We start from the raw sequence: 44,899 nt of genomic DNA, 5'->3' as shown, positions 1-44,899 counted from the left end.
CCCGGGATCGCCGCCCCGGCCCGCCCGTCCGACGGCCGGACGCGGGCCGGCGCCCGGCCGTACGGGGGCTGGGTGCTGCGCGCCGACGACCGGGACGCCACGGCGACGACGGCGGCGCGCTACGACGGCGTCGACCGGCCCGCGCCGCTGGTCACCGACCGGTGGGTACGCCGCCTCCAGCAGGACCTGGCGGCGCTGGGTTTCCTCGCGTCGGACGCGGTCGACGGGGCGTACGACATGATCACCTACTGGGCGGTGCTGGAGTTCCAGACGTACGCCCGCCGGGAGCGCGCGGCGGTCGAACCCGCCGGCGCCACCGCCACCCAGCACGCCGACCGGCTGCGGCCGGTGGACGTGCCGGAGGCCGAACGGTACCGGGGCCCGGTCAGCGGCATGGCCGACGCGCCCACCCAGGCGGCGGTCCGGCACTGGGTGGACAGGCGCTGGCGCCGCCCCGGGCCGTGCCCCGGCTGACGCCGGACGGGCTCCGCCCCGCCCGCCGCCGCAGGTCGACGCGGCGGCGGTCAGCGGGTGGCCCGGACCCGCGCGCCGAGCCGGTCCGCCCGCCCGCCGCCGTCACGGTTGCCGGCCCACCGGCGGCCCGGCGCGCCGGGCCGCCGTCACCTCGCCCCGCTGTCGTACGACTCGCGGGCGTCGAGCAGTTCGTCCCAGTTCCGCTCGGCCCAGGCGCACGCGACCGCCATCGGTTCGAGCATGCTGCGACCCACCGGCGTCAGCTCGTACTCGACGCGCGGGGCGGGTCCGGCGTGGACGGTGCGTCTGACCAGGCCGTCCCGTTCGAGGGAGCGCAACGACTGGGTGAGGACCTTGGGGGTGACGCGGTGCAGCGGCACGCGCAGCTCGGAGAACCGGCGCGGCCCGTGCTCGAGGCAGCGGATGACGAGCGCCGCCCACTTGTCGCCGAACCGGATCGGGTTGAGCGAGGACGGGCACAGCTCGTCGAACATGTCGGCGGGCAGGGGTTGCCTCATGGGCCCAACGATAGCTGGTATCCCGGTGGTAACCGCGGCTGCCGATAGCGTCGACGAACCGGCCGGGCGCACAGGCTCCGGCCCTGGCGAGAGGCGTTTCTCATGAACATCGTGGTCTTCGGCGCGGGCGGCCGGGCCGGGCGGCAGGCCGTCGCCGAGGCACGTCGGCGCGGCCACCGGGTCACCGCCGTGGTGCGCGACCCCGCCCGCCACGGCGACCTGGCCGACGCGCGGGTGGTGGCAGGCGACGTCACGGACGCGGCGAGCGTCGCGGAGGCGGCCGCCGGGCACGACGCCGCCGTCGGCGCGGCCGTGGACCTGTCCGCGTCGCCGCACGACTTCTTCACCGCCTCGTCGCGCGCCCTGGCCACCGGCCTGGCGAAGGCGGGCGTACGCCGCCTGGTGGTGGTCGGCCTCGCGTCGATCCTGCCCGGAGCATCCGGTGCCGCCCTGATGGACGAGCCCGGCTACCCAAACGAGTACCGCTCCTTCTACCTCGGACACGCGGCAGGATTGGCGGAGCTGCAGACCTGCGACCTCGACTGGGCGTACCTGGCCCCCGCGGGCGACTTCGACCACGACGGCCCGCGCACCGGCCGGTACCGCCTCGCCGGCCACGGCGACCCGGCCAGCCGGATCAGCTACCCGGACTTCGCGGTCGCCCTGCTCGACGAGATCGAGACACCCCGCCACCACCGCGCCGCCGCGAGCATCCGGGAGGCGTGATGCCCGAGGTCCACGACAGCCCGAACCCCTGGGTCGCCGAGCACATCCGCCGCTTCGAGGAGACCGGCGGCCGGCCACGGCCCGGCGTGAACGACCTGCTCCTGACGACCCGGGGCCGAAGGACCGGCGAGCTGCGCCGCACCGCGCTCGTCTACGCGCGCGACGGCGACCGCTATGTGCTGGCCGCCTCCAACCGCGGCGCCGAACACCACCCCGCGTGGTACCTCAACCTGCTCGCCGACCCGTACGTCACGGTGCGGGTCGGCACGGAGACCTTCACCGCACGCGCGCGCACCGCCACCGCCGAGGAGCGCCCGCACCTGTGGCGCCTGATGGTCTCGACCATGTCGGAGTACGCGGCCTACCAGCAGCGGATCGTCCGGGAGATCCCCGTGGTCCTGCTGGAACGCGCCGCACGCCCGGACGAGCCCGGGGCCCGGTGCGGGGAGGTCGGTGAGGACGTGTAGAGTGATCTCCGTCAGCGATGAGGGGAGGTGAGCCCGGTGAACACCCAATGTCACGTCTGGGCGCTCCACCCGGCCATCCCTGTCCGCTGACTTCGCGTCGGGGAGAGCGCCCTCCTAACCGGAGGAACAATGACCTTCTCCCCGTTCCGTATCGCCGTATCCGACGAGGTGCTCGACGACCTGCGGGCCGGGCTGGCACGTACCCGCTTCACGGACCGCAGCGGCGATCAGCCGTGGCAGGCGGGCGCAGATCCCGACTACCTGCGAAGCCTGGTGTCCTACTGGCGCGACGGCTTCGACTGGCGGGCTCGCGAGGCCGAACTCAACGCGCTGCCGCACTACCAGGCCCAGATCGACGGGCGACGCGTGCACTTCCTTCGCGTGCCCGCGGTGCGGCCGGCCGGCGCGCCCGCCCCGCTGCCGCTGATCCTGAGTCACGGCTGGCCCAGCAGTTTCGTGGAGATGCTGCCGCTGGTCGACCGGCTCACCAACCCCGCGCGCCACGGGGGCGACCCCGCCGACGCGTTCGACGTGGTGGTTCCCTCGCTGCCGGGCTTCCTGTACTCGGAGCTGCCGAAGGGTCCGCTCACCCGCGCGGCGATGGCGCGGACGCTGCACCTGTTGATGACCGATGTCCTCGGCTACCAGCGCTACGGCGCCTTCGGTGGGGATGTCGGCGGCGTGGTCACCGGTTGGCTGGGCGCGCGGTATCCCGAGCAGGTGGCCGGCATTCACATGATCCATCCACCGTTCCCGGGCAGCTTCGACTCCCGCCCGCTGTCCCCGGCCGAGCAGGCGTTCCTCGACGCCGAGGCGGTGTACGACCAGACCGACGGCGGATACAGCGCCATCATGGGGACCCGACCGGACACCATCGCCGCGGCGCTGGTCGATTCGCCGGTCGGTCTGGCGGCCTGGCTCGTCGACAAGTATCGGGACTGGAGTGACAACCACGGCGACCTGGAGAGCCGGTTCGACCGGGACACCCTGCTGACGATCATCACCCTGTACTGGGCGAGCGGCACGATCGGCTCCTCGTTCCGGCAGTACTTCGACATCGGCCACAACAGTCCGCGGCCCGACATCACGGTGCCGGCCGCGTTCACGCTGAGCACCGAACCGTCGATGGCCAACTTCCCGCGCGAGATCGCCGAACGTGCCTGCACCGACATCCGGCACTGGAGCGAACCAGGTAGGGGCGGGCACTTCATGCCGCTCGAGGAGCCGGACCTGCTCGCCGGCGAACTCAGGCGGTTCTTCACCTCGCTACGCCCGAACTGATCGGTACGGGAGCCGGGCTGCCACAGCCCGGCTCCCCCCGTCGGGTTCGGATGGCGGCCGTGGCCGGATGGCACGGCGACCCGGTCAGCGCGTCCGGCGGCTGGCCCGCAGGGCGCCGAGGATCACGCCGGGCGTGGCCAGCGAGCGCGGGTGCGCGCGCAGGGAGACGACCTCGTTGAACCGGCGCGCGATCGTCACGTCGGTGACGGTCGCGGCGACGATCCGGCCGCTGAGCCAGTTGGAGAGGCGGTGGCCGCGCGGGTAGGGCCCGTCGACGTGGGGCAGCGCCAGGTCGGCGGAGGTCGACATCGCCCAGGCGGCGTCGACGACGACCTTCTGCAGGGCGAGGAACCGGCGCGCGGGCACGGCCGGATCCGGGCTCGACCTCAGGTGCGTCGACAGGCAGGCCGCGTGCAGGGCCGCCGCCGTGATCCCCTGCCCGTACACGGGATTGAACGACGCGACCGCGTCGCCGACGCTGACGAGCCCGGCCGGGAACCGCTTCAGCGCGTGGAAGTCCCGCCGCAGGCTCTCCGCATGGCGGTAGGTGCGGACGTCGCCGAGCATCTCGTTGCCGGCGAGCGCGCCGAACTCCGGCGGGAACTGCCGTCGCAGGCGGCGTACGAAGTCCTCCGGGGTGCGTCCCGGCCGGTTCTCCCCGTAACCGGCCATCATGGCCATCCACCGGCCGTCCTCGACGGCGAAGAACGCGGCGCCGGCCACGTCCGACGAGTTCCCCGGGGTGTGCAGGGCCATGACCACCGCGGGATCCGGGGCCGGTTCGGCGCGTCGGAACAGGGCCGTGGCGTAGTTCAGGTCGACGGCCATCCGCCGGCTGACGGGCCGGTCCCAGCCGGCCCGCTCCAGCCAGTCGGACAGCCGGCTCGAACGTCCCATGGCGTCCACCACGAAGTCGGCGGACTCGACGCCGGGGACGCCGTCGACCTCGCAGCGGACCCCGGTGGTCACGGCGCCGTCGAAGACCAGGCCCGTGGCGCGGGCGGTCAGCGTCTTGACGTTGGGCAGTCGGAGCACCCGCTGGCGGATCAGCCGTTCCAGCAGTGGGCGGGTGCCGGCGAGGCTGTCGGCGTCGTCGGGCACGACGACCTTGCGGCGGCCGTCGAGATAGGCCCTCCTGGTGGCCGGCGGTGCCTCGACCGCGCCCTGGGCGACGGCCTGCTCGCGGAATCCCGGGAACAGGCGCTCCAGGTGGAGAAGGCCGCCGGGCAGCAGCGCGTGCAGTTGCGTCCCCTGCGGCACGCCCGGCCGCCCGCCGGGCGCGTGCAGGTCGTCCCGGTCGAGAACGAGCACGCTCTGCGCGTGGTCGGACAACACCCGGGCGGCCAGCAGCCCGGCGACGCTGCCGCCGACGACCACGGCCCTGCCCAGGGTCGGGGACGCCTCGTCGGCGGGCGGCACCGCGTTCAGCGCGGCGAAGACGCGGGCCGGGGAGATGGCCATCGTGCCCTCCAGGGGTACGGGGGTGCGGCGCCTCCCGCACGACCGCCGGCTGACCGGGGCGCGGGCGAACCGGCGGCCGGCTGACGCACGTCGATCGTCGCACAGGCGCAGCCGCCGGCCGGTGAGGTTGGCGAGTCGGATTTGCGGCTCGGCGGCGTCACCCGATCGACGACGGTCGGACGCTGCGGGCACCGACCGGGTCCCGGCTTGGCTCCTCCCGGTCGCCGACGGATGCCGCCGCGCTGAGCCGGCCCTCGTTGCCGCTGCGGTCCAGGCCGGAGACGCAGTAGGACAGCGGGCGGTCGGCCGGCGCGGTGCGGTCGACCCAGGCCGTGCCCCGGGTGGTGCCGACGAGCCGGGCCACGTCGCCGTCCACCCGGTAGACGGCGAAGCTGGTGGCGTCGTCGCCGCGCCAGGTCAGCGCCACCTCGCCGGCGGCCTCGCGTCGCGCGCCGGTGACCGTGGGGGCGGCCGGCGGCGCGGCCGGTAGCTGCGCCATGGTGGGCACCAGGGCCGGGCCGGCGTAGTGCGCCCGGCGGTAGCGGCTGACCGCACCGAGTCTGTCGGCGCGTACCTGCTTGGCGCTGAAGTGCACGCTTCCGCGCACGCCGTGCCGCCGGTTGAGGGCGAGCTGGCGGTCCAGCTCGGCCGGGTCGCGCCAGGCGCCGCGCTCGCCCACCCGGTAGTCGGCCTGGCCGATGTAGAGCTGCACCCGGGTGCCCTCGACCGTGGCCGCCCACCAGGGCAGCAACCTGGCGTAGTCGGCCTTGGCGAAGCCGATGTGCCAGTAGAGCTGCGGCACGACGTAGTCCAGCCACTGCTCGCGTACCCAGAGCCGGGTGTCGGCGTAGATGTCGTCGTAGCTCTGCAACCCGGCGGTCGCGGAGCCGGCCGGGTCGGTGCGCGCGTTGCGCCAGATGCCGAACGGGCTGATGCCGAACTTCACCCACGGCTTGGTGGCCTTGATCCGCTCGCTCATCTCGCGGACGAGCGTGTTCACGTTGTCCCGTCGCCAGGCGTGCCTGTCCGCGAACCGGCCGCCGTACCGGGCGAACGCCGCGCCGTCGGGGAAGTCCTGCCCGGCCTCCGGGTACGGGTAGAAGAAGTCGTCGAAGTGCACGCCGTCGACGTCGTAGCGCCGGACCGCCTCCAGCATCGAGTCCTCGACGAACCTGCGGGCCTCGGGGATGCCCGGGTTGAAGTAGAGGCGGCTGCCGGGCCGGTCGGCGCTGGGATAGGTGACCACCCAGTCGGGGTGCCGACGCAGCGGGTGGGTCGGCGCGAGCTGGTCGAGCCTGGGGCCCGGTCCGCCCACGGTGGCCGGCTGCCCACCCCGGTACGGGTTGAACCAGGCGTGGAACTCCAGGTTGCGGGCGTGCGCCTCGGCGACCATGAACGCCATCGGGTCCCAGCCGGGGTCGCGGCCGTCGCGGCGCCCGGTCAGCCACTCCGACCACGGCGCGTACTCCGAGGGCCAGAGCGCGTCCCCGCTGGGCCGCACGTGCACGAAGACCGCGTTGTGGTGGTGCCGCACGGCCAGGTCCAGCCAGCCCAGGTACTCCGCGCGCGCCTTCTCGGCCGGCAGCCCGCGCCGGCTCGGCCAGTCGATGTTGTTCACCGTCGTGATCCACATGCCGCGCAACTCGCGGGGCGCGCGGGCCGGCCGGCCCGCGCAGCCGGCCGCCGCGCCGCCGGCGTCTCCCGGCTCCGGTGCGCCGGCGTCGCCGACGCCCCCGTCCCGCAACGACCACGCGCCGCCCGCGGCCACCACGACGAGCGCGACGACCACCGCGACGATCCCTTGGGTACGGCGGCGGCGGGGGGCGGTGCGGGCGGGTGGCGCGGCGGCGGGCATCGCCCCAGTCTGCACAGTGCACCCCGTCAGGGTGAACCGGTCGGCCGTTACTTAACGGTCAGCTAAGTCGAGTTGCCGGGCACGCGACCGGGAAAGGCTACCGGAAACAGTGTTGACAATTACCGTAGACATCGACACACTTCGCTCTGAGAGCGCTCTCTGGGCTCGGCCGGAGAGGGCTCGCGCGCCGGAGGAGGAAACCAGGATGGCCATGACCCACGCCCGTCGCGCGGCGGCGGCCGTCGTCTCCGCGGTCGTCGCGCTCGCCGCGATCCTCGTCCTGCCGGGCAGCACCGGCCGGGCCGACGCGGCCATCGGAGCGATCACCTGGCAGGACGAGTTCAACGCGCCCGCCGGCGCGCCGGTCGACCAGAGCCGGTGGCGGTTCGACATCGGTGGCGGCGGCTGGGGCAACAACGAGCGGCAGTACTACACCAACAGCACCAGCAACGCCGCCCACGACGGCCAGGGCAACCTCGTCATCACCGCCCGCCGGGAGAACCCGGGCAACTACCAGTGCCACTACGGCCGGTGCGAGTACACCTCGGCCCGGCTGCTGACGGCGGCGACGTTCACCCAGGCGTACGGCCGCTTCGAGGCCCGGATCAAGATTCCCCGCGGCCAGGGCATCTGGCCGGCGTTCTGGATGCTCGGCAACGACATGGGCAGCGTCGGCTGGCCGAACGCGGGCGAGATCGACATCATGGAGAACATCGGCAGGGAGCCCAACACCGTCTACGGCACCATCCACGGCCCCGGCTACTCCGGCGGCGGTGGCATCACCGGCAGCCGCACCATCGGCCAGCCGCTCGCCGACGGCTTCCACACCTACCGGGTGGACTGGGAGCCGAACTCCATCGTCTGGTACCTCGACGGCGTCGAGTACCACCGGGTCGACCCGGGCCGGCTGGGCGGCAACCGCTGGGTGTTCGACCACCCCTTCTTCATGATCCTCAACGTGGCGGTGGGCGGGAACTGGCCCGGCTACCCCGACGCCACCACGCAGTTCCCGCAGCAGATGCTCGTCGACTACGTACGCGTCTCGGGCCACACCTCGGGCGGCAACCCGCCGGGCGCCACCGCGATCAGGGGCGCGCACAGCGGTCGCTGCATCGACATCCCCGGCGCCGACCCGGTCGACGGGGCGAAGCTGCAGATCTGGGACTGCAACGGCACCGTCGCGCAGGCCTGGACGTTCGCCTCCGACGGCACGGTCCGGGCGATGGGCAAGTGCATGGATCCGGCCTGGGCCGGCACGGCCAACGGCACCGAGGTCAACCTCGTCACCTGCAACGGCAACCCGGCGCAGCGGTTCACCCTGAACGCCGCTGGCGACCTGGTCAACCTCAACGCCAATCGCTGCGTCGACGTGCGGGACTGGAACCCGAACAACGGCGGCAAGCTCCAGCTGTGGGACTGCTCCGGCGGGGCCAACCAGAAGTGGTCCCGCGGCTGACCGCGCTCCCCAGTGCCCCGACGCGCTCGCCCACGCGCCGCGATCCGGCTCCGCTCCACCGGCCAGACAGGTGTCCCCGCTGTTCGCTCCGTCCCGTGGGCGCCGGGGTCACCGGACCGCGGGCCGGCCGTGCAGGGCGCGGGAGAGCCGGCGGACGGCCTCGTCCATGAGCTCCGGTGCCGCGGCCGCGTAGGTGAGGCGCAGGTGCGGCGCCGGAGGCTCGGCGGCGTGCCACGCCCGCCCGGGAAAGACCACGACGCCCTCGTCGGCCGCGGCGGCGGCCAGTGCGACGTCGTCGGTGCCGTCGGGCAGGCGCGCCCACAGGTGCAGGCCGCCGCGCGGAGCGGGGTGCGGGGCGAGTCGGGGCAGGTGCCGCCGCAGCGCTGCCAGCAGTGCCGCGCGCCGGGTCCGCAGCGCGCCGCGCACGGCGCGGCGGTGACGCGCCCAGGCCGGGGAGGTGACGAACTCGATCGTGGCCTGTTGCAGGGGGCCGGCCACGAAGAAGTCGTCGAGCAGCCGGGCCGCCCGCAGGCGGGCGCCGGCCGGGCCGCGGGCGCCGATGGCGGCGACGCGCAGCCCGGGCGCGGCGGACTTGGTCAGGGAGCGCAGGTAGACGACGTGCCCGTCGGGGTCGTCGGCGGCCAGCGGAGGCGCGGGCTCGCCGTCGATGGTGAGGTCGCGGGCGTAGTCGTCCTCGACCAGGAAGGCGCCGGCGTCGTGGACGGCGGCCAGGACGTCGGCCCGGCGGTGGGCCGCCAGGGTCGCGCCGGTGGGGTTGGCGTGCAGCGGCTGGCAGTAGAACAACCGCGCCCCGGTACGGGCGAAGGCGGCGGCCAGGTGGTCGGGGCGGACGCCGTCGTCGTCGGCGGGGACGGGCACCACCCGCAGTCCGGCCGCGCGGGCCGTGGCCAGCGCGCCCAGGTAGGTCGGCGACTCGACGAGCAGGGTGTCGCCGGGTGCGGCGAGCGCGCGGAAGGCGGAGGCGAGCGCGGCCTGCCCGCCCGGGCAGATCACCACGTCGCCGACGCCCAACCCTCCCCCGGCCTCGCGGGCGAACCAGGCGCGCAAATCCTCGCGCCCCTCGACCGGGCCGCGTTGCCACGAGGCGGGCTGGCGGGCGGCGCGGGCGAGCGCGGCGCCGAGCGCGGCGGCCGGTTGAAGCTCCGCGGGCAGGTAGCCGCCCGAGAGCGGTATGGCACCGGCCGGCGGTAACGCCAGTAACGCCTGCATGTCGTCCTCGCCGGGCGGGCGAGGCCCGAGCGCCACGGTCTGCCAGGACAGGTCCGGCGGGCGCCGGGGCGTGGGCGCGGCGGCCACGAAGGTGCCCCGACCCGATCGCGCCTCAACCAGCCCTTCGGCTACGAGCTGGCGGATCGCCTCGGTGACCGTGACCGGAGAGGCATGGTGGAGCGCCGTCAGCTCGCGCACGGACGGCAGGCGGTGGCCCGGCTCGGCGCCGGCCACGAGACCGCGCAGACATTGGACGATCCGGTCGACTGCGTTACCGTGATCCATGAGAGACCAGAGTAACGCTACTGACCCGGGCGCGGTAACAGCGAATCGCGGCGCCGGGCTCGCCCTCGGCGCGCTGGGCGTACTGGCCTTCAGCATGTCGTTGCCGATGACCCGCGTCGCCGTGCAGGAGCTCGACCCCTGGCTGGTGGCCTTCGGCCGGGCCGTGGGCGCGGCGCTGCTGGCGTGGGCGTACCTGAGGTTCACCGGCGCGCCGCGACCCGATCGGAGCCAGTGGCGGCGGCTGACGATCGTCGCCCTGGGCGTCGTCGTCGGCTTTCCCTTGTTCACCTCGCTCGCGCTGACGACGCACACCTCCGCGCACGGCGCGGTGGTCATCGCCGTGCTGCCCGCCCTGACCGCCGTCTTCGCGGTGCTGCGGGCCGGAGAGCGTCCGTCGCCGTTGTTCTGGTTCGCGAGCGTCGGCGGGCTGCTGGCGGTGCTGGCCTTCCTGATCCTCAGCGGCACGGTGGGCGGCGCCCTGTCCCCCGCCGACCTGCACCTGCTCGCGGCGGTCGTGCTGTGCGGCCTGGGCTACGCCGAGGGCGGTGCGCTCGCCCGCGAGCTGGGCGGGGCCCGCACGATCTGCTGGGCGCTGCTGCTCTCGCTGCCCGTGACCCTGCCCGTCACGGCGGTGGCGGCCGCGATCCACCCGCCGCGCGCCGACGCCGGCGCCTGGGCGGCGTTCGGCTACCTCACCGCGGTCTCCATGTTCCTGGGCTTCTTCGCCTGGTACGCGGGCCTCGCCCGCGGCGGCGTCGCGCGGGTCGGGCAAATCCAGCTCGCCCAGCCCGTCCTCACCCTGGCCTGGTCGGCGCTGCTGGTCGGTGAGGTCGTCACCGCAGCGCCGGTCGGCGCGGCGTTCGTGGTGCTCGCCTGCGTGGTCCTGACCCAGCGTTCCCGCGGCGGCGCGGCGGCGCCCGCCGAGCGGGAGCCGGCCCTGCCACGCGTCGGCGAGGGTGAACCGCTGGGCACCACGGGCGACGCCCGGGCGTGACCATCCTGGCGGCGGCCGTGGCCGCCGGGGCCGACCCGCCGCGCCGGCGCGTGTGACGTCTTCGGCGTCGACCTACCCACGCCGACCGGCTCGGTGGGAGGATCCGCAGCAGGGACCACAGAGGAGAGTGCCATGCGTTACGTCGACGGCCCGACGGTCGAGTGCGACCTGCACGTGGCGGCGGATCCCGCCCTGGTGTGGAAGCTGGTCACGGATGTCGAGCTGCCCACGCGGTTCAGCCCGGAGCTACGCCGGGTGCGGTGGCTGGACGGCAGCGCGGGGCCGGCGCTCGGCGCGCGGTTCGAGGGGCACAACCACAATCCGGCGCTGGGCGAGTGGCGGACGATCTCGCAGGTCGTGCGGTTCGACGAGCCACGGGTCTTCGGCTGGCTGGTGCTCGACCCCGACAACCGCTTCGGCGGCGGCCCGGCCGACCCGGAGCGGCCGGCCGCCACCTGGCAGTTCCGGCTCACCCCGGAGGGGGACGGCTGCCGGCTCGCCCAGCGGGTGCGCATCGGCCCGGGCCGCACGGGGGTGAGCCTGTTCATCGACCGGGCCCCCGAGCACGAGGAGAAGATCATCGAATTTCGCCTGGCCGCCCTGCGCGAGGCCATGACGACCACCCTCCAGGGCATCCGGGACCTCGCCGAGCGGCCCCGCTGACCACGGTGGCGGCGCCGCCGGGCCGCCCGGGCCGCCTCGTGTGGCCCAGGGCCAGGCCCGGGCCACACGCGGCGTGCTCAGTGCGCGTGAACCCGTGCTCCCGCGGGCGCCTTCCCGGCCGGGACCGTGAGCAGGGCCAAGAGGGCGGAGACCGCGGCCGCGATCGCGGCGAAGGTGAAGCCGCGGGTGAAGCCCACGCCGCTGCTGCCGGCGATGCTCGCCGCCGCGACGCTCGACACCACCGCGACGCCGAGGGCGGCCCCGAACTCGTGGAAGGTGCTGAGCAGACCGGAGGCGATCCCCGCCTCGTGGTGGGCGACCTGCCCCAGGGCGGTCGCGGAGGAGGCGACGAAGGCCGCGCCGATTCCCGCCGCACCGAGACTGATCCCGGTCACCACCGGCGCCGACCCCGTCCAGAACACCGGGACGGCGGTGCCCAGGGCCGCGACCGCCAGGCCCACCGTCGCGACGGACCGGGCACCGAGGCGACCGACGACATGGCCGGCGACCTGCGCTCCGATGATCGTCGCCACGGCGACCGGCAGGAACAGCAGCCCGGTGCGCAGTGGGCCGTAGCCCTTGTGGTGCTGCAGGTAGAACGAGCCCAGGAAGAACACCGCGATCATCAGCGCGGTCGCCGCCAGGATGAGGAACGTGCCGGCGGCCACCGGCCGGCGGGTCAGGATGCGCAGGTCCATCAGCGGCGACCGCACGGCGCGTTGCACCACGGCAAACAGCGCGTACAGCACGGCGGCGCCGGCCAGCGTCCCGAGGGTCGCGACGCTGACCCAGCCACGGTCCCCGGCGTTGATCAGCGCGTAGATCGCCGTGCCGGTGGCGGCCGTGACGAGGACGGCGCCGGGAACGTCCAGTCGGGCCCGGGTCCCCTGGGACAGGTGCGCCGGCAGCATCCGGGCCAGTGCCACCAGGACGACCAGGCCGATGGGGACGTTGATGTAGAACACCCACTGCCAGCCGGGGCCGGCCGTCAGGACGCCGCCGAGCAGGACGCCGATCGCGGACCCGCCGCCGCCGAGGGCCGACCAGACGCCGAGGGCCTTGTTGCGTTCCTCCTCGGGGAAGACCCTCATCACCGCCGACAGCGCCGCGGGCGACAGCATCGCCGCGCCGACACCCTGCGCGATCCGGCCGCCGAGCAGCGCGGCGGCGCCGCCGGCCAGGCCGGTGACCAGGGATGCCACGGTGAACACGAGCAGGCCGAGCAGCACGACCCGGCGGACGCCGAACAGGTCCGCCGCGCGCCCGCCGAGCAGCATCAGACCGCCGAACATGAGGGTGTACGCGCTGACCACCCAGGTCAGCGTGTCGCGTTGCAGGTTGAGGTCCGCGCCGATGTGCGGCAGCGCGATCGCCACGACGGTGACGTCCAGGATGAGCATGAACTGGGCGACGCCCAGCAGTGCCAGCATGCGCCAGCGGCGCGGGTCGGCGGCGGTGGTTTCCGGTTGGTCGACGGCCTGGGTGGACACGAGGCGTCGCCTCCAATTCGAACAGCGTTGTATGAGTTGTGCCGGGGTACAGTAACTCGTACAGCAGTGTTCAACAAGGGAGATCGAGTGACGGTACCGACGCCGCAGAAGTCACCGGCCAGGCGAGCGGACGCGCAGCGCAGCATCTCGGCGATCCTCGAGGCCGCGGTGGCCGCCCTGAGCCGTAACCCGGACGCCAGCGTCAGCGAGATCGCCAAGGCGGCCGGCGTCGGGCGGGTCACGGTCTACGGCCACTTCCCCAACCGCGCCGACCTGGTGGATGCCGCGCTCGCCCGCGCCATCGCCCAGGGGCACGCGGCACTCGACGCGGTCGACCTGCTCGGCGACGCCCGACAGGCGCTCACCCGGCTGATCGAGTCCAGCTGGCAGCTGGTCAGCCGGTACCAGTCCCTCCTGCTCGCGGCCCAGGGCGTCCTTCCGCCGAGCCGGATCCGTGACCTGCACGCCGGCCCGGTCGAACGGGTGGCGGGGCTGGTGAGGCGCGGCCAGGACGAGGGGGTGTTCCGCGGCGACCTGTCCACACCGTGGCTGGTCGGCGTCATGCACGGCGTGATGCACAACGCCGCCGACGAGATCAACGCCGGCCGCCTCGATGCCGACCGGGCCGCGTCCTACATCACGGCCACCGTGCTGGCCGCCTTCACTCCGCCGGGCAGCCGCGTTCCGGGCTGAGGCGCGGCGCGGGCGCAGGCAGGCGTCGGCCCTCCGAGCCGGCGCGCCGGGGAGGCGGGCCGGCGGGCCGTGGTGGCGGGTCGGCGCGCCAGGGTGGCGGGTCGGCGGGCCGTGGTGGCGGGTCGGCGGGCCGTGGTGGCGGGTCGAGGCCCCGCCACGCTCAGATCACCCGCTCGTTCCCTCCGTCCACGGTGATCTGCGCACCCGTGGTGGCCGCGAAGGTCTCCCCGCACATCGTGGCGGCCACGTCGCCGACACGGGCGCTGGTGATCTCCGTACGGAGCAGGTTGCGTCGCTTGTACTCCGCCACCGTCAGCCCGTAGCGCCGGGCCCGCGCCGCCAGCACCTCCGCGCTCCACAGCCCGGTGTCGAAGACGGCGTCGGGATGCAGGACGTTGACCCGGATGCCGTCGGCCGCCCACTCCAGCGCCGCCACGCGGGCGACCTGCGTCACCGCCGCCTTCGACGCGGAGTAGGCGACCGCGCCGGGCCCGGGGGCCAGGGCGTTGCGGGAGGCGACCACCACCACCCGGCCGCCCCGGGGCGCGAGCGCCAGCAGCGGGTGCGTGCGGGAGAGCAGGTACGCCACCGACTCGGCGTTCACCGCCATCGTGCGCCGCCAGTCGGCCTCGTCGAGCCCGGCGATCTCCCGCGTCGCCGGGAACACCCCGGCGGCCGCGACGACGACGTCCACCCCGCCGAACCGGTCCACCGCCGTGTCGAGGGCGGCGTCGACGGCGGCGGAGTCGGTGACGTCGACGGTCAGGCCGAGCCGGGCCGGCCCGTCCGACCCGGCCACCGACGGGTCCCGGTCCAGGGCCACCACGCAGGCGCCCCGGGCCAGCAGCGCCTCGGCGCAGGCCCGGCCGATGCCCGAGGCCGCCCCGGTCACCACCGCGACCTCGCCGGCGAACTCCGACGCCGGACCGCCGCGCCGCAGCTTCGCCTGCTCCAGCTCCCAGTACTCCAGGTCGAAGATCTCCGACGCGGAGAGTGCCCGGTAGCCGCCGACCGCCTCGGCCGCCTCGATCACGTCGACGGTGTGCCGGTAGATGTCCCGGGCCATGCCGGTCTCGGCCGCCCTGCGGCCGGCGGTGAGCATCCCCAGCTCCGCGTCGAGGATCACCCGGGGCGCGGGGTCGAGCATGGTCAGCGCCGTACGGGCCCGGGAGCGGTTCCGCTCGACGTAGTCGCGGTAGGCGTCGGCGTACCCCGCCACGTCTGTGCCGACCAGCGGGATCCGCTTGGTGCGCAGCACGTGGTCCGGGGTGACCGGGCCGCGGGTGGCGACCGTCGCCAGGTCCGGCCGGTCGAGGAAGGCCCGCACCGCGGGGTCCTCGTAGCGGCTGAGCAGCATCGGGGCGCCGGCCGCGGTGGAGACCTCCCGGCGCAGCCGGGCCAGCCGCAGCCGGTCCACCGGACGGGGCGCGACGGGCGCGACCCGGGGCCGCGGCAGGCCCATCCGCTCCTCCGCCCGGCCGACGAGCTCGACGTGCCGGCGGTACGCCTCCTCGGCGTCCGCGCCGAAGGTGAACAGCCCGTGGTGGAGCAGGACCATGCCGACCGTCCCGGCGTGGGCGCGCGCCGGGTACAGCTCCGCGCAGAGCCGGGCCAGGTCGAAGCCGGGCATGACGTACGGCACCACGACGACGCTGTCGCCGTAGACCTCCTCGACCAGCCGGGCGCCCTCGGGCTGGTTGGTCAGGGCGAGCAGCGCGTCGGCGTGGCTGTGCAGCACCGCCGGGTGCGGCAGCAACGCGTGCAGCAGCGTCTCGACGCTGGGGTCCGGAGCGGTCGCGTCGAGGCGGGCGCAGCGCAGCTCGTTCATCATGTCGCTGTCGCCGAGCCGCTCCAGCCGCAGCAGCGCCCGCAGCCGGTCCAACCGCAGGGCGGTGAAGCCGGACGCGTCCATGGTGGCCAGGTCGGAGCCGCTGCCCTTGACGTGGAGCACCGACACCGCCTCGCCGGTGAGGTCGGTGACGGTCGTCTTGACCGAGGTGTTGCCCCCGCCGTGCAGCACCAGACCGGTGTCGGCGCCGAGCAGCCGGGACGCGTACACGAGGCGCGCGATCGGGTCCGAGCTGTCCGGGGCGTCGGCGGCGGACCAGCGGTTGAGCATCGGGGGTGGCTCCTCGGGAAGGGGCGGGCGGGTCAGGCCCGGCCGGTGGGGTCGTCGGGGCGGCCGCCGGCGGCCGGGAGGATGACCCGGCTCTCGGTGACGATGGCGGTGACCAGGTCCGCCGGGGTGACGTCGAAGGCGTAGTTCAGCGTCTCGGTGCCCGCCGGCGCCACGACCGCCGCGCCGAGGGCGGTGATCTCCTCGGCGGCGCGTACCTCGATGTGGACGTCCCGGCCGGTCGCGGTGGCGAGGTCCACCGTCGACTCGGGGGCGGCGACCACCATCGGCACCCCGGCGCGGGCCGCCGCCAGCGCGAGCGGGTAGGTGCCCACCTTGTTGATCACATCGCCGTTCGCGGTGATCCGGTCCGCGCCGACCACGACCGCGTCGACCAGGCCACGGGCCAGCACCGAGGCGGCAGCCGAGTCCACCACCAGGGTGTGCGGCGCTCCGATCTGGGCCAGCTCCCACGCGGTCAGCCGCGCGCCCTGCAGCAGCGGGCGGGTCTCGGAGGCGTACACGTGGGTCAGCGCGCCGTGTTCCTGGAGGGACCGGACCACGCCGAGCGCGGTGCCCCACTCGACGGTGGCCAGGGCGCCGGCGTTGCAGTGGGTCTGCACCGCCACCTGCGGCCCCACCGTCTCGACCAGCCAGCGGGCGCCGCGCTCGCTGAGCGCCCGGCAGCAGCGGACGTCCTCCTCCAGCACCGCCAGGGCCTCGGCGAGGGCCGCCGCCGTGCCCTCCGCGTCGAGCCGGGCGCGCACCCGGTCGACGCCCCAGGCGAGGTTCACGGCGGTGGGGCGGGCGGCCCGGATCGCGTCCACTGCCCGGCGCAGCCGCGCCGGGTCGTCGGAGTGCAGGCGGGCGGCGAGGGCCACCCCGAGCGCCCCGGCGACGCCGATCGCGGGCGCGCCCCGGATGGCCAGCGAGCGGATCGCCGCGATCAGCTCGTCGACGGTCCCGATCTCGAGATACTCGACCTCGTGCGGCAGCCGGGTCTGGTCGATGGCGACGATCAGGCCGTCCCGCCAGTCGATGGTCCGCATCCGCGCCCTCCCGTGTCCGGCTCCATAACCTACGGGGGCGGCCCGCTCCCCGCTACCTCCCGACTCGGCGCGGTCCCCCGGCCACGGCGACCCGCGCTCCCGTCGTCGGCGCCGTTTTCCTGGCCGGCGCGGTGGCGTGCGGCGACGAGCACCGACACGCCAGCGCCGGCGCGGGACGGTCCGTCAGTGCGCCGCCACGGCCACCGTCGCCGGCGCGAGGTCGGCCAGCCGGGACGGCCGCACGACCACGAGCAGGACCGCCATGGCCGCCACCATGCCACCTGCCACGACGAGGGCCATCGCGACCGCGCCGGTGCCCAGCACGCCCACCAGGGGTGCGGCCAGCGCCCCGACGCCGAACTGCACGGCGCCGAGCAGGGCCGATGCGGTGCCGGCCGCCTCGCCGTGCCGGGACAGCGCCAGGGCCGGCGCGTTGGGCATCGCGAGGCCCGCCGCGGCGAGCACCACCCACAACGACGCCAGCAGGCCGGGCAGCCCGCCGAGCCCGGTGGCGGCGAAGGCGAGCAGCGCCAGGCCGGCAACGGTCCCCACCCCCAGTGCGGCGACGAGGATCCGCTGCGGCGAGTAGCGGCGCAGCAGCCGTACGTTGAACTGGGTCGCCGCGATCAGTCCGACCGCGCCGGCGCCGAAGGCCAGCCCGAACTGCTGCTCGTCCAGGCCGTACTGGTCCTGCAGGACGAACGAGGAGCCGGCGACGTAGGCGAACAGCGCCGCCATGGCCAGCCCGGCCACCAGCACGAGTCCCACGAACGTACGGTCGCGCAGCAGCGTGCCGTAGACGACGAGGGTCGCGACCACGCCGCCGGACCGACGCCGCTGCGGCGGCAGCGTCTCGCGCAGGCCGAGCGCGGCGACCACGATCAGCAGGGCGCCGAGGACGGCCAGGGCCACGAAGACGCCCCGCCAGTCCGTCCAGCGCAGCAGCGCGCCGCCGAGGGTGGGCGCGAGGATCGGTGCCGCCCCCATGACCAGCAGCAGCCGGGAGAGCAACGTGGCGAAGGCCGCGCCGCTGAACAGGTCGCGCACCACGGCCGTGGCGACCACCGAGGCCGCCGCGACGCCGAGGCCCTGCACCACCCGCAGCGCGCCGAGGACCGCGATGTTGGGTGCGACGGCGCAGAGCACCGACGCCACGACGTGCAGCGCGACGCCGGCGATCAGTGGCGTACGCCGGCCCACCGCGTCGGAGAGCGGCCCGATGAGCAACTGGCCGAGGGCGAGGCCCGCCAGCGTGCCGGTGAGGGTCAGCTGGACCGCCGCCGACGTGGTGTGGAAGTCGGCCACGATCGAGGGCAGCGCGGGCAGGTACATGTCGATGGTCAGCGGACCCACCGCGATCAGCGATCCGAGCACGAGGACGAGCCGGACGCGCTGCCGAGGGCTCATCAGGTCACCCGGCGTCAGCGCCGCCGCGGGGCCTTCGGGCGCGTCGACGGTGGACGTCGCCGGGTCGCCGTCGACCGGTCGCGCGGTCGCGGGGGGCGTTGCAGAAGTCATGTCTGGCTCCAACCCGGACGAGGTGATCTCATTCCCGCCCGCGTCGACGGGCAACGGAGATCACACGGACCGGTCCGCGCCGGCGCGGCGCGGAGCCGGCGTACGCGTCCACCGTGAACCCTCGGCACCGGCCGCGCGACGCTATCGTCGTCGCATGCCGGAACTGGTCGCGCCCACCGTCCGACTCCATGCCGCCTGGCGCGACGCGCGTGACGACTGGGGCCCGGGCGTCCACGAGGACGGCTTCGGGCTGCGATCCTCCGACGAGGTGGACTCCCCCGCGGGGTTCGCGGCCTGGGTGGCGCGGTTGACCGACCAGTCGGATCCGTCGACGCCGCCGGGGGACGGCCGGGTCCGCTGCACGTACCGCTGGATCGTCGAGGACGGCGCGGTGCTGGGCGCGATCGCGCTGCGGCACGAGCTCGACGACTTCCTGCTGCGCGAGGCGGGTCACATCGGCTACGGCGTCCGACCGTCGGCGCGCCGGCGCGGCCTGGCCACCTGGGCGCTGGGCCGGATGCTCGACGAGGCGCGGGCGCTGGGCCTGGAGCGGGTGCTGCTCGTCTGCGAGGTGGGCAACGTCGCGTCCGCGCGGACGATCGAGCGCCACGGCGGCGTGCTCGAGGGCGTCCGGGCCACGGCACTCGGCGCGGCACGGCGATACTGGATCACGCTGTGATCCGTCGTCGCCGCGCCGCCGGTCGGGCCGCCTCCGGCGGGTGATCCGGCTCGACCGTCCGGCGTGCGGCGGGTCGAGCCGGACCACCCCGGGTCACTTGACGACCGCGCGGAGCCGGTCGTGCAGCGTCTTCGACATCGAGATCGCCAGGGCCAGGTCCGGCTCGCAGATCTCCAGGTAGTAGTTCCCCCGGGCCACGTAGAGCTGGTACTGCTCGATGGTGTGGTCGCCGTCGGCCGCAACGGCCCGCACGCCCTCGTCGCAGGTCCAGCCGGCGGCGACGACGGCGGCGGCCGCCTCGACCCGGCAGCTGTCCGCGACCAGCTGGTCGAACTGCTGCTGCGTCAGGCCGGTGAACGTGATCGTCGACTGCAGCCCGTACGTCGCCGCCCCCTCCAGCTCGGGCACGGGCACCTCGGTGAGCTGGATCGTGGCGCGGATCTTCTGCGACTCCCAGGTCATGGTGCCGGCGGTGCAGGTGCCGGCGGCCTCGCGCAGGCGGCCGAGGTCCAGCCCGTCGGGCAGTTGCGCCACGGTCGCGGTGAACCTGTCGGCGGCGCCCTTCACGATCCCGCGCCGAGAGCCGACCTGGATCCAGCCCACGCCGGCCGGACCCTGCTCGCCGACCGCCAGTTGCAGGGCGCCCAGGCAGGCCACGGGCTCGACGGTGACCTGCGGCTCGGGGGCGAACATCCGCGCCGCGTCGGTCAGCGACATCTCCACCAGTTCGGTTCCCTCGGGGTGGTCGGTCGTGGGCAGCAGGACCTTCCGCAGCCCTTCGTCCGACAGCGCCGGCACGGCCCGTGGGGCGGTCGCCGCGGCCAGCGCCACCCGCTCGGATTCCGTGACGCGGTGGTTCACCCCTACGGCGATGAGCGCAGTCGCCACCAGGAGCAGCGCTGCGCCGGCCGCTCCCAGAGCACGACGGTTTGTCAGCATGGCACGCCTCCGTTTGCCGGGTGTTGCAGGTTTCGGTGCATCAGCAATACCGCAGGCACGCATTGATCGCTATAGATTTGTCAAGTAGTCGCCGCAGTTTCCCCGCGGCGCCCCCTCGTTCCCGGGAGACGTCGCCGGGACGGCCCTGGACGCTTGCCGCGCGGACCATCGGTCGGCACGAGCGGCGGATCCGGGCGGCGGCCGCCTCCACTAGGCTTCGGCGTATGGCGAGGTGGCGGTGGCACGGGCCGGTGGCGGACACGGTCGTGGTGCTCGCCGTCGGTCTGGTCGCCCTCGTCGGCCTGATGGTGCAGTCGCGCGGCGTCGACGCCGCCGCCGAGTGGGCCGCGCTTGTCGCCGTGCTGGCCGCCTCCGGCGCGCTGTACGTCCGTCGCCGCCATCCGGTGGCGGTGGGCGTGGTGGCGCTGGCCGCCGTCGGCGCGTACGGGGTCCTCCTGCACCGGCCCGGGCCGATCATGCTGGTGTTCGTCGTGGCGCTCTACACCGTCGTCGACGAGGGACACCTCGCGGTGGCCATCGGCCTCGGCCTCGCCTCGGTGCTCGCCTTCGCCGTCGCGGACAGCTACAACAGGACGGCCGACAGCGCGAACGGGGCGACGCTGCTGCACGCCGGCTGGCTCGTCGCGGTCATCGTCGGCGTGACCCGCAACCGCCGGGCCTACCTGGCCGAGGCGCAGGCCCGCACGGCCGCCGCCGAGCAGCGGATGGTCGAGGAGGCCCGGCGCCGGGCCACCGAGGAGCGGCTGCGCATCGCCCGCGAGCTGCACGACGTGCTCGGGCACCATCTCTCGCTGATCAACGTGCAGGCCAGCGCCGCGCTGCACCGCCCGGACCCGGCCCGGTCCGCGCAGGCGCTCACCGCGATCAAGCAGACGAGCAAGGAGACGCTGCGCGAGTTGCGTACGACGCTCGGCATCCTGCGGCAGGAGGGCGAGGCGCCGACGGCGCCCGCACCCGGCCTGGACGGCCTGGACGAGCTGGTCACCGCCGCCGGACGATCCGGGCTGGAGATCCGCACCGAGCTGGCCGGGACCGGGCCGCTGCCGCCGGAGGTCGACCTGGCGGCGTACCGGATCGTCCAGGAGGCGCTGACCAACGTGACCCGGCACGCGGGCGCGTCCGTCGCGGTGGTCCGGGTCCGGCCCGACCGCGACGACCTGCTGGTGGAGGTCGAGGACGACGGCACCGGCACGCCCGGCCCGCCCGGCAACGGCATCGTCGGCATGGGCGAGCGGGCCCGGGCGCTCGGCGGTTCGCTGAGCGCCGGTCCCGGGGCGGACGGCGGCTTCCGGGTGCGCGCCCGCCTGCCGCTGCGGCCCGAGCCGGTACCGGCGGGAGCGCCGTCGCCGGCTCGGACGGAGCCGGGGGTGACCGCGTGATCCGGCTGCTGCTCGCCGACGACCAGACCCTGGTCCGCGCGGGGTTCCGGTCCATCCTGGAGGGCGAGGACGGCATCGAGGTGGTCGGCGAGGCCGCCGACGGCGCCGAGGCGGTGCGGCTCGCCCGGCAACTGCGGCCGGACGTCGTCCTCATGGACATCCGCATGCCCGGGACGGACGGCCTGGCCGCCACCCGGGAGGTCACCGCCGGCTCGGACGTCCGCGTGATCATCCTGACCACGTTCGACCTGGACGACTACGTCTACGACGCGCTGCGCGCCGGCGCGAGCGGTTTCCTGGTCAAGGACACCGAGCCGGCGGAGCTGATCCACGGGGTACGGGTGGTGGCGCGCGGCGACGCGCTCATCGCGCCGTCGGTCACCCGCCGGCTGATCTCCGAATTCGCCGCCCGGGCCACGCACCCGGATCCCGGGCCACGGCTGAGCGCGCTCACCGAGCGGGAGCGCGAGGTGCTGGCGCTGGTCGCGGCCGGTCTGTCCAACGACGAGATCGCGGCGCGGCTGGTGCTGAGCCCGGCCACCGCGAAGACGCACGTCAGCCGGATCATGACCAAGACGGGGGTCCGGGACCGGGCCCAGCTGGTGATCCTCGCGTACGAGTCGGGCCTGGCGGTTCCCGGCTGGCTCGCCCGCTCCTGACCGGGCCCCGCCCGCCACAGCGTCGAGGCCCGACCCGCCACGGCGTCGAGGCCCGACCCGGCGCGGTGGCGGGGTCGGGCCGGCGCGCACGGTCAGGCCGTCGACCGGGTGCCGCGGGAGCGGGTCAGGGCGAGTCCACCGAGGACGACGCTGACGAGCCCCAGCAGCAGGGCCAGGTAGGCACCGCCCCGGCCGTTGCCGGTGCCGATTCCGCTGTCGGCGGTGGCCACGACCACCCCGGCGACGGCCAGGCCGACCAGCCCCGCCGCCAGGGCCACGGTGGCCCCGAGTCGCCCCCGGGCGGTGCCGACCCGGCTGGTGGGGCGGGCCAGGGCGAGCCCGCCGACGATCACACCGGCCAGGCCCAGCAGGGCGGCGACGGCGGCCCCGACCCGCCCGGCGCTCACGGTGGTGACGCTGGCGGCGGCCGGTTGGGTCGCGACGTGCGCGGCAGCGGGTGCGGCGATCCCGAACGCCCCGACCAGGGCGGCTGCGGCGGCGGTCAGCAGGTGACGCGCGTACATGGTGGTTTCCTTTCCTCGCGCGACGGCTACAGGCGGCAGCGTATGGACCGCGGCGGCCCCGGGTCGTCGTGCCGGAGTTGCCCATCGGCCTACCACCGGGGTCGTACGCGCTCGGGACGCCGTACCGCAGCGGTTGTCCCGCCGGGCCGTCGTGGCTGGCGGGCGGCGCCACGGGCGTGCGTCGGAGGGCCTGGCGACGCTACGCCGACGGCCGCCCGGGACCACGCCCGCCGGCCCGGGCGACCCCCTGGCCCGCGGCGGCGCGTTCGTAGGCCGCGGTGAGCTCGGCGAGGACGCCGTCGGCGGGTTGCGGACGTCCGTCGAGGTGTGTGGCGCGGAGTTCGGCCATGAACCTGTCCCACATCCGCGGGCCGCCGTCGGCGAGGAGGCGGGCGCGGATCGACAGCTCGGGCGACGTCGGGAGCCACCGGGAGCCCCAGGCGCCGAGGTGCGCCATGAGCGGAACGAGTTCGATCGCCGCCTCGGTGAGGCGGTAGTCGATCTTCTGTCGGTGGCTCGGGTCGTCGTGCCGGGTGAGCAGCCCCGCGTCCACGAGCTTCGACAGGCGGCTGGCGAGGATGTTCGACGCGATGCCCTCGATCGAGTTCGTGAGCAGGTCGCGGAAGTGCCGGTGGCCGCCGAACATGACGTCGCGCAGCACGACCAGGCTCCAGCGGTCGCCCAGCAGCTCGACGGTCAGGTTGATGGGACACCCCGATCTGCCCTCCGACACGGGCAGGCGGCCGACACCGACTGGTTGCATCATGCCATCAGCGTAGTACGGTCGATCCGATTGCAATCTGCAACCTGAAACGTTCACGGCTTCCTAGGAGGAGACATGCCACAACTGCTGCGGGTGCAGTGCTTCACCGTGTCGCGCGACGGGTTCGGCGCCGGCGAGGGGCAGAGCCTGGAGCGCCCCTTCGGTCACGCGGATCCCGCCCCGATGTGGTCCTGGGCAGGCGCCACCGCCAGCTGGGTGAACCGCACCGAGCCCGGCGGCACCCGCGGCCTGGACGACTACATGACCCGCGACTTCACCCACAACATCGGGGCGGAGATCATGGGTCGCAACAAGTTCGGCCCCCAGCGCGGCCCCTGGGAGAACCACGACTGGCAGGGATGGTGGGGCGACAACCCGCCGTTCCGTACGCCGGTCTTCGTGCTCACCCACCACACCCGCCCGTCGTTCACCCTGGCCGACACCACGTTCCACTTCCTCGACGCGAGCCCGGCCGAGGCGCTGGCCCAGGCGAAGCGGGCCGCCGCCGGTCGGGACGTACGGCTCGGCGGAGGGGTCGCCACCCTCCGCCAGTTCATCGAGGCCGACCTGGTCGACACGATGCACATCGCCGTCGCGCAGGTGGACCTGGGCCGGGGCGAGCGGCTGTGGGAGAGCCACACCGAACTGCTCGACCGCTTCCACGTCGAGTCGGTGCCGAGCCCCAGCGGGGTCACCCACCTCCTGTTCTGGAGACGGTGACCACCGGCCCGCGCGACGCGGCACCGATCTACGTGCCGAGGCCCGGCGACCGGCGGGCGGTCCGGCGGACCGGCCGCCGGGCCGCGTTCCGGAAGGTGGATCGCTCGGCGGTACGGTTCCGACGAACCGCCCGGACGCATTGACGCAGGTCGTCGGGCGTGATGTGTCGGCGGCCTCTCCGGCGCGGCCGGTGCCCTTTCTCGACGGGCCGGAAACAGAGCGCGATCAAGGGGTAGCGCATTGCTTCGTGTCGTTGGATACTTGCCGCCGAAGCACGGTTGATCCCGCGTGCCGAAGCCGAATGAAAGGCTATTCCGTGAAGCGTGAGCAGTCGCCTGTGCTGCCGGGCAGCGGCGCCACCGACTACGCACGCTACATGCGCACGGAGGAGCTGCTCGCCCTCCAGCGGTCACCCGCCGAGATGATCCACCGCGACGAACTCCTCTTCCAGGTGGTGCACCAGTCCACCGAGCTCTGGCTCAAGCTGGCGGCGGCCGAGGTGACCGAGGCGAGCGCCCGGGTCGACGCCGGCAGGCCGGCCGAGGCCGCCGCGCTGCTGGCGCGGGCGACGCTCGCCGTGCGGCTGGTCACCGACCAGTTGGAGATGTTCCGCTATCTGTCCCCTGTGGACTTCCAGGCGATGCAGCCCGCGCTCGGCAACGGCTCCGGGGCCGAGTCGCCGGGATGGCGGCAGGCCCAGGCGGCCAGCCGGCAACTCGGCCGCGCCTTCGCCGCCTGCCTCGACGAGCGGGGAACACCGGTCGAGCGGCTGTGTCCGGCGGACCCGGCGGACCCGGTCCACCGCCTGGCCGAGGCGATGGTCGACTGGGACGAGCAGGTGTCGCTGTGGCGGGCGCGGCACTACCAGGTGGCCCTGCGGGTCGGCGGTCACGCCCCGGCCGGCGCCCCGGGCAGCGCGACGACCATGCTCGCGAAACTCGTCGGGCACCGGTTCTTTCCCGATTTGTGGCAGGCCCGGCGCCACCACGCGCCTGACGATTCCGGTGCCGCCCGACCCTGAGATTCGCACTCGCCGGCAGTGACCGGCCTGACCCAATCACGGTGCCGATCCGGAAGCGTCGAGGGGCGATTCATGCACGAATTGACGAGCTGGTTGTCCGGCACCGCCGACCCGCGAACATTTCCCTTCCCGGCGGTGCTGCGTGAATTCCACCGGGTCGGCAAACACTTCGTCGAAAAGAAACTGCTCGCCCTGCTCGACGAGGCCCGGGCGAGAGTGACCGGCACGCCGACGGCCACCGGTGGCGACGGGGCCCGGCTGCTGACCGACTTCCTCGACGTGACGCTCGACAAGTGGGACGGCCGCTACGACTACCGCAGCTACCTGGCCCTGCCCCTGCTGCGGCTGCCCTGCGGCGCGGCCGACCCGCCCCCGGCCGTTGACGACGTCACCGCGCGCCGCGCCCGCGACCGGCTGCTGGTCCGCCTGGTCGCCGACGCGGTGGCCTTCGAGCTGGCCGCCGCCCGCGGCGGCACCGACCTGCTCCCGCAGCAGCGTCCGGAGCCGCCGGTGGTGGCCAAGCGCTGCCGGCTCGGCCTCCGGGCGGTGTCTCCCGCGCTGGCCCGCCTCGGTCTGGCCGGAGCGGTCGACGGCGAGCCGGTGACCGCCGCCGCCGCGCTGCCCGCCGTGGCCGCCGGCCTCGAATCCGACGGGGACCCGCCGTTGCGGCTGAGCATGCTGCCGGTCCACGTCACCCACGACGAGTACCTGTTCATCCGCGTGCTCCAGGCGTACGAGTGTTTCTTCGCCGGGATCGCCGACGAGCTGCGCGCCGTGGTCGCCGCGCTGGCCGGGGACCGTCCCCGTCCGGCGGCCGACCGGCTGCGGTACGCCGGCGACCTGCTCGCCACCGCGGGGCCGCTCTTCTCGCTGCTGGCCACCATGCGGGCGGAGTCGTTCCGGACGTTCCGGCAGTACACCGAGGGGGCCAGCGCCATCCAGTCGCGCTCCTACAAGCTCGTCGAGTCGCTGTGCCGCACGCCCGACGGGGACCGGCTGGACTCGGTGGCCTACCGGTCCGTGCCGGAGGTGCGAGCCGTCGTGCGGGCCGGGCAGCCGACCATCGACGAGGCGTACCGGTCGGCCGTGCGCTCGGGCCGGCTCGCCGGCGCGGACCGCACGCTGGTGGCGCGGCGGATGGAGGCGTTCGCCGGGGCCCTGTCGCAGTGGCGGCGCACCCACCACCGCATCGCCACCCGGATGCTCGGTCCCCGCTCCGGCACCGGCTACACGGAGGGCACGCCGTACCTGGCGGCCGTACGTTCCCTGCCGGTCTTCACGGCCGTCACCGCCGATACCCGCCCGACCGACCCGATCGGAGGCCGCACCACGTGAACCGGTCCGACCCGACCACCGGGCCTGTCGAGCCCCGGTGCCTCGACGCCGCCACGCACGCCGCGCTGCGCGCCGAGTTCCCGCTGCTGCAGACCTGCGTCTACCTGAGCAACAACTCCACGGGCGCGGTGCCGAGGGGCGCCGAGCGGGTGCTGCGCGACTACTGGGAGACGCTGCGCACCTGGCGTGACGACGTGTGGCAGGGCTGGCACACCGGCCTCGACCGGTACGCCGACTCGGTGGCCGCGCTGATCGGCGCACCGGCGGGCAGCGTCGTGACCGACGCGAACCTCAGTGCGCTGCTCGCCCGGGTGGCGTCCTGTTTCGACTACCGTCCGCCCCGCGACCGGGTGGTCACCACCGACCTGGAGTATCCGACGGTGCCGTTCGTCTTCCGGGCGTTCGGCCGTTACGGCGCCCGCCTCGACGTGGTCGGCGGCGGCGGTCCCCGGCTGGACCAGGACGCCCTGGAGGCGAGCCTCGACGAACGGACACTGCTGGTGTGCGTGTCGCACGCCAGTTTCACCTCCGGCGCCACCGTCGACCTGGCCCGCCTGGTCGCCCGCGCCCACGAGGTCGGCGCGCTGGTGGTGGTGGACGCCTTCCAGACCGTGGGGGTGGTGCCGCTGGACGTCACCGCCCTCGGCGTCGACGTCGTTCTCGGCGGCGCCCACAAGTGGCTCTGCGGCGTCGGCACGGCGTTCCTCTACGTCCGTCCGGACCTGGTGCCGGAGTTGGCGCCGGCGGCCACCGGCTGGCAGGCCGGCGACCGGGCGCTGACGTTCCTGCCGTCCACCGGCTGGGCGCCCGGCGCCCGGCGCTTCGCCGGCGGCACGCCGTACCCGTTGACCTCCCTGGTCTCGCAGGTCGGCCTGGACCTGCTGGCCGGAATCGGCACCGAGGCGATCCGGCGACACTCGCTGGCCCTCACCCAGCGGGTCCTGGACCGGGCCGCCGAGGCCGGGATCCCGGTGGTGAGCCCCACCGCACCGCATCGCCGCGGCGGCGTCGTGTGCCTGCACGTGCCCGACGGCGAGGCGGTGAAGCGGCGGCTGGCCGCCCGCGACCTGATCTGCAGTTGGCGCGGCTACCTGCGGGTCGGCCCGCACGTCTACAACACCCTCGACGAGGTCGACGCGTTCATGGACGCGTTGGGCAAGGAGCTGCGCCGGTGACCGTCACCCTCTCCCCCCGAGCCCTGATGAGCCTGCTCGTCAACGGCCCCAAGGCGATGGACGTGCTGGAGACGGCGTTCGGCATGGGCCTGGTCGACGCGTTGGAACCCGGGCCGGTCCGCCTCGACACGCTGGCCACCCGGTTCGGGGTGCGCCCGCTGCGGCTCTACAAGTTCCTCGACTGCCTGGAGAGCCTGGGCTTCCTGACGCGCGACGAGCCCGACGACGACATCGGGGCCACCAGCTACCGGGCGGTGCCGGGGCTGCGCGACGCCGTCGCCGCGGTGGTCGGCCCCGGCGCGGTCGAGCGTGACCGGGACCGCTACCCGTGGCGGCGGCTGCACGGCCGGCTGCCCGAGACCCTGCGCGGGCAGGTCGGCATCGGCGACGACGACTTCGCCTGGCCGCCGCGGACCGACGCGCAGACCGCCGAGTTCGAACGCAGCATGGCGGTCGGGCTGGGGCCGGTGATCGAGGCGGTGCGGCGCCACGCCGACCTGCTGTGGGCGGACCGACGCCGCCTGCTGGAGGTGGGCGGCGGCGACGGGACGCTCGCGGCGCACATCCTGGAGACCGCACCGGGCCTGCGGGCCGACGTGTACAACCTGCCGGCGGTCGCGCCACTGGTGGCGGCCACCCGGGCCGCGCGGGGGCACGACGAGCGGCTGGGGTTCGTCGGCGGCGACTTCCTCGCCGAACCGCTGCCCCGGGGGTACGACGCGATGTCGTTCGTGCGGGTGCTGCACGACTGGCCCGACGAGGTGGCCCGCCGCCTGGTGGAGCAGGCGTACGCGGCCCTGGAGCCGGGCGGGCTGTTGCTGATCTGCGAGGAGTTCCGCACGCCGGACCGGCTGGCCATGCAGTTCTTCTGGAGCTACTTCCTCATCGGCGTGGACAGCTGCGTCAGCCGACTGCGCGAGGCGGAGTTCTACACCAGGCTCCTCGCCGACGTCGGTTTCGAACGGGTGGGGGTGCTGCCCGGCGCCTGGGAGCTCGTGGTCGCCCACAAGCCGGCCGGCTGACACCGCCCGCGAAGCCGCCCGGCGGTACGCGCGGGTGACCCGACAGTGTCGAATGCGCCGAATCGCCCTCGACGTCGCCGTGCTGTCTCCACGATGAGGACGAAGGTCGGAGTCGGAACTGAGAGGGGAAGTGCGGCATGACGCGTCGACGTAACAGGAGGGCGCCGCTGCTGCAGGCGGCAGCGATATCGCTGGCGGCGGTGCTGGCGGGGGCGGCCGTCGTACGGGCCCGCCGCCGCGCCGCAGGTGACGCGACGGCCGGTGAGCTTCCCGCCCTGCGGGAGGGCGCGTTCGCCGAGGCGGGCACGGGCGGGGCACCGGTGCACGCCGACGCGGCCGGGCGGGACAGCCGAAAGGTGTCGTCGGCAGCCGCCGCGCGCTGAGGACGCCAGCGCCGCCCCGGCCCGGGCCGGGGCGCCTGCCGCCTGTCGGTGCGTCCCCGCGAGGGCGCCGCGGTCCGCGCGTTGTCCACGCGCCGTCAGCCGTGCGCGAGTGTCTGGTCGACGGGCTGCCGGTGGGGCAGCGCCGCCAGGCCCAGCGCGAGGACCAGCAGGAGACACCCGAGCAGGAAGGGCAGCGACATGGTGGGCTGGCCGAGCCATTCCCACGGTAGGTGCCAGCGGACGTGCGGCTCACCCAGGTGGTGCGAGAGCAACAGCGGTGCGCTCAGCAGGATCGGCGCCCACCACAGGAACATCGCGAAGCCGTACAGGAACTTCGCCGGTCCCTGGACCAGCGGATGGCGCGCTTCCGTACGCCGACTGACCCAGCCGAAGAGGCACCAGCCGCTCGACGCGCCCAGTGCGAAGGCGAGAAGGCCGGCGGGATACGCGCTCCGGGGCGTCGACCGCGTCAGGCCGAAGCTCATCAGCGGGGACGTGTTGTCGGCGTTGATGCGCACCTGAAGGACGTTGTCGCCGCGTTGCGCGTACACCGTGATGTCGGAGGGTATCGAGGCGGGGTCGCATGGCGAGTCGGGGATGCAGTCGTACGCGTTGGAGTAGACGGGCTCGGCGTGGTCCCACCCGGCGGCCCGGAGCCGCTGCCGAAGCTCGGCGAGGACGAGCGGGCGGCTGTCGGCCGGCAGGCGCTCGAAGGACGCGCCCAGCCCGGCCAGCGAATACTCGCCGCCGTCACCGAACAGCAGGTCGGGAACGGAACGCCAGCTCAGCGGGCTGCCGTAGATGAGGAACACGGCGGGCGGGTCGCCCTTGTCGATGTCGCTGGCCTGCTCGTCCGGATAGAGCTGGCCGACCGCCGCGGCCAGCTCGTTGTGGTCGAGCGGGCGGGAGCCGAGCCAGGTGAGCCAGGTGCCGAAGGATGCGGCGAACAGCCCGCAGGCCACTGTGAAGATCGATGCCCAGGCGACCACGGTGCGGCTGGCCGGTCGACCGAGGCGGGCGCGCAGTCCGTGGCGGACGAGATTCGCCGCGACACGTGCGTTGCGGCCAGTCGGTGCCATGTCGTGCACCGTCTCGAGGATCTCGGCACCGCGCTTCCGGCGGTAGTCGGGCGGGTAGCACAGCAGTAGCCAGCGGTGCACGGCTTCTCCAGGAGGCTGCGACAGTCGGGTCAGGCGAGGTGGGGCCGCAGCGCGCGCAGCCGGGATTCGGCGGCGGACGCGAGCTGGCGCAGCCGCTCCGTCTGCCGCGCGAGCTCGGCGCGACCGTCGGAACGCAGCCGGTAGTAGCGACGCAGCCGACCGTCGACGACCTGCTCGTGGCTGAGCTCGACCAGGCCCTGCGCGGCCAGCCGGTCCAGTGCGGCGTAGAGGGTTCCCGGCAGCAGGGTGACGCGGCCGTCGGACAGGACGCCGACCTCCTGGATGATCCCGTAACCATGGCGCGGCTCGCCGGCCAGCGCGGTCAGGATCAGGAAGGTGGCCTCGCGCATCTCGGTCACCGAGGCAACATATATTGTCGATCGATATGTGGTCAACGCTCCGGGTGCGGCGGCACGACGGCGGCGCCGGCACTCCGGCGGAGTCGCAGCCGCCGACCGCAGGACGCCGAGAGGACGGGAACGGGTCGGAGTCCTGCCCGTGAGGTCGACGTGATCCGCCCCTCGTTTGCCGGCCGCGCGCCGCAGTTGCTGCAACGATGCAAGCGTGGGATCCGTGAACATGACGACACCTGCCATCTCGCCTCTCGCCGGCGAGCCGATCGAGCGCGCCGACGCCGAGCGCCTCGCGGGAGTGCTGAAGGCCTTCGCCGACCCAGCCCGGCTGCGGCTGCTCAGCCTGATCCAGTCCTCTCCGCAGGGCGAGGCGTCGGTGACCGACCTGACCGCGCCGCTCGGGCTGTCCCAGCCCACCGTCAGCCATCACCTGCGGATCCTTACCGAGGCCGGCCTGCTCGAACGGGAGAAGCGCGGCGTGTGGGCGTACTACCGCCTGGTGCCGTCCGCGATCGCGGTCGTCGCCGACCTGTTGACGCCGCCCCGCAAGCGGGCGACGAAGAAGAGCCGCTGACCGACACCTGGGCGGGGTCGCCCGGCGTGCACCTCTCGCGGGCCACGACCCGCCGCCGCCGGTACGGGTCAACCGGCAGTCAACGTTGCCGTCGGCTCCCTGGCCACCTCGACGCCCTGTCGTGGAGTCTCCCGACGCCAGCCGGCCCGGGAGGTCTGCCGTAAGCCCGACGATGAGGGCGTCGGCGGCGTGTGGCGGTGGCGGCTCAGTCGGCGGCCAGCGCGTCGCCGAGGGCCGTGCGTCGGTAGAGGACCGAACGGCCGGAGCGTGCGCGGTCGAGTAGGCCGGCCTCGCGGAGCACGGCGAGGTGGTTGCCGACGGCGCCGATCGTCATGCCGAGCGTGTGGGCGAGCTGGCTGGTGCTGGCCGGGTCGGCGAGCGCCAGCAGCAGCCGGGCGCGGGACCGGCCGAGCAGCCGGGTCAGCGCCGCCGGCGGCGTGCGGTGCGCGTGCGGTTCGAGCAGCGCGGCGATGCCCCGGGCCGGATAGATCAGCGTACGCGGCCACGCCTCGTCGACGTGCGCGGCGATCCGTGGCCAGACGAACACGGCTGGCACGAGCAGCAGGCCGGCGCCGCCGAGCCGCACGGTGTGCTCCTCGTCGCGCAGGACCTCGACGGCCCCGTCCCGCCAGCGTACCGACGGGTGCAGGCCGCTGAGCGCGGCCGCCCAGCCGTGCCGGCCCAGTTCGCCGGCCCGGTGCGCGACGTCCCTCTCGCAGATCATCCGAAGCTGGAGCCAGTCGGCGGCGAGCAGCTCGTGCCACGCCCGCTCCAGCGTGTCGGCGATGCGGCCGACGACGCCGCGCCCGTCGAGCATTTGCCGCGTCCGGCGCCCGGTCGCCGGCCGCATGCCCAGGCAGTGGCTGATCTCCCGGCGGGCGTCGTCCGGTGGGGTGGCGCGCAGCGCGGCCAGGTCGTCGTCGATGGTCTGCGCCAGCCCTCGGGTCGGTGGCTGGACCACGAAGTCGGCGCCGTGCCGCGACGTCGACAGCGCGAGGACAGCGTCGACGGCGGTCTCGGCGCGCAGCCGCTCGAAGCGGGGCCGCAACCGGGCGAACCAGGCCGCGGGCAGCCGGCGGCTCGGGTGCTGCCGGCTGAGATCCTGGAGCAGGTTGTTCAGCTCGAAGATCGGCGACAGCGCGAACCGGCTGCGCAGCAGGTCGTCCGCCCCGGCGAGGAACCGGATCACCCGCCCGACGTTACAGCCCTGCGCGAAACATTCGCGTCTCGCGGACCGGCGTCCCAGGCTCGACCCGTGACCACGACCCGACCCGCCACCTTCCGCGAGGTGTTCGCCGAACCGCGCTTCCGGGCGCTGTTCCTCGCGCGGACGGTGTGGATGGCCGCCGGCACGATCCAGATCGCGACGCTGTCCGTGATGGTCTATCGCAACACGGGCTCGTCGCTGTTCGCCGCGCTCGCCTTCGGCGCGGGCTTCCTGCCACAGGTGTTCGGCGGCGTCTTCCTCGGGGCGGTCGCCGACGGGGTCCCGCCGCACCGGCTGATCCTCGGGGGATACCTGCTGGAGGCGGCGGTCGCCGCGACACTGGCCCTGGTGCAGCCGCCGGTGGCCGGGGCGCTGGCCCTGATCGCCGCCGTGGGCGTCGTCGCGCCCCTGTCCAACGGCGCGACCGGTCGGCTGATCGCCGACACGCTGACCGGCGACGCGTACGTGCTGGGCCGCACCGCGGTCAGCATGTCGTCGTCGGGCGCCCAACTCGTCGGGCTGGCGGCCGGCGGCCTGGTGGCGGGCGCGCTCGGAACCCAGCGGGCGTTCCTGGTCGCGTGCGCCGGACACCTGCTCGCCGCGCTCGTGTTCCGGCTGCGTCTCGCTCCGGCCGCGTCCCCGACGCCGCCGAGCGGCCGGCCCGTCCGGGACGGCTGGACGGGCGCCGGCCGACTGATCCGCGACCGGGCCGTGCGCCGGCTGCTGCTGGCGCAGTGGCTGCCGCCCGCCTTCTCCACCGGAAGCGAGGCCCTCCTGGTCCCGTACGCGTCCACGCGCGGCTGGCCGCCCGGTGCGGCGGGGCTGCTCCTGGCCGCCATCCCGCTCGGCATGCTGACCGGCGACGCGGTGATGAGCCGGCTGGTCCGTCCCGAGGCCCGCGAGCGGGCCGTGCCCCTGCTGATCGCGCTGCTCGGCGCGCCCCTCCCGGTCCTCGCTGCCCGGCCCCCGCTGCCGCTCGCACTGGCGTTGCTGGCGACCGCCGGCTTCGGCCTCGCCTATCTGGTGGGCCTGCAGCGCCCGTTCCTCGACGCGGTGCCGCCTGACGCCCGCGGACAGGCGTTCACGGTGCTGTCCACCGGCATGATGACGCTCCAGGGCATCGGCCCGCTGGTCATGGGTCTCGTCGCCGAGGCGCTCGGCCCGGCTCCGGCGATCGCCCTGGCCGGCGCGGCGATCGTGCTCCTCGCCCTGACCCTGCGGGCCACCGCGCCACGCCACCGTCCCCCGCCGGCGGCCGTCCGGAATCCGCACTGATCCGGGCGGACGCCTCTGCGTTGCCCGGCACGCTGCCGTCGACCGGAACGGACACCGCGCCGGTGTCTCGTGTCGCACTCGCGTGGGTGAATACCGGCGGACCGGCGCGGTACGGCCGGACGGGCGACTAGCCTCGTGGCGTTGTCGACCGATGCGCCCAGCCGCGCCAGGGTGCCGTGCGGCATCCGCTGCGTCAGCGCCCCGGTCCGAGGGTCGCGGTCGCTTCCCGGACGGTGCCGGTGGAGGAGGCTCGGGTGCCTGACGTCGTGTCGGCCCGGCGGTCCACGGGTGGGCCCGACGTCGTCCGTGCCGCGCTCGTCGTCGCGGCGCTCGGGATCGTGTTCGGCGACATCGGCACCAGCCCGATCTACACGATGCAGACGGCGTTCAACCCGGCCGACCCGCATCCGGTGCCGATCAGCCGGGAGAACGTGTTCGGCGTCGTCTCGCTGATCTTCTGGTCCGTCATGATGATCGTCACGCTCACCTACGTCACGCTGGCGATGCGGATGGGCAACGAGGGTGAGGGCGGCATCATGGCGCTGATCACCCTGCTGCGTCGCCGCGGCACGGGCAGCGCCGGACGGATCGGTGCGGCGTTGGCGACGGCGGGCGTCTTCGGCGCCGCGCTGTTCTTCGGTGACGGCATGATCACCCCCGCGATCTCCGTGCTGTCCGCGGTGGAAGGACTCAAGGTCATCGAGCCGGCTACGGAGACCCTCGTCGTTCCGATCACCGTACTGATCATCCTGTTGCTGTTCGCACTGCAACGCCGCGGCACCGCCACCGTCGGGCGCCTCTTCGGACCGGTGATGATCGCGTGGTTCGCGGCCATCGGCCTGTGCGGCGCGGCCGGCATCGCCCGACAGCCGGCGATCCTCGCCGCACTGTCACCCACCCACGCGGTCGGCTTCCTCGCCGGGCGTTTCCACATCGCCTTCTTCGCCCTGGCCGCCGTCGTGCTCTCCGTCACCGGCGCCGAGGCCCTGTACGCGGACATGGGCCACTTCGGCCGACGGGTCATCACCCGCGGCTGGCTGCTGCTGGTGCTGCCCGCCTGCACGCTCAGCTACTTCGGCCAGGGCGCGCTGATCCTCGCCGACCCGCGCGCGGTGAGGAGTCCGTTCTTCCTGCTCGCGCCCGACTGGGCTCGGCTGCCGATGGTCGTGTTGGCCACCGCGGCCACGGTCATCGCCTCCCAGGCGGTGATCACCGGCGCCTACTCGGTGGCAGCACAGGCCGCCCGGCTCGGCTACCTGCCGCGCCTGCGCATCGCGCACACCTCGGCGTCGACCATCGGCCAGATCTACGTGCCGTCGGTCAACTGGCTGCTGATGTTCGCCGTCCTCACCCTGGTGCTCACCTTCGGCAGCTCGACAGCCCTGGCGTACGCCTTCGGGATGGCCGTCATCACCACCATCACGATCACCACCCTGCTCTTCTTCCACCTCGCCCGGGTGCGCTGGCGCGCTCCGCTCTGGCTGGTCGCGCCCGGCGCCGGCATCCTGCTGACCGTCGATCTGTTGTTCCTGTCGGCGAATCTCACCAAGGTCGTACACGGAGCGTGGCTGCCGCTGCTCATCGGCCTGGCGGCCTTCACCGTGATGAGCACCTGGCAGCGAGGGCGGGAGGTGGTGTCCCGGGAACGCGAACGCCGCGAGGGGCCCCTGCGCGCCTTCGTCGACGACCTGCACCAGGGCCGGTTCCCGCACACCCGCGTACCCGGCACGTCCGTGTTCCTCAGCCGCAGCCAGGAGACGGTGCCGCTGGCGATGCGCGCCAACGTGCGGCACAACCACGTGCTGCACCGGCATGTCGTGATCCTGTCGGTGCAGACGGTGCCCGTCCCGCAGGTCTCCCCCGCGCACCGGATCCGGATCGACGACCTGGGCTACGCCGAGGACGGGATCGTCCACGTCACCGCCCGATTCGGCTACCTCCAGACGCCGAACGTGCCCGAGGCGCTGCAGTCGCTCCGGACCAACCAGACCGAGGGTCCGCTGCGGATGGCGGAAGCCTCCTATTTCCTGTCCCCTGTCGACGTGGTCGCCGGGCGCGCGCCGACGATGGCGCGCTGGCGCAAGCGGCTGTTCGTCGCCTCGTCCCACCTCGCCGGCGACGCGGCCGGACACTACGCCCTGCCCCGGGACCGCACTGTCACGATCGGCTCCCAGATCGAGGTGTGAGGACCGGAGTTCTGGGCGGCGAGGCACCCGCAACCGGTCCGCCGCTCCATGCTCGGCAGTTCCGGCGGGCACCGGATTGGATTTGCCGACCACGCGCCCCCCGTTTCCCCTGAGCGCTCTCCGGAATATGACGATCGCGTGACAGAACCTCACGATCTCATGACGTTTCTCGATCGCGGTCGTCATATTCGCAGGATCGGCCACAACGGACCTATCCGCCAGCGGGGCCAGCGAAGGCCAGGACAAATGACTCACTATGACTCGAATCCGCCCCGCCCACAGGCGATGAACGCGTATCCGCACGCCCGATTTCGAGGCCGCCGGCGCGCGGAACTCTGTGGTTAATTCCACAGTTCCTCGGGTTGCGACTGGATTCCCGCCGATGGCATCGGTAGGTTCTCGGGCCGGCCCCTGGGGTCCGATGAATGTGACCGATATTGATATCGACGGACGAGACACGAAGATGTGACCACCGGCGCGATCCGCCAGCGGTCGTTATCGGAGAGGGGATCGTGCCCGCACTCAGAGTGAAGTCGCTCTACAAGATATTCGGCAGCCGCACCGACGAGGCGATGCGACGCCTCGCCTCCGGCGCGCCCCGCGCCGAGGCGCTGGCCGGGCTGCCGGCCACCGCCGCCGTGATCGACGCGAACTTCGAGGTACGCCCCGGCGAGATCTTCGTCGTGATGGGCCTGTCCGGCTCCGGCAAGTCGACCCTCATCCGCATGCTCAACGGCCTGCTGCGTCCCACCACGGGCAGCGTGCAGGTCGACGGCGTCGAGCTGACCACGCTGAAGCCCGCGGCGCTGCGCAAGCTGCGGCGGGAGAAGATCAGCATGGTCTTCCAGCACTTCGCGCTCATGCCGCACCGGACGGTGCGGGAGAACGCCGGCTACGCCCTCGAGGTCGCCCGCCTGCCGAAGGCCGAGCGGCGCGAGCGCGCCCTGGAGGCGCTACGCATGGTCGGGCTCGAGGAGTGGGCGGACAGACTCCCCCGCGACCTGTCCGGCGGCATGCGCCAGCGGGTCGGGCTGGCCCGAGCGCTCGCAGCCGGTACCGACATCCTGCTGATGGACGAGGCGTTCTCCGCGTTGGACCCGCTCATCCGCCGGGAGATCCAGGACCAGCTCCTCGAACTCCAGGCCGAGCTGGGCAAGACCATCATCTTCATCACCCACGACCTCAACGAGGCCATGCGGCTCGGCGACCGGATCGCGGTGATGCGGGACGGCCGAATCGTCCAGATCGGCACGGCCGAGGAGATCCTGACCGACCCGGCCAACGACTACGTCGCGCAGTTCGTCGCCGACGTCGACCGGACCCGGATCCTGACCGCCGCGTCGGTGATGGAGAAGCCGCACCAGGTCCTGGACGTCAGCGCCGGTCCCCGGGTGGCCGCCAAGGCGCTGCGCGAGAGCCAGACCTCGGTGATCTACGTGACCGGGCCGATGAAGAGGTTCCTCGGCACCGTCACCGAGGACGAGGTGCTTCGGGCGCTACGCGAGGGCCGGCAGCGCCTCGACGGGTACGTGTCGACCGAACGGGTCCGCACGGTGACCATGGACACGGCGGTGGCCGACCTTTTCAGCGACTGTGCGGAGAGCCAGCACCCGGTCGCCGTCCTCGACGACCGGGGGCGGCTGGCCGGGGTGATCCCCCGGATCACCCTGCTCAGTGCTCTGGCCAGCGCGAGCGCGGAGGGTGGGTCCACACCGGCGGCCCCGGCGGGCCGGCCGACGCGCTCCGAGGTCGAACTGGTCGCCACGAAGGGAGAGCCGGCATGAGCGCGACGCGGTCCTCGCTCGACGACTGGCTGCCCCGGGTTCCGCTCGGCACCTGGACCGAGGCCGCCGTCGACTGGGCCACCCGCACCCTGGGCCCGGTCTTCGACGCGGTCGCGGCCGTGGTCGAGGCCCTCGTCCGCCCGCTGGAGGAGCTGCTCACCGGCCTGCCGGCGGTGGCGGTCGTGCTGGTCCTCGCCGCGCTCGGCTGGTGGCTGCGCGGCTGGAGGTTCGGGCTCGGCAGCGCCGTCGGCCTCGGCCTGGTGGCCGGGATGCCGTACTGGGAGGAGACCATGAGCACGCTCGCGCAGGTGCTCGTGGCCAGCGTGCTCGCCCTGGTGCTGGCGATCCCGCTCGGGGTCTTCATCGCGGAGAACCGGCGGGCCTCGGCCGTGGCCCGGCCGGTGCTGGACCTCATGCAGACGCTGCCGGCGTTCGTCTACCTGATCCCCGCGATCTTCTTCTTCGGCATCGGCACCGTGCCCGGCGTGCTGGCCACGCTGGTGTTCAGCATGCCGCCAGGGGTACGCCTGACCGAGCTCGGCCTGCGCCAGGTGGACGGGGAGATCGTCCAGGCCGCGGAGTCGTTCGGGGCCCCGCCCTGGATGGTGCTGCTGCGCACCAAGCTCCCCCTGGCCCTGCCGACGATCATGACCGGCGTCAATCAGGTGATCATGCTGGCGCTGTCCATGGTGGTCATCGCCGGCATGGTCGGTGCCGGCGGCCTCGGCGACGTGATCATGTTCGCCCTCTCCCAGGTCGAGGTGGGCAGCGGCTTCGAGGGCGGAATCGCCGTCGTCGTGCTCGCCGTGGTGCTCGACCGGCTCACCGACTCCGTGGGCGACCGCTTCCCGGCCGCGCGGGCGCAGCGCCTCGCGCGCCAGGCCGCCTGACCGTCCCCTCCGCCGGCGTCCCTCTGCCCGCGTACGCGGGCCGCCGGCTGCCCCGCAACAGGAAGGAAATCTGTGTTCAACACCGTGAAACGGGTCCTGGCCGTCGCGATGACCGCCACCCTGGCCCTGGCCGGTGCCACCGCGTGCGGCGAGAAGTCGGACGGCTCGTCCGGCGGCGGCAAGAAGATCACCATCGGCTACATGGCCTGGGACGAGGCGATCGCCGTCTCCCACCTGTGGCAGCACATCCTCGAGGAGAAGGGCTACCAGGTCCAGCTCAAGAACCTGGAGGCCGGTCTCGTCTACGGCGGTCTCGCGGGCGGCGACATCGACCTCTTCCTCGACGGCTGGCTTCCCCAGACCCACGCCTCCTATTTGGAGAAGTACGGCGACAAGCTGGAGAAGCTCGGCGTCTGGTACGAGGGCGCCAGCCTGAGCATCGCCGTGCCCAAGTACGTCGAGGGTGTCGAATCGCTGGCGGACCTGGCCGGCAGGGCCGACACGTTCGGTGGGGAGATCATCGGCATCGAGCCGGGCGCCGGCCTGACCAAGGCCACCCAGGAGAAGGTGCTGCCCGGGTACGGCCTGGACGGCACGATGAAGCTCAAGACCTCCTCCACGCCGGCCATGCTGGCCGCGCTCGACGGCGCGATCGCCGACAAGAAGCCGATCGTGGTGACCCTGTGGCACCCGCACTGGGCGTACGCCAAGTACGAGCTGAGGGACCTCGCCGACCCGAAGGGCGCCCTGGGCGCCGCCGAGCAGATCAACACGTTCGCCCGCAAGGGCTTCGGCAAGGACTTCCCCGAGGTCACGAAGATGCTGCAGCAGTTCAAGATGGACAGCCCGCAGCTTGCCTCGCTGGAGGACCTGATGTTCAACACCCACAAGGGTGACGAGAAGAAGGCCGTCGAGGAGTGGCTGAAGGCCAACCCCGACTACCTCAAGGCGCTCGCCTGACGGTAGGCCCGGCCCGTGGTCGGGGCCTGCCGCCGTCGGCGGGCCCGACCACGGGCTCCGCGCGTACGCTCACGCGGGCCCGTGGCCGCGGCTTTCCGGCACCGACGTTCACCGCAGCGTGAGCGGGGTCTCGGACTGCACGCGGGAGAGCTTCTCCGGGTTGCGGACGTAGTAGAGGCCGGTGATGCGGGCGTCCTCGACGCGGATCGCCATGATGCCGTCGATCTCGCCGTCCAGGCGTACGAGCAGCGCCGGGTTGCCGTTGACGACGGTGAGTTCAGCGGTGAGCGTGCCGTTCAGCTTGCCCAGGCTGCCGAGGAACATACGGCCCACCTTCTCCGCCCCGGTGATCGGGCGCAGGGCGGCCTGCTTGACGCCGCCGCCGTCGCCCGTCAGGACGACGTCAGGGGCGAGCACGTCGAGCAGACCCTGCAGGTCCCTGGTCTCGACCGCGCGCTGGAACGCTCCCAGGGCCGCCCGGGTCTCGCCCGGGGAGACCACCCGGCGGGGGCGGCGGGCGTCGACGTGTTGGCGGGCGCGGTGCGCGATCTGGTGGACGGCCCCCGGGCTCTTGTCGACGACGGCCGCGATCTCGTCGTAGCTGACGCCGAACACCTCGCGCAGCACGAAGACGGCGCGCTCGGTCGGCGACAGCGTCTCCAGGACGACCATGAGCGCCATCGACACGCTCTCGGCGAGCGCGACGTCCTCGACGACGTCCGGCGCGGTGAGCAGCGGCTCGGGCAGCCAGGGGCCCACGTACGCCTCCCTGCGGCGTTGCATGGCGCGCAGCCGGTTGAGCGACTGCCGGGTGGTGATGCGGATCAGGTAGGCGCGCTGGTCGCGCACGTGCTCCGCGTCGACCTTGATCCACCGCAGCCAGGTCTCCTGGAGGACGTCCTCGGCGTCGGCCGCCGAGCCGAGCATCTCGTAGGCGACGGTGAAGAGCAGGTTGCGGTGGGCGACGAAGGTCTCGGTCGCCCGGTCGGCGGTGTGGCTCATGTCTTGTTCCTTCTTCTTCGCGGACGGCCTGGTCGCCGATCGTTTCACCGCCGGGGGCGGCCCGTGCTCGGGATCTCCCGCGCCAGGACGGCGCCGCCCCGGCAGCGGCAGTTGCCGTCAGACGGTGAGCGGCTCGACGCCGAATCGGCCCCACGCGATGAAGGCGGCGAGCGCGACATAGCCCAGGTTCACCACCACCAGTCCGCACTGGCCGAGGCGCGTGGATGATCATCGCGCCGAGCATGAGCAGGACCCAGCAGACGGCGGTCAGCGGCACCATGAACGGTGCGATGCGCAGCACGGCGGGCAGGACCAGGCCGGCCGCGGCCAGGAGTTCGAGAACCCCGATGGCCTTGACGAAGCCGGCGCTGGCGTGTCCGGTCCACTCCGCGCCCTTGATCGCGGACAGCTTCTTCTTCGGTACGAGCGTCTTGGTGACGCCGCCGGTCAGGGAGACTGCCGCCAGCACTCCGGCGGCGATCCACAGAGCGAGGTTCATGCGATTCGTTCCTGCCTCGGGTAGGTGACTGCGGTGCCCCGGGACCGTCCGGATGGAGCCCCGACAGGACTCCCCCGTCGTTGGCGGCCGTTCGAGTCCGGATCGCCGACGATCGCCGCGGCCGTCCGTTCAGCGGGGCAGCGCCTCGCCACGGGTGGCCCGCAGCAACTCCTGGCGCTTGTCGTCCTTGACCCAGGTGAGCGAACCCGGCTTGCGTGCCTCGTCCGCCAGGTGCTTGACGGTGTGCCTGCAGACGAACTCCTTGAGTTTCGCGCCCGACCCGCCGCCGATGTACCACCCGGTCGCGGTGTCGTCCCTCGTGGCGAACTGGAAGATGCCGGCGCCGCGCCCCAGGCTGATGCACTGGCCGAAGAAGCCCAGGTTGATGGGCGTCGGCTGCTCGCCCGCGATCCGGGCCAGCACGGTGTCGGCGGCGTGCGCGCCGATCCTCGTAGCGGCCTGACAGCTCATCCGGAAGGGCAGGTCCGACGGAGCCGCCGAATCCCCGGCCGCCACGATGCGCGCGTCGTCCACGCTGGTCAACGTCTCGTCGGTGAGCAGGCGGCCAAGCGCGTCGGTACTCAGGCCACTGCGGCCGGCCAGGTCGGGCACCCCGAACCCGGCGGTCCAGATGGTCACCTGGCTCGGCAGGGTGCGCCCGCCGTCGAGGCGTACGGCGTCGCGGGTCACCGCCGTCACCCTCGTGCCGGAGCCGTCGAGCACGGTGACCCCGAGCTTGGCCAGCCGCCTGGCGACCGAGCGCCGGCCCCGCGCGTGCAGGTACGGGCCGAGCACCCCGCCGCAGACCAGGGTCACGGTACGGCCCGCCTCCGCCAGTTCGGCGGCGGTCTCGATGCCGGTCGGGCCGGCGCCGACCACCGTCACCGGGGCCGCCGCCGGCGCGGCGGCGAGGACCGGTCCCAGCCGTTGCGCCTCCTCCAGGGTGGTGATCGGGTAGGCGAACTGGGCCGCTCCGGGCACGCCCGGGTCGGCGCTGCCACTGCCCACCGCGTAGATCAGGTAGTCGTAGCCGACCGTGCCGCCGGCGGCCAGCGTCACGCCGCGCTCGGCCGCGTCGATCCGGGTCACCGCGTCGACCACCAGTCGGACGTCCTCGGCCAGGACCTCCCGATAGTCGACGACCGCGTCGTCCGACCCGCCCACCAACTGGTGCAGGCGGATCCGCTCGACGAACGCCCGACGCGGGTTGATCAACGTCACGGCCACGTTCTCGCGCCGCGTCAGGCGATTGGCCGCCATGACCCCGGCGTACCCGCCACCGATCACGACCACGTCGACTCTCCCAGTCATGGTGTCTCCTCCGTCTCCAGGGGTTCAGCCTCAAGACACCGCGCGCCCGATCCGTCTGACAGCATGTGAGGCAGACCACTCACAGTGCTGGCACGGTGGCGGAGGCAGGTGACGCTGGAGCGGTGGGCGTCGATGACGGTGGCGAGGAGCGTCCTCGGGTCGGGTTCCCGGGGCGGCTGGCGGCCTTCCTCCTGGGTGCCACGGGCGCGATGGGCTACACCTGACCAGCGAGCCGGCCGCGACGCCCCGGCACCGGGGTCGCCGCGACGGGACCGGAGCCTGTCGACGACACCGGCCGTCGGCCAGGCACCAGGTCCCCTTGAGTCGCGCCCGCGCGTCAGCCGACGCGGACCTCGGCCGGGTGCGGCGATGTCGCAGGGCTCGGGCCGTGACACTGGTGGTCGCCGGCGTTGTCGGGGTCGAGCAGGTCCTCGTACACACCGACCTTGAACCTGATCAGGTCCAGGCACTCGGTCAGCTTGCCGATCTGGGTGGTGACGTTCGCCTGGTGCTCGCGCATGAGCGCGAGTCGTTCCTCCTCGTTTCCGGCTCCCTGCCGGACGAGGTCGGCGTATCGGCGCAGCGCGGGCAGGGGCATGCCGGAGGCACGCAGGATGATGCAGACGGTGAGCCAGTCCACGTCGTCCTGGCCGTAGACGCGGCGCCCGCCGGGTCCGCGCCGCACCGGATTGACGAAGAGGCCCTCGTGCTCGTAGAAGCGCAGCGCGTGCACGCTCAGGCCGGTGCGTTCGGCGACCTGCCCGATGCTCAGCTTCGCGGTGACCTCAGCCATGGCGTTCACGGTAGCGGCTTGACCTAGAGCCGTCTCTAGCTCCTAGGGTTCCCCCTGCGATCGGCGCTTCTGTCGCTTCGCGCAATCACGACCGACCCAGTAAGGGACGCATCACCATGCGCTATCGCCCCCTCGGCAGGACCGGTATCGAAGTCAGCGCCTACTGCCTCGGGACCATGATGTTCCAGGATGGCGGCAACCCCGACCGCGACGACTGCGTCCGCATCATCCACGCCGCCCTCGATGCGGGAATCAACTTCGTCGACACCGCCGACATGTACGGCCAGGGCCAGTCCGAGGAGATCGTGGGAAAGGCGCTGCGCGGGCGTCGTGACGACGTCGTACTCGCCACGAAGGTGCACTTCCAGATGGGCGAGGGCCGCAACCGCAGCGGCAACTCACAGCGATGGATCCTCAAGGCGGTCGAGGACAGCCTCCGGCGGCTGGACACCGACTGGATCGACCTCTACCAGGTCCACCGCCCCGACCACACGACCGACGTCGAGGAGACGCTCTCGGTGCTCAGCGACCTCGTGCACCAGGGAAAGATCCGCGCCTTCGGCTGCTCGACGTTCCCCGCCGAGGAGATCGTGGAAGCGCAGCACGTCTCCGAGCGTCGCGGCCTCGGACGCTTCCGCACCGAGCAGCCGCCGTACTCGATCCTGGCCCGCGGAGTCGAGGCCTCGCTGCTGCCCGTCTGCCAGCGCTACGGAATGGGCGTGCTGGTCTGGAGCCCGCTGGCCTTCGGGTTCCTCACCGGCCGGTACCGGAAGAATCGACCCGTCGACCTGTCGACCGGCCGTCCCACCTTCCGGCCGGCACTGTTCGATCCCGAGAACGCGCAGAACGACGCCAAGCTCGACGCCGTCGAGAAGCTCGTCGAACTCGCGGAGGGCATCGGCTGCACCCTGCCGCAGCTCGCCATAGCCTTCACTGTGGCCCACCCCGCCGTCACCTCGGCGATCATCGGACCGCGGACCATGCCGCAGCTGGAGGATCTCCTCGAGGGCGCCGCACTCATCCTGGACGATGCGACCCTCGACCGGATCGACGAGATCGTGCCGCCGGGAACGAACCTGTACAACCCCAACGCCGCACTGCCCCCGCGCTCGCTGACCGACACCGCACTGCGCCGCCGCCCACTCACCGACCGCGCGGCCGCCTGAGCCGGGTGCGGCGGGCTGGATTTCCGACGCGAGGGAGACGAGGCGTTGCCCGTCTCCCTCGCGTCCCTTGCCGGACTCGGCCAACAACACGCCGCAGTTCTTCCCGGCAGCGGTGATGGAAAGCCCTCTGCGGCAGCGCTCGGCGGCTCGTCGCCGCCGTCCTACGGTGCGTCGACGACCTCGCGGCCGAGGGGCCAGAACGCGGCGGGGACGAGCTTGAAGTTGGCCACGCCGAACGGGATACCGATGATCGTGACGCAGAGCGCGATGCCGGCGAGGATGTGGGACAGGGCCAGCCACCAGCCGGCGAGCACCACCCACAGGACGTTGGCCAGCCCTGACGCGACCCCGGCGTCGGGCTTGGGCACGAGGGTGCGGCCGAAGGGCCACAGCGAGTAGACGGCCAGGCGCAGCGACGCGACGCCGAACGGGATCGTGACGACCAGGACGAAGCAGATCAGCGCGGCGAGGCCGTAGCCGGCGGCCAGCACGAGCCCCCCGCCGAAGACGAGCCACAGCACGTTGAGCGCAAACCGAATCATGTCTGCCAGCATGACCGGGCCGCGCCAGCCCCCGGCCGGCCGGCGAGGTGGCCACCTGCCGGTCGGCGTCCCGGACTCGAACACGCCTGGCGCAGATCCGGAGCTCCCTGCCCGCTGCTGGTAGAACCGCTGGAGGCGGCCCACGCGTCGCACCGGCTCGGTCTCGCCTGACTCAACCCGTTCCCGGTCGCCCCGGCACGGCTCGTGGAGTCGCCGCTACCGCGCCTCGGGTGTGGACCGACGGCGACGGATGCCCGCCACCCTCGTACGTCGAGCGGCCGGCACCGTTTCCGGTGCCGGC

Annotated in this window: 42 protein-coding genes and 1 pseudogene; 24 read left to right on the top strand and 19 right to left on the bottom strand. The window is 73.6% G+C overall.

Features of this window, described 5'->3' with window-relative positions; translation table 11 throughout:
- Positions 1–474 (top strand): peptidoglycan-binding domain-containing protein (locus ACWENR_RS10735; protein ID WP_452276790.1); only part of this gene is annotated, 474 nt, incomplete at its 5' end.
- A 146-nt stretch (positions 475–620) separates the two neighbouring features.
- Here ACWENR_RS10735 and ACWENR_RS10730 read toward each other — a convergent pair.
- Positions 621–992 carry a winged helix-turn-helix transcriptional regulator gene (locus ACWENR_RS10730; protein WP_452276789.1) on the bottom strand — a complete coding sequence of 124 codons (372 nt, stop codon included), beginning with the start codon at positions 990–992 and terminating at the stop codon, positions 621–623.
- A gap of 102 nt (positions 993–1,094) precedes the next feature.
- Here ACWENR_RS10730 and ACWENR_RS10725 point away from each other — a divergent pair, with 102 nt between their 5' ends.
- The 3 genes from ACWENR_RS10725 (at position 1,095) to ACWENR_RS10715 (ending at position 3,466) form a co-directional block, all read left to right on the top strand.
- The gene (locus ACWENR_RS10725) at positions 1,095–1,718 is read left to right on the top strand and encodes an NAD(P)-dependent oxidoreductase (RefSeq protein ID WP_452276788.1); all 624 of its coding nucleotides are present in this window, start codon (positions 1,095–1,097) and stop codon (positions 1,716–1,718) included.
- Positions 1,718–2,185, top strand: a complete 468-nt coding sequence (locus tag ACWENR_RS10720) for a nitroreductase family deazaflavin-dependent oxidoreductase (RefSeq protein ID WP_452276787.1) — start codon at positions 1,718–1,720, stop codon at positions 2,183–2,185. Before ACWENR_RS10725 ends, ACWENR_RS10720 begins: the two co-directional genes overlap by 1 nt.
- Before the next feature lie 129 nt (positions 2,186–2,314).
- The gene (locus ACWENR_RS10715) at positions 2,315–3,466 is read left to right on the top strand and encodes an epoxide hydrolase family protein (protein ID WP_452276786.1); all 1,152 of its coding nucleotides are present in this window, start codon (positions 2,315–2,317) and stop codon (positions 3,464–3,466) included.
- Positions 3,467–3,550: 84 nt separating this feature from the next.
- Here the strand turns inward: ACWENR_RS10715 and ACWENR_RS10710 are convergent, their stop codons facing one another.
- Positions 3,551–4,927 (bottom strand): FAD-dependent oxidoreductase, encoded by a 1,377-nt coding sequence (locus ACWENR_RS10710; RefSeq protein ID WP_452276785.1) that lies wholly within the window; start codon positions 4,925–4,927, stop codon positions 3,551–3,553.
- 157 nt (positions 4,928–5,084) lie between these two features.
- A complete protein-coding gene (locus ACWENR_RS10705) occupies positions 5,085–6,782 on the bottom strand; it encodes a glycoside hydrolase family 10 protein (protein ID WP_452276784.1) in 1,698 nt (565 codons plus the stop codon).
- 211 nt (positions 6,783–6,993) lie between these two features.
- Between ACWENR_RS10705 and ACWENR_RS10700 the strand changes: the two genes are divergently transcribed.
- The gene (locus tag ACWENR_RS10700; RefSeq protein WP_452276795.1) at positions 6,994–8,238 is read left to right on the top strand and encodes a family 16 glycosylhydrolase; all 1,245 of its coding nucleotides are present in this window, start codon (positions 6,994–6,996) and stop codon (positions 8,236–8,238) included.
- Positions 8,239–8,346: 108 nt separating this feature from the next.
- On the opposite strand, the gene ACWENR_RS10695 is transcribed toward ACWENR_RS10700, so the two are convergent.
- On the bottom strand, positions 8,347–9,753 hold the full coding sequence (locus tag ACWENR_RS10695) for an aminotransferase-like domain-containing protein (RefSeq protein WP_452276783.1): 1,407 nt from the start codon (positions 9,751–9,753) through the stop codon (positions 8,347–8,349).
- On the opposite strand from ACWENR_RS10695, the gene ACWENR_RS10690 reads away from it, so the two are divergent.
- Both ACWENR_RS10690 and ACWENR_RS10685 read left to right on the top strand, forming a co-directional pair.
- Positions 9,752–10,747, top strand: coding sequence for a DMT family transporter (locus ACWENR_RS10690; protein WP_452276782.1), 996 nt, complete (start codon positions 9,752–9,754; stop codon positions 10,745–10,747). The two genes, ACWENR_RS10695 and ACWENR_RS10690, sit on opposite strands and share 2 nt — an antisense overlap.
- Positions 10,748–10,879: 132 nt before the next feature.
- A complete protein-coding gene (locus tag ACWENR_RS10685; RefSeq protein ID WP_452276781.1) occupies positions 10,880–11,410 on the top strand; it encodes an SRPBCC family protein in 531 nt (176 codons plus the stop codon).
- Positions 11,411–11,487: 77 nt separating this feature from the next.
- On the opposite strand, the gene ACWENR_RS10680 is transcribed toward ACWENR_RS10685, so the two are convergent.
- Positions 11,488–12,900, bottom strand: a complete 1,413-nt coding sequence (locus tag ACWENR_RS10680; RefSeq protein ID WP_452276780.1) for an MFS transporter — start codon at positions 12,898–12,900, stop codon at positions 11,488–11,490.
- An 87-nt stretch (positions 12,901–12,987) separates the two neighbouring features.
- Here ACWENR_RS10680 and ACWENR_RS10675 point away from each other — a divergent pair, with 87 nt between their 5' ends.
- On the top strand, positions 12,988–13,593 hold the full coding sequence (locus ACWENR_RS10675; protein WP_452276779.1) for a TetR/AcrR family transcriptional regulator: 606 nt from the start codon (positions 12,988–12,990) through the stop codon (positions 13,591–13,593).
- 160 nt (positions 13,594–13,753) lie between these two features.
- On the opposite strand, the gene ACWENR_RS10670 is transcribed toward ACWENR_RS10675, so the two are convergent.
- The 3 genes from ACWENR_RS10670 to ACWENR_RS10660 form a co-directional block, all read right to left on the bottom strand.
- Entirely contained in the window at positions 13,754–15,712 is a 1,959-nt protein-coding gene (locus tag ACWENR_RS10670) for a bifunctional aldolase/short-chain dehydrogenase (RefSeq protein ID WP_452276778.1), read from the bottom strand.
- Positions 15,713–15,744: 32 nt separating this feature from the next.
- Complete coding sequence (gene mtnA, locus ACWENR_RS10665) at positions 15,745–16,758, bottom strand: S-methyl-5-thioribose-1-phosphate isomerase (protein WP_452276777.1); 1,014 nt, start codon at positions 16,756–16,758, stop codon at positions 15,745–15,747.
- Positions 16,759–16,941: 183 nt separating this feature from the next.
- Positions 16,942–18,165 (bottom strand): multidrug effflux MFS transporter, encoded by a 1,224-nt coding sequence (locus ACWENR_RS10660; RefSeq protein ID WP_452276794.1) that lies wholly within the window; start codon positions 18,163–18,165, stop codon positions 16,942–16,944.
- Between the two features lie 265 nt (positions 18,166–18,430).
- Between ACWENR_RS10660 and ACWENR_RS10655 the strand changes: the two genes are divergently transcribed.
- A complete protein-coding gene (locus ACWENR_RS10655; protein WP_452276776.1) occupies positions 18,431–18,955 on the top strand; it encodes a GNAT family N-acetyltransferase in 525 nt (174 codons plus the stop codon).
- Positions 18,956–19,048: 93 nt separating this feature from the next.
- On the opposite strand, the gene ACWENR_RS10650 is transcribed toward ACWENR_RS10655, so the two are convergent.
- Positions 19,049–19,894, bottom strand: coding sequence for a hypothetical protein (locus tag ACWENR_RS10650; protein WP_452276775.1), 846 nt, complete (start codon positions 19,892–19,894; stop codon positions 19,049–19,051).
- Between the two features lie 224 nt (positions 19,895–20,118).
- On the opposite strand from ACWENR_RS10650, the gene ACWENR_RS10645 reads away from it, so the two are divergent.
- On the top strand, positions 20,119–21,294 hold the full coding sequence (locus ACWENR_RS10645; RefSeq protein WP_452276774.1) for a sensor histidine kinase: 1,176 nt from the start codon (positions 20,119–20,121) through the stop codon (positions 21,292–21,294).
- The gene (locus ACWENR_RS10640; protein ID WP_452276773.1) at positions 21,291–21,953 is read left to right on the top strand and encodes a response regulator; all 663 of its coding nucleotides are present in this window, start codon (positions 21,291–21,293) and stop codon (positions 21,951–21,953) included. Before ACWENR_RS10645 ends, ACWENR_RS10640 begins: the two co-directional genes overlap by 4 nt.
- Positions 21,954–22,045: 92 nt before the next feature.
- On the opposite strand, the gene ACWENR_RS10635 is transcribed toward ACWENR_RS10640, so the two are convergent.
- Together ACWENR_RS10635 and ACWENR_RS10630 are read right to left on the bottom strand one after the other, a co-directional pair.
- Entirely contained in the window at positions 22,046–22,477 is a 432-nt protein-coding gene (locus ACWENR_RS10635; RefSeq protein WP_452276772.1) for a DUF6223 family protein, read from the bottom strand.
- 199 nt (positions 22,478–22,676) lie between these two features.
- On the bottom strand, positions 22,677–23,243 hold the full coding sequence (locus ACWENR_RS10630) for a winged helix-turn-helix transcriptional regulator (RefSeq protein WP_452276771.1): 567 nt from the start codon (positions 23,241–23,243) through the stop codon (positions 22,677–22,679).
- Between the two features lie 72 nt (positions 23,244–23,315).
- Between ACWENR_RS10630 and ACWENR_RS10625 the strand changes: the two genes are divergently transcribed.
- From ACWENR_RS10625 to ACWENR_RS10600, 6 genes are all read left to right on the top strand, one after another.
- Positions 23,316–23,960: a dihydrofolate reductase family protein gene (locus ACWENR_RS10625; RefSeq protein WP_452276770.1), complete on the top strand. Its 645-nt coding sequence runs from the start codon at positions 23,316–23,318 to the stop codon at positions 23,958–23,960.
- A gap of 316 nt (positions 23,961–24,276) precedes the next feature.
- Positions 24,277–24,981 (top strand): tryptophan 2,3-dioxygenase family protein, encoded by a 705-nt coding sequence (locus tag ACWENR_RS10620; protein ID WP_452276769.1) that lies wholly within the window; start codon positions 24,277–24,279, stop codon positions 24,979–24,981.
- Positions 24,982–25,053: 72 nt separating this feature from the next.
- Positions 25,054–26,316 (top strand): tryptophan 2,3-dioxygenase family protein, encoded by a 1,263-nt coding sequence (locus ACWENR_RS10615; protein ID WP_452276768.1) that lies wholly within the window; start codon positions 25,054–25,056, stop codon positions 26,314–26,316.
- The gene (locus ACWENR_RS10610; protein ID WP_452276767.1) at positions 26,313–27,491 is read left to right on the top strand and encodes an aminotransferase class V-fold PLP-dependent enzyme; all 1,179 of its coding nucleotides are present in this window, start codon (positions 26,313–26,315) and stop codon (positions 27,489–27,491) included. The genes ACWENR_RS10615 and ACWENR_RS10610 overlap by 4 nt, the downstream gene beginning before the upstream one ends.
- Complete coding sequence (locus ACWENR_RS10605; protein WP_452276766.1) at positions 27,488–28,513, top strand: methyltransferase; 1,026 nt, start codon at positions 27,488–27,490, stop codon at positions 28,511–28,513. The genes ACWENR_RS10610 and ACWENR_RS10605 overlap by 4 nt, the downstream gene beginning before the upstream one ends.
- A 137-nt stretch (positions 28,514–28,650) precedes the next feature.
- Entirely contained in the window at positions 28,651–28,896 is a 246-nt protein-coding gene (locus tag ACWENR_RS10600; protein WP_452276765.1) for a hypothetical protein, read from the top strand.
- A 95-nt stretch (positions 28,897–28,991) separates the two neighbouring features.
- On the opposite strand, the gene ACWENR_RS10595 is transcribed toward ACWENR_RS10600, so the two are convergent.
- Both ACWENR_RS10595 and ACWENR_RS10590 read right to left on the bottom strand, forming a co-directional pair.
- Positions 28,992–30,056 carry a hypothetical protein gene (locus tag ACWENR_RS10595; protein WP_452276764.1) on the bottom strand — a complete coding sequence of 355 codons (1,065 nt, stop codon included), beginning with the start codon at positions 30,054–30,056 and terminating at the stop codon, positions 28,992–28,994.
- A 29-nt stretch (positions 30,057–30,085) separates the two neighbouring features.
- Complete coding sequence (locus ACWENR_RS10590) at positions 30,086–30,406, bottom strand: PadR family transcriptional regulator (protein ID WP_452276793.1); 321 nt, start codon at positions 30,404–30,406, stop codon at positions 30,086–30,088.
- A gap of 229 nt (positions 30,407–30,635) precedes the next feature.
- On the opposite strand from ACWENR_RS10590, the gene ACWENR_RS10585 reads away from it, so the two are divergent.
- The gene (locus ACWENR_RS10585) at positions 30,636–30,983 is read left to right on the top strand and encodes an ArsR/SmtB family transcription factor (RefSeq protein WP_452276763.1); all 348 of its coding nucleotides are present in this window, start codon (positions 30,636–30,638) and stop codon (positions 30,981–30,983) included.
- 205 nt (positions 30,984–31,188) lie between these two features.
- On the opposite strand, the gene ACWENR_RS10580 is transcribed toward ACWENR_RS10585, so the two are convergent.
- On the bottom strand, positions 31,189–32,172 hold the full coding sequence (locus ACWENR_RS10580; protein ID WP_452276762.1) for a DUF5937 family protein: 984 nt from the start codon (positions 32,170–32,172) through the stop codon (positions 31,189–31,191).
- Between the two features lie 66 nt (positions 32,173–32,238).
- On the opposite strand from ACWENR_RS10580, the gene ACWENR_RS10575 reads away from it, so the two are divergent.
- From ACWENR_RS10575 to ACWENR_RS10555, 5 genes are all read left to right on the top strand, one after another.
- Positions 32,239–33,465, top strand: a complete 1,227-nt coding sequence (locus tag ACWENR_RS10575; protein WP_452276761.1) for an MFS transporter — start codon at positions 32,239–32,241, stop codon at positions 33,463–33,465.
- Between the two features lie 254 nt (positions 33,466–33,719).
- Positions 33,720–35,651 (top strand): potassium transporter Kup, encoded by a 1,932-nt coding sequence (locus ACWENR_RS10570; protein ID WP_452276760.1) that lies wholly within the window; start codon positions 33,720–33,722, stop codon positions 35,649–35,651.
- Positions 35,652–36,223: 572 nt separating this feature from the next.
- The gene (locus tag ACWENR_RS10565) at positions 36,224–37,435 is read left to right on the top strand and encodes a quaternary amine ABC transporter ATP-binding protein (protein WP_452276792.1); all 1,212 of its coding nucleotides are present in this window, start codon (positions 36,224–36,226) and stop codon (positions 37,433–37,435) included.
- Positions 37,432–38,325, top strand: a complete 894-nt coding sequence (locus ACWENR_RS10560; RefSeq protein ID WP_452276759.1) for an ABC transporter permease — start codon at positions 37,432–37,434, stop codon at positions 38,323–38,325. The genes ACWENR_RS10565 and ACWENR_RS10560 overlap by 4 nt, the downstream gene beginning before the upstream one ends.
- 108 nt (positions 38,326–38,433) lie before the next feature.
- Complete coding sequence (locus tag ACWENR_RS10555) at positions 38,434–39,285, top strand: glycine betaine ABC transporter substrate-binding protein (protein ID WP_452276791.1); 852 nt, start codon at positions 38,434–38,436, stop codon at positions 39,283–39,285.
- A gap of 108 nt (positions 39,286–39,393) precedes the next feature.
- Here the strand turns inward: ACWENR_RS10555 and ACWENR_RS10550 are convergent, their stop codons facing one another.
- The 4 genes and pseudogenes from ACWENR_RS10550 to ACWENR_RS10535 all read right to left on the bottom strand — a co-directional run bounded on the left by ACWENR_RS10550 (position 39,394) and on the right by ACWENR_RS10535 (position 42,890).
- Entirely contained in the window at positions 39,394–40,287 is an 894-nt protein-coding gene (locus ACWENR_RS10550; protein WP_452276758.1) for an RNA polymerase sigma-70 factor, read from the bottom strand.
- Positions 40,288–40,564: 277 nt separating this feature from the next.
- Positions 40,565–40,786, bottom strand: a pseudogene (locus ACWENR_RS10545) (DoxX family protein); the annotation flags it as partial.
- Between the two features lie 129 nt (positions 40,787–40,915).
- The gene (locus ACWENR_RS10540; RefSeq protein ID WP_452276757.1) at positions 40,916–42,097 is read right to left on the bottom strand and encodes an NAD(P)/FAD-dependent oxidoreductase; all 1,182 of its coding nucleotides are present in this window, start codon (positions 42,095–42,097) and stop codon (positions 40,916–40,918) included.
- A gap of 337 nt (positions 42,098–42,434) precedes the next feature.
- Positions 42,435–42,890 carry a MerR family transcriptional regulator gene (locus ACWENR_RS10535; protein WP_452276756.1) on the bottom strand — a complete coding sequence of 152 codons (456 nt, stop codon included), beginning with the start codon at positions 42,888–42,890 and terminating at the stop codon, positions 42,435–42,437.
- Between the two features lie 116 nt (positions 42,891–43,006).
- Between ACWENR_RS10535 and ACWENR_RS10530 the strand changes: the two genes are divergently transcribed.
- Positions 43,007–44,056, top strand: coding sequence for an aldo/keto reductase (locus tag ACWENR_RS10530; protein ID WP_452276755.1), 1,050 nt, complete (start codon positions 43,007–43,009; stop codon positions 44,054–44,056).
- Positions 44,057–44,217: 161 nt separating this feature from the next.
- On the opposite strand, the gene ACWENR_RS10525 is transcribed toward ACWENR_RS10530, so the two are convergent.
- Positions 44,218–44,598, bottom strand: coding sequence for a YccF domain-containing protein (locus tag ACWENR_RS10525; protein WP_452276754.1), 381 nt, complete (start codon positions 44,596–44,598; stop codon positions 44,218–44,220).
- Between the last annotated feature and the right edge of the window lie 301 nt (positions 44,599–44,899).

This window comes from Micromonospora sp. NPDC004336 (assembly GCF_053602615.1).
This window is presented reverse-complemented; position numbering and strand designations above follow the sequence as displayed.

Bases quoted from the DNA above. Each gene is read 5' to 3' on its own strand.
- ACWENR_RS10730 (WP_452276789.1), bottom strand. From the start codon at position 992: ATGAGGCAACCCCTGCCCGCCGACATGTTCGACGAGCTGTGCCCGTCC.
- ACWENR_RS10725 (WP_452276788.1), top strand. From the start codon at position 1,095: ATGAACATCGTGGTCTTCGGCGCGGGCGGCCGGGCCGGGCGGCAGGCC.
- ACWENR_RS10720 (WP_452276787.1), top strand. From the start codon at position 1,718: ATGCCCGAGGTCCACGACAGCCCGAACCCCTGGGTCGCCGAGCACATC.
- ACWENR_RS10715 (WP_452276786.1), top strand. From the start codon at position 2,315: ATGACCTTCTCCCCGTTCCGTATCGCCGTATCCGACGAGGTGCTCGAC.
- ACWENR_RS10710 (WP_452276785.1), bottom strand. From the start codon at position 4,927: ATGGCCATCTCCCCGGCCCGCGTCTTCGCCGCGCTGAACGCGGTGCCG.
- ACWENR_RS10705 (WP_452276784.1), bottom strand. From the start codon at position 6,782: ATGCCCGCCGCCGCGCCACCCGCCCGCACCGCCCCCCGCCGCCGCCGT.
- ACWENR_RS10700 (WP_452276795.1), top strand. From the start codon at position 6,994: ATGACCCACGCCCGTCGCGCGGCGGCGGCCGTCGTCTCCGCGGTCGTC.
- ACWENR_RS10690 (WP_452276782.1), top strand. From the start codon at position 9,752: ATGAGAGACCAGAGTAACGCTACTGACCCGGGCGCGGTAACAGCGAAT.
- ACWENR_RS10695 (WP_452276783.1), bottom strand. From the start codon at position 9,753: ATGGATCACGGTAACGCAGTCGACCGGATCGTCCAATGTCTGCGCGGT.
- ACWENR_RS10685 (WP_452276781.1), top strand. From the start codon at position 10,880: ATGCGTTACGTCGACGGCCCGACGGTCGAGTGCGACCTGCACGTGGCG.
- ACWENR_RS10670 (WP_452276778.1), bottom strand. From the start codon at position 15,712: ATGCTCAACCGCTGGTCCGCCGCCGACGCCCCGGACAGCTCGGACCCG.
- mtnA (WP_452276777.1), bottom strand. From the start codon at position 16,758: ATGCGGACCATCGACTGGCGGGACGGCCTGATCGTCGCCATCGACCAG.
- ACWENR_RS10660 (WP_452276794.1), bottom strand. From the start codon at position 18,165: ATGAGCCCTCGGCAGCGCGTCCGGCTCGTCCTCGTGCTCGGATCGCTG.
- ACWENR_RS10655 (WP_452276776.1), top strand. From the start codon at position 18,431: ATGCCGGAACTGGTCGCGCCCACCGTCCGACTCCATGCCGCCTGGCGC.
- ACWENR_RS10650 (WP_452276775.1), bottom strand. From the start codon at position 19,894: ATGCTGACAAACCGTCGTGCTCTGGGAGCGGCCGGCGCAGCGCTGCTC.
- ACWENR_RS10645 (WP_452276774.1), top strand. From the start codon at position 20,119: ATGGCGAGGTGGCGGTGGCACGGGCCGGTGGCGGACACGGTCGTGGTG.
- ACWENR_RS10635 (WP_452276772.1), bottom strand. From the start codon at position 22,477: ATGTACGCGCGTCACCTGCTGACCGCCGCCGCAGCCGCCCTGGTCGGG.
- ACWENR_RS10630 (WP_452276771.1), bottom strand. From the start codon at position 23,243: ATGATGCAACCAGTCGGTGTCGGCCGCCTGCCCGTGTCGGAGGGCAGA.
- ACWENR_RS10625 (WP_452276770.1), top strand. From the start codon at position 23,316: ATGCCACAACTGCTGCGGGTGCAGTGCTTCACCGTGTCGCGCGACGGG.
- ACWENR_RS10615 (WP_452276768.1), top strand. From the start codon at position 25,054: ATGCACGAATTGACGAGCTGGTTGTCCGGCACCGCCGACCCGCGAACA.
- ACWENR_RS10600 (WP_452276765.1), top strand. From the start codon at position 28,651: ATGACGCGTCGACGTAACAGGAGGGCGCCGCTGCTGCAGGCGGCAGCG.
- ACWENR_RS10590 (WP_452276793.1), bottom strand. From the start codon at position 30,406: ATGCGCGAGGCCACCTTCCTGATCCTGACCGCGCTGGCCGGCGAGCCG.
- ACWENR_RS10585 (WP_452276763.1), top strand. From the start codon at position 30,636: ATGACGACACCTGCCATCTCGCCTCTCGCCGGCGAGCCGATCGAGCGC.
- ACWENR_RS10565 (WP_452276792.1), top strand. From the start codon at position 36,224: ATGCGACGCCTCGCCTCCGGCGCGCCCCGCGCCGAGGCGCTGGCCGGG.
- ACWENR_RS10560 (WP_452276759.1), top strand. From the start codon at position 37,432: ATGAGCGCGACGCGGTCCTCGCTCGACGACTGGCTGCCCCGGGTTCCG.
- ACWENR_RS10555 (WP_452276791.1), top strand. From the start codon at position 38,434: ATGACCGCCACCCTGGCCCTGGCCGGTGCCACCGCGTGCGGCGAGAAG.
- ACWENR_RS10550 (WP_452276758.1), bottom strand. From the start codon at position 40,287: ATGAGCCACACCGCCGACCGGGCGACCGAGACCTTCGTCGCCCACCGC.
- ACWENR_RS10540 (WP_452276757.1), bottom strand. From the start codon at position 42,097: ATGACTGGGAGAGTCGACGTGGTCGTGATCGGTGGCGGGTACGCCGGG.
- ACWENR_RS10535 (WP_452276756.1), bottom strand. From the start codon at position 42,890: ATGGCTGAGGTCACCGCGAAGCTGAGCATCGGGCAGGTCGCCGAACGC.
- ACWENR_RS10530 (WP_452276755.1), top strand. From the start codon at position 43,007: ATGCGCTATCGCCCCCTCGGCAGGACCGGTATCGAAGTCAGCGCCTAC.
- ACWENR_RS10525 (WP_452276754.1), bottom strand. From the start codon at position 44,598: ATGATTCGGTTTGCGCTCAACGTGCTGTGGCTCGTCTTCGGCGGGGGG.